Raw genomic sequence first — 51,156 nt, forward strand, 5'->3', positions numbered from 1 at the left:
AAAACACGCTCCTTTAGGTTAGTAATTATAGTGTACTAGCCCTTATAGAATCTGTCTAACCTAGTGTAGCCTATCCAATAGATTTATTCACAAACATTAAGCTATACGAATAAATCTAACATTCTTTTATAGGATTTACACATCATTTAGAATTGCATTAATAGTATAACGAGCGTTTTCACTTATTTTTTTATCAAGGCTATTGTAAGTGATTAACGCCTTCCATAATGCCCAACCTTTAGCACGATTCCAGGTACCTTCATCTAAATTCATACTTTTAATAAATATATCTCGACTATCTTTATCAAAAAATGTCCATGCCATAGCTAGATCACAAGAAGGATCTCCTGTACCTAGGATTCCAAAATCAATAACACCTGCCAGATGTCCATTTTGAACCAATAAGTTTCCTGGAGCTATATCTCCATGTACCCATACAAGCTCACTTTCCCATTTGCTTAAGAGAGCTTGCTGCCAAATAAATTTACATTTTTTTACATTAATTTTCCCTTCAAGTTTAATTAAAGCTTCCTTTGTTTCAGAGTCATAGACACTTAAATCTCCACCCCTATAAAAATTATGAGGACCAGCAATTGGTCCATTTGAGGCATTAATTCTTTCGAACTCCAATAAAAAATTCGCTAATTCTTCTGCAAATAAAGATAAATTAACATTATTTTTATTAACTGTATCACCTGATAACCATCTGTTAACAGACCACTCGAAAGGATATTCCGTAGTTGGATGCCCTTTTCCTACAGGTTCAGTAATTGGAAGAGTTAAGTTCTTTGCTAATATGGGTAACCATTTTGCTTCTTTTTGAACTTGCGGTTCATATGCTTTTCCACTAGGCAATCTTACAGTCATTTTTTCTCCTAAATGAAATGTACGATTATCATGCCCGCTGTTTTTGACTGGCTCAATTTTCAAATCTTTCCATTGAGGAAATTGTTCTGAAATTAAATTCTCGACTAACTTTACACCTATATTCATAAGTCCTCCAAACTAATTGTATTAGTTACTATTATAAAATTTTTAATAAAGTGCATCCTATCATATTTTCTTCAACTATGTGGAAGAAGGATTTTTAAACAACTTTATTATCACTGCACATACTGAACAATATGGAACGATTATTTATCACATCAGTTTTACAGAAGGTACTTAATTACTGGAGTTTTTTTCTCCCCACTCACATAACTGTTCCAAAACAGGTAATAGAGTTTCTGCTTTATCTGTGAGACTGTACTCAACTTTAGGGGGAATTTGGGGATACTCTTTCCGATTAACCATCCCATCTGCTTCCAATTCTTTAAGTTGTGAACTTAATGTTTTAAAGGTAATAGCTCCTATTTTCCTTTTCAAATCATTAAACCGAACTGTTTGGTTTTCTGCAAGAATATAAATAATAAGCATTTTCCATTTACCACCAATCACTGACAATGTATATCCAAAAGGCGTTTCTTGAATATTCCCCTTCTCTTTATAGTCAGCCATCCCCATATTTACACTATCCTTTCTGGTAGTACCTTTCTAAAAAGTGCGTACTATTTTTTTGTTTGCGTTCATTTTATACTGGCATTACTTTGAAGTAAAGGAGAGAAAAAAATGACTAATGTTAAAATCTACAATCATAATCTCTGGGATCATGGTATTTCCCAAGGATACAGTGTCAACGGCACTATCTACATTTCGGGGCAATTTTCCCACAATACGAAGGGTGCATTCGTTGGAGATGGCGATGTCGAAGCACAGACACGACAAACTCTTGAAAATCTAGATCGCGTTCTAAAAGGGTTTGGTGCAACGAAGTCCAACCTCGCTTATCTGGAAATCTATTTAACAAATGCAAAAGAACACACTGAGCCAGTCATCCGACTTTTCAAGGAATACATGGAACAGCATCGGCCAGCGGGTAGCCTAATTGGCGTGAATTATTTGGCATCTCCAGAGCAACTGATCGAAATCAGCGCAGTAGCACACACAGACGAAGTAAACATATAAAGGGAAATAAACTGAACCCCGAATAGATAGCACTTTTAGAAAAAATAAACCTATTCGGGGTTTTTGTTTTTTAAAAGACTAATCTCTGATATTTATTCTAACTATTTTATAGTTAAACTTTAAACACCTTCTGTAGCTGTTAAAATGTAATCCTCCACGGCTTGTTTGTAATCCTCGTTAGTCACATCATCAATGACATAAGTTTTATTTGTTTTTGGATTAAGCCTCTGCGCCATAATGCGCTCAACTGCAATACGTCCACTATTTGATTTATCATTATAAAATTCCTCCAACTTCTGAATCTGTTTGTAATAAAACAATATCTTCTTTCAGTTTTGCATTTTCAATTTCTACTGGTGATAAATCTCTAGGATATTCTTTAATTATAGGATTGCCGGCCTCGTCAATACGCTGTACATAGAATTTTGAATAATCAATGGAGCCAAAAGGAATATCTATAAATGCTAAGTCTACCTCTATATCATGCGGAACTACATCACCTGTAGCCTCTCCAGTTTGATAGATAACTGCGCCTGTTACTTTGTTATAAATTACACGATTGTCTAGATTCATTTTGATTCTCCTTTTATCCAGTAATAGTTGTTCTCTGAGATAGTACATATTCAACATAATCACGATAGAAGCGGCGCGCTAATTCTTTGTCTGCTTCGTTTTTCAATGCGCTCATTTCCTCATCGCTTAGAATTAGCAATCGTTCTCAACTCCTCCAGTGTTAAATTACTTAAATCAACGCCTGTGGTGTTACGACCACCAGCACCTTTTATTTCAGAACGTGCTTTTACAATATCTACTTTTAACTTTTCTTCACGTAATCGCTTTAGCTGCTCATCATTTAATAAATCTGTGTATTTTGATAACATCGCGAGGGCTGCCATCTTATCTACAAGCTTTACACTGACACCATCTTTACCCTTTTTTACTTCGCTTACGATTGTGCCATCGACTTCATTCGCATTCTTCAAGTGGACATATGTACGTTGATATGTCATTTCCTCGCCTTGATAATCCAGAAGCGGCTTGCCAGTTTCATCTTTACGATTTCCTCAACCGTACCAAAATCTGAGTAGTCCTTTATATCAGCGAATGCTATATCAATGTACTTTTGTAACATATCACGAGCATCGCCTGGTCACCCGTAAAAAAGAAAAAACACCCCGAAGGATGTTAAACTAACATTAAATTAATCTATATATGTATTATTCGTTTATTTTGACTTCATCTTTATCGCGATTGCTCTTTTTTAAAAGCTCGATAATTTCTTTATTTTGTTCAACTTGAATATTGCTATTTACTTTTATGATTCTAATCCATAGTGTTATTGCTATTAGTAAAACTGGAAATAAAAAATTAAATGCAGTAAAGAGATCTTCTGCCATTTCTCTGTCCAACTCCTTCTTATTTAGGATTATATTCATTATACGCAAAGACCAAACAAAGATGGTAAAGAAGATAAATTTTAACAATAAAAAGCCTTACCGCACTATGGATAAGGCTTTTTTCTGTGGTATATCTACTTTTTGTCGAGTTAGCTCATTTCTCACACACGTTGTTATCAAAATAAATATTTAATTGAGACAAATACTAAAAATAAAAATACCCCAATAAAGTACCAAGCAAAAACTTTTCTCTCTCTTTGAAATTCTTTTATTCCTAGAATTAACATCACTAAACCTAAGAAGAATATCATTAGGAAATTCAACTCGTAATCACTTGTGATAATTCCGTATGTTGAGATCGATACTACTATGATTGAAAAAATAATTTGTAATATTGTTAGCAAAATTACCATCACCTTTTAAATATTGTACCTTGATTATACAATATAACAGATAATGTGGATATAATTCCCATTCATTAACCTTTTATATTAATTAAGATACCTAATCTCTTAAAAAATATGGGCCGGCCATGTATGTCACGCTCCGAACTAGTCTGTCAAGCGCTGGTCGGTCGTCGGTCTGTCTGTCCCTAATATTTAGGTTTTTAAAAATACCAAAGGAGGAAACCTTTACCGCGCCGTCCTGCCTTCAATTTTACATTATTATTTTTATCTCACCTAATGTTGAAAGTTTGGCAAATATGGCAACTTTGGAAAGTAAAATAGGTTTATTCTTTGTTATTTTTAATAAGTTTTTTATATTCTTTGTTAGCATTTTCTGCTTTTTCGTAATGTTCATCGTCTCTAAAGCAATAAACCGAGTGAAAAAATGCTATATAACTATTAATCTTAAAATCATCATGCAAAGGTATCGCACTTATTAGCACAGGATAAGGTTCATAAAAATTTTCTGTGCGACGGTGTTTTAAAAAACCTACTTCCTCTAATAAATTTAAATAAAATTCAAGACACTCTTTAATCTCTCTATTAGACTTAGTGTTAAAATTAAAAATATTTGTTTTAGTCATTTTAAAATATAGGTTATTTATAGTTAAATTTTTGTTTTGATAATGGGTCAATACTTGATCTATAGTCCATAATTGCCATAAGGTAAATCGTGTTTTAATCTTTTTTCTATAAGCTATTTTGACTTTACATATACCAGGAAAATTATATGTTGTTAGGTTATACTTACGTATTAGAACTTCAAAAGACCGTTTTTCTATATCCGTCATATGATTCATTTCATTTTGTAAGGAAAAATTATTTAGATATTTTTTATACGTTAAGCATTCATCGCCAGATTTTTCAACCGTTTGAATCCTATTGGTATCTTTGTCTTGATATCTTTGTTGTTCTTCTAGTTTTTTTCTTTTTCTTTCTTCCTCCTTTTGTTTAGCTGCCCTTAAGTTTCGTTTTTCAGTATTTCTTTTATCCCTCAACACTAACAACTCTTTTGCCCAATTACTCCTATTCAATTTTCTTTTTTTTTGATTATGTAGATATTTTTTAGAGTTAATTTTATAAGGAGAAACAGAAAAATCCATAAAACAAAAGTCAAGTATCTCACTGACTGGTTTTTGTTCAATATCAAATCCAAACTCTGATCTTTCTGACGTTTTACCTTCAATTATTTTTTGCCCTACCCAACTTACTTCTTTAGTTTTATAGTCAATTAGTAAAATTTCTTGTTGTTCTTTATGTATAATTTCCAGTATAGAATTTCTGTTTATAATCATTTTTTTTGAATGCCTAGTATAAAAATTTTCGCCAAATATCCATATGTCTTGAATACCACAATCTTTATATTTTTTCTGCCTATCTAAAAAAGCCAATACTAGTATAACAGAACATTGTAATTCAAACACTATTTGTTCACCATTTGGTAACTTCAAAAAAACATCTGCTATTTGATTTGTTTCTACAATTCGATACTCTAATTCAACTTGATAATCTGGATATTTTTGTTTCAGCCAATTGTAAATATGAATTTTATTTGTTACATGTTCATAAGTTTCACCAGTACCATGGCTACATGAACTTCCTGGTTTATGACGAAAATGTGGTCTTTGACGACCTTTTTCCCCAAATGTTTCCTTTCCAGCATGATATACCGGATGTTGACAAACAGGGCATATCAACTTATTCTCTGAAGTAATTTTTTTTGCGAAAAGGTAATTAATTTCATTTGCATAATATCTCTGTTTTTCATTGTCTTGAGCTACTAACATAAAATTCATAACCTCCCAACTAAAAAACGTGTAATCCTTTACTTTAAAGATTACACGTTACTAGAGAATACCAAAAGTACTTTTGGTATATTTTATTCATTTTTCATAAATAATCCTTAATTTAAATCATTTGCTTTAGAATGTTGTCTTTAATATTTTGAATATGTGTATGACTTAAAACCATAACCTTCCCAATCCAACGCATGGACTTTCCATCTAGCATCCAGTTAAGTACTTGCATTTCTCTGTCACCAGTAACTCTTTCAAGAAGTGTTTGTACCTCTAGTAGCTTCTTTTCATACTCTGCAACACGTTTTATATTTTTTGAACGTCTAATTACCTCCTGCATAATCGGATCACCTACACCACCTGCTGCCTTTGGTAATGTAGCTTCAATTCCATATTGTGCTGTCTTTGCTCCAACGACCATTTCTGTTCGCATTTCTTTGATGGCGTTAACCATCCAGTGGTAGTCTGTAATCATTGAATCTAAAGCATCTGGTGTAATCGTCAGTGTTCTCTCTTTTAACATAGTTTGCTCCTATGTGTTATAATTACTTATCTGACTAGCCGAAGGGCATGAACCAATTCGAGCTGTAGCGTGTGGCGACGCTGCGGCTTTTTTATTTTTATTAATACACGACATGCACAAAGCCATCTTCACGAATCTGTACAGGCTGTCCGTCTCCATCATCAAAATAGACTTTTCCCCAACCATCGATATATTCCCAGTAACCTAAATTGTATTTGTCACCATAGCGCTTTTGAAAATACTCTCTAGCTTCGATATAGGTTTTAAATTCTGGGAAATTCTCTTCATCTTCACGACTGATAATAAACAATAAATATTCCCCCCTATGCAAAATCCTCATATTGTGCAGTAAATCATTTTACTTCTTTATAAGACTCAAAAAGTTCAATTAATGCTGGAATGGCTTCTTCATTCAAAGAATACATATCATTCATATAAAATCTTCCTGTATTTGCACTTGCGTAATACCATATATCAATAATTTCTTTCGAGTTATCACCGTACATCACTTCAAGCTTATATAAAGGACCTTCATCAGTATGAGGTCCTGATAAAATATTGGCATTTTGCATTGCATTTTTAATAACGTTGATTTCAACATCATTTTCAATTTCTCGTCTAATTAACCCAACATTTGTACCTTGTCCGATCACATTTATTTTTCTAATTTCACTAGCGAACTCAAAAGTTTTTACTTCAGTTTTTTCTTCCCCATTACACCCTACAAGAATCAACAAAACGAATGTTATAAATAATTTTTTCATTGAACCTCAAACCTCCTCCAATTTGTTTTATAAATTAGACTTGAAATTTACGGCATAGTTACAAATAGTTACAAACTGCTGAACAATATCTTTCGAACACGATCCTCAAATTGTTCATTAGTTTCTTACAGCGTACAGCGGAGCTACGTTTTTTTGTTTTAAAATCTATTTCACGGGCAATTCACTATACAAACATAGCTATCACGTCATATTAATAGTAATGTAAAGCTAATTTAGCCTTACTCCTCCGAGTTTTTTTTATTAAGGGTCACTCCTATCCCAGGTGACCCTTTTTTTATTGACTTATCTCACAAAAATATATTTTTTAACGCCTATAACTGAATGGATTAACACCCCACTCCTCCTCTTCAGCCAACATAATATATAGTGAAAAGGAGGTGTTTTTTATGGGATACTACTGCGGCAACTCCGGCGGCGGATATGGTAATGGTTCAACATTCGTTCTAATTGTCGTTCTTTTTATTCTTTTAATTATTGTCGGCGCTACATTCATGACTGGATATTAACATTTCCGATTTAAGGGTTGCCAGGGTTGCTCCCAGCCTGGTGACCCTTTTTTAGTTTCTTTACTCAGATTGTTCATTAGTTTTACTGTAGCGTGTTATGATGCTACGACTTTTTTATTTTTAAATCTATTTCTCAGGCTATAAACTATACAAACATTGCTATCATGTCATATTAATAGTAATGTAAGTTGATTTAGCCTTACACCTCCTGAATTTTTTACTAAAGGTCACTCCTATCCCAAGTGACCTTTTTTTATTGTCTTATCTACCAAAAATATATTTTTTAATGCCTATAGCTGAATGGTTTAACACCCCACTCCTTCTCTACAGATAACATATTATATATTGTAGAAAGGAGGGATACTTATGGGATACTATGGTGGAAATGTTGGCGGCATTAATAATGGCTGCTACTACGGTGGCGGTTATGGTAATGGTTCACAATTCGCCTTAATCGTTGTTCTATTTATACTTTTAATTATTGTCGGCGCTACTTTCATGAATACAGGGTATTAATATTTACGATTTAAGGGTCACTTCCCAGCCTGGTGACCCTTTTATAGTTTTCTTTATACATAAATAGGCAACAAAATATGAACTATGTCATATTTATATGGACACATTACTTGAGGATTTCTCTTTTTCCTCAAAGTGTTCAGTAACTAGATTAATTCCATCACCTTAATCCTTTCTGAAAAAAACGTTTCTCTTATGAAATTACATTTTTTTAAAACTCACATAGCTTTATATTGTATACTCCTTATTAGGAGGCGATGGTAATGAAAAAAAATTTCCTATGGAAAAATATTATTATTGGTAAGATTGATAAAAATCATCCTCAATCAGAAAAAATCGACAAAGCATTAGATGAAATCAGTAAAGCATTAGATGAAACTTTTACTTCTGTTGGCAAAATGACAAATGACATAACATCATTTACTGACGACAAACGTAAATAAGCATATTTTTTGCGGGCACTTACAAGTGCCCTTTTTTAAACCTAATCCTCAAAAATGTTCAGTTAGCCTTAACTTGAAACACCCATAAATAGCTATGATTTTTTCTTGCATGTTGCTGCTTATACAATGGCTTAGGTTTCCGTGTGTTTACCAGGACAAATAAGTCTTTTGTATAAAATCTAAACTCTACTGCCATTTCATGAATTTCAATATGAGTCCATTTTTGTTTACCACCATATATTTCATCTTGGCATTTTACAAAAATGTATCCTCCTGGTTTCGTAATCCGTTTTAATTCTTTCAATTCAGCTCGATATAATTCCAATATTTCATCATGTGTTGTATATCTAGTAGTGTTATAGCAATCTACCATACCTTGTAGATTAGTTATTCGAGCATAAGGTGGATCAATAACTGTGTGATTAAAAGAATGTTCATCATATGGTAAATTTCTAAAATCTGTACCAGTTTTAAGGTCTGTGCCAATTATCTCGTACTTTGATGTATCAACTTGTCTCCAAAATACACCTCTGCCATAAGTAACTTCAGCAATTTTGTCACCATCCTCGAAATATAAATCACTGACTTTTTTTATTAATCCTGAATTATCTCCGGTGTGAACTGTATAAATTGGTTCCTGAACCTCAGTAGCTTGCACGATGTTTATCCCCCTTTCGTATGCTGAACAATTTCTTGCTAGTTCCCTGTGTTTCCTATGTGACCACAATGTCTACATTCGTAGCCTTCAACCTGTCCAATATATTCACTTTCGTATATAATTTCTACATCCACATCAGCACCACATAACCAACAATTCATTCAATTCTCCTAGTAAAAATTTGATATTCCTCAGCTGAAAATGGTATATAATTTGATATATTGCTTACATTTTTAACTGTACAATCTGTTTCACCGTTTTAAATAGCCAATTTCTTTAGCGTAGTTGATAATTTCTTGCTGAATTTCATCGCTGTGATAAAGCTAACAATTTTATGTATCACGCCTGTATGCCTACCTTTATGTTAGATGAACTACAACTAAATGATTGCACACCTCAAACGGTGATGAAGGACATGTGATTATTACGTATACTGGTGAACCAATTGGTGAACGCTATTTAAAACGCATTATTTATTTGATATGTGAAAGAGAAAATATAACTTAATTTACGCCTCACTTCTTACGGCACACATTTCTGACGATACAACTATCTAATAATATTCCAGTTTCGACGGTTGCAGCTTTAGTTGAGGATACTCCAGAAACAATTTATAAAGTGTATGCTCATTCATTTGCAAAAGATTAGGTACATGCGTCTAATCTTATGGATGAAATTATTAACTTAAGTTCATTTGAAAAAACAAAAGAAAACAAAAAATGATGAAATTGGGGTACATTTTGGGGTACACGTATTTCTCTCCCCTACTCCGTTAAAATGGTGTCATAATTCAATAACTTAGTTACCTTCCACAAAGCTTGATATATCAATGTTTACAAAGAAAAAAACACTCGTATTTTTTACGAGTGTTTCAGAATTTTTATGACAACCATTTTGGAGGAGTATTTTTCTCCCAATATATATCTCCTAAATTGTAGTGTGCCATAAAGTTATCCTCGGCACTGTGATAATGGAAGTTATAATAATAGCCTTCCTGTGGTCTTTTTTCAGTTCGCACATGGAAGCGAATTAAATCGTCACCTGTTTCATTATTAATGACATTAAAGATTTTTTCTCCATAATTTCCACTTGGTTTTTCTGAGATTGTTAAGGACGCTAATGGTGTATCATCTAAGCCAGCTACTGTCATCGTAATGGCTTCCTCCATTTTTGGAAAAATAATAGCATCAAATTCATTGCAGATTTTTGGACCAATTTTTGTGCCGAACTTTATGTAGGATTGTTCCTTCGCAGCGTCTATTAGCAACGAATTATAGTCTACTGGGTCTTGCTGTATCTCTGTTTGAACTACCTGGGTGTCATCTGGTGCTGCAGCAAGAGCAGTGCCTGTCCCTTGCTCTGGGCCTATTGAAGCACGATTTGAAGGATTTTGATCAAATGCTTCCCATATCTCATGTGTTGGCGTAATTAATCCAAATGTTAAAAACGCAACCATGATGACAATACTCTTTTTAACCCACTTTTTCATTAATTAACACCTTCTCTCTTTATGTACAAATTGGTAATTCTTCTACTAATATATACGTACAAGCTAATAAAAGGTTTCATATTTCTAAAATTCATTGTACAATATTTATGTATATAGTGAAACTTCATGCACTGGTGGAATTTTCAGTAGTCTACGAAATGTAAGTTAAAGCAACGTTGCACTTACTGGAAGTGAAATTCTCAAATTGAGGATTACAATGAAGTATTTGCAAATAAATGTGTCGTTTTTTAAAAGGAGGTACAAGCATGGAAATCGCAATGGGTATTGGTCTTTTATTAATGTTAGGTTACTTATCATCTTTATGCTTCACAGACTAATTTAGTCATAATGCATAATACTAACCGTTCTTATGCATAACGCTGTGTTACCGAGCTTTTGCTATTATTTCTGAATTTATTTAATGCAGCATATGTATAGGAATGTGAATGAAAAAAGATTGTAGCTAACATTGGCTGCAATCTTTTTTCATTTTTTAGTTTTGAAATAACGTTTAATCAGCAATTAGAAACCCACGCATTTTGATCCAAGTTTGCTCAAAATGTGTGGGTTGGGTTTTTAATATACTGAAATTCGCCCTAATTTTGCTCGTAGAATTTATACTAAGTTTACCTCTTCTACAATTTCATACTCACTTTCTAAAATCTTTATTTCTTCTCGCTCAGATAATACCAACTTTAGAAATAATTAATTTTACTATTAAATTACCTTCAATATTTCTTCTAAGTATCCATGATTCTCTAATTCTCTAGCATAAGCTGTTTTTTATAGCTACGGCTATACACGGAAAAAGAATAGGACACTCATATATCCTATTCCTTTCTACATTATTCATGTGGAAACTTTGGAAGATAGATCATCGCCTTAAATAAATCGCCATCTACTTGAACTAAGAACTTTCCGTGCTGGATGTGAATAAGGCTTTCAGCAATCGACAACCCTAATCCACTGCCTTGACTTGATCTAGATTCATCACCTCGTTTAAAGCGTTCCATAAGCTCATCGACAGAGATATTTAATTCATATGCTGAAATATTTTTAAATGTCACGAGTATTTCATTCCCTAAATCTTCAACCCCAATATATACCCTTGATGTAGGCTGTGCATATTTAAATATATTCGAGAATAAGTTTTCGACAGAACGCCATAGGAGCTTACCATCAGCCTTCACATAGACCTTTTCTGTTGGGTAGGCTAACTTAAAATCTAATGACGACGCTTCAATTTTTTCGCCCATTTCACCTATTCCTTGTGTTAGTAATGATACGATGTCAATCCGTTCTAACCGGACAGGCATACTTCCACTTGACGCTTTAGCTGCTTCAAATAAATCATCTGTTAAGAGCTTAAGTCTTTTCGATTTTTGGTCTAACACGTCTATATATTCAGCAATTAATTCAGGGTCGTTTTCTATTTTTAATAAATCGACATACGTAATGATTGATGTTAAAGGCGTTCTGATATCATGCGAAACATTTGTAATGAGCTCTGTTTTTAAACGCTCGCTTTTAATCTCACTATCCACCGACTTTTTTAACCCATTGGTAATACTATTAATATTCTCCGCAAGTCTGCTAAACTCCCCTTTTCCGTCTACTTCAATTCGATGATGAAGATCTCCATTCTTAATTTGCTCTACGCCCTCTTTAATGAGGTTAAACGACTTCACCTTTTTCATCGCAAACCAAGCAGCTAGACCTATGGTAATGGGAAACACGAAAAACGTTGCCGCAACTACTAATGGATAGCCAATGACAAGTAGCACGATTTTTACAGCCATACTACCATTATCAAATACATGTTTCACCAAAATAAAAATCTTTTTGAGAATTTGGTATATGAGTGTATGCTGAAATAATGATCTATTTTTGATATGCTTTACGAGCGATAAAATCATCAGTAAAGCAATGATAAAAATAGGTACCGTGAGAAGCATGTACATATCATGTAATACTTCAACAATCATTGCTATCCACATCGCTATTAAACTCGCGACTATCACAATATTGAGATCATTATATAGTTTGTCAATGACATAAAAATGAATTTCTTTATCATTAAATGATGTTCTTCCAATAACCATGATTAAATAAACAAAAGCTATAATAAAGCCTATTAGATATATAATGAATTCATTGAGGTGATTTTGGGCAATTCCTTTGTCTTTTTCCCATTCTGATATTTTTTGTTGTAAGAAAGAATCTTTTAACGCAACATAAATGACGTCTGATTGTGGATTCAACTTTTCAACTTCATGTGTAAAGTAATCCAAATATTGACTTTCCTTCACTTCATTTGGATAAAGCTTTTGTTGATAATTCTCAAATAGCATATATGCACCAAATGATTCAAATTGCTCTTTCTTATTTAGTTCACTATTGGAGAATACATGTTTACCGTCACTCGCATAAAACTCGATTCCTTTATATGCTTCTAATGTGCTGAGTAACCGATAAAATTCCCTTACCTGTTCTTTCATTCTTTCGTCTTTTTTACTATTTATGTCATCTGCATATGTTTCTTGATATATGCGCCTATTTTCCACTTCATTCAAACTAGGATTATATCTGTATGAATTGCGGAAATCATAATATAGATTTTCTTCGATTTCTCTAATATCTTCTTCTGTTAGTGTCTTACCACTTAAAATATGTTCTTCACTTTTGTATTTTCCGATTAATTGCGCTAAGGAGGCAATAAGGCTATAGTTTTCATCAGCGAATGCTCGGCTTTCAAAATAATTATTTTGATTGATACTACTAAGATGAACCTCTTTTAATTCCATATTGATAATTGCCCTAGTTGTACCAGTTAAACAAACAATGGCAATAAGAAACACAATCACTTTCGTAATGAGTGCATGACTAATATTTCTCAACTTTATATCCAACTCCCCATACAACTTTTAAATACTTCGGCTCCTTCGGATTAATTTCAATTTTTTCTCGAATCTTTCTAATATGAACCGAAACCGTATTTTCTGGATTAATGGCCCTTTCATTCCATACCTTTTCATAAATTTCTTCCATTGTGAATACTCTCCCAGCATTTGCTGTGAGAAGCTTTAAAATTTTATACTGCACTGGTGTCAAATGAACCTCTTGTTTATCAACAGTGATGGCTTTCTGTTCATCATCAATTTTGAGCCCGCCCGTTTGCAATACATCACTACTTACCTCAAGACTCCCAAATGTCGTATACCTTCTTAGCTGTGATTTCACTCTGGCCACAAGCTCTAATGGATTAAACGGCTTGGCCATATAATCATCTGCTCCGATATTTAATCCGAGTATTTTGTCATAATCCTCCGACTTAGCAGAAAGCATAATTAAGGGAATCATATGATCTTGACGAATCTTCATCGTCGCCGTAATGCCATCCATTTTTGGCATCATAATATCCATTATTATTAGGTGAATGACGTGATCCCGAATAAGATCGATTGCCTCAATACCATTGTAAGCTTTGAATACTTGATATCCGTCATTTTCTAGGTAAATGCTAATCGCCCTTACAATTTCTTTATCATCATCACAAATCAAAATGTTCAACTACTTTCACTCCTCCATCTCTTTAGGCTCATGTGATCACCCTTATAGGATTCGTCTAAGGATATAATACTAATTAAACCTTAACAAACTTATACATCAATTCTTAAGATTTTCTTATTGTTTTCCTAGTCTTCCATTGTATTTTATTTTGCTAAATATACCGTTACCCACCCCTAACAGCTCTGCTTAATTGGTTAAGTGAAGAGACAGTTCAGAGCAAATTGCTAGTGAAAGTGGAAGCCATGGCTCTTGTCATCAGCAAGTGCAGATTTCGAAGCGATGTTTAAGTGACAAGAATAAGCAAAAGGAAAATGCAACGCGGAAATTTATTATTGGAGAAGGGTTAATCCTCCCAAAAGCAATATCATTCCTTCGACAAATTTTTTAAGTGATGCTCTATAACATGGAACTGTAATTCACAAAATGTATAGTGATACTATGTTTAAAGGCTGGTATATTTGACAAGGATGGTGAAGCAAAAATTACTGTTTATAGTCATACTCATGCACCGATTTTATTGAATAGCGGGTAAAACGTAAGAGTTATTGCGGGATGATTAGGAAATACCCGCCAATGATTTATTAAATTTACTGACATTTAATGAGAGAGTTAGGATAATAATCAAAGGAAGTTTTCAGTAGGAGCTTTCTGGAGCTAGGATTCTCAACTTACATATGAATCACACAACTTTTAAGAGTAGGGGATTTGACAAGTAAACTTTTAAACATTCTTCAGGTTTTTACCAGCCCTTTTTTTCAATATTGGTTATTTTTATGATATTTGAGCGTCTCTAAACAAAAATTAATATCCCTTTGACTTTTCAATATAATAATATTTTTTTTAGGACCTAATGCTTGCAAGGCCTGAAGTCGATCAATCATTTTTTGTTTCCGTGGATAATAAGTTGTATATATAAACTTAATAAAGCTCCAATCTATTTTTTCTTTACACCCCTCACCCATGTCAGGTCTTGTTTTCCCTATATTCTTTATCCATCTTTTAACAACACGATATAGACAAACATACAGTGGCAGTTCTAAATAAATAATAGTATCAGCATGTTCTGCACGAGCCTTTGCAGTATTATTATAGTTTCCTTCAATAATCCATTGACTTTGATTCAAAAGTTTTTGATGGGATTGTGAAAACTCATCAAATGAAGCTGCCACCCAATTAGGTTTCCAATATAAAGCATCTAAATGATAAACATTAATACTTAGAATTTTACCTAATGATCTTGCAAATGTTGATTTTCCTACACCTGCTGAAATTCCCATTACCATAATTCGTTGCATTACATGCCCTCCTTTATCTGTAAAATATTGACCAATTATATTAGGGTGCTTTTGTTTTCAAGTAACCCCTAAGTATGAAAACACTTTAAATAACGATCAAATATAACCTATACTAATAATAGCAATCTTCACTACTCTCTTTTTGAAAGCAAGTTCACTAGTATTTTTCACGATATTTTTGAAATATGGAAAAAACCGAAATCTTGATCCAGATTTCAGTTTTATTTGGATTCTCTCCAAATGTTTATTCCATGGAGCTTGGTTTAGGACCTTCGATGACAGCATTATTGACATATTCTTTTTGCACCATGCACAGTGAATCAGTTATTCGACTATTTTCATTAAATGTATATTCTATACCGCTAATTTTAACTATTGGTTTATTTGTACCTCGTTGTCCCATTATTAGGGCAGCGGTGGCAGCGAGAAGATCGCAAAGGGTTTCTTCGAATCTCTTTATTTTACCAGTAATAGGATCGACTTCCTCACTAACTCTCAAGGCTGGTACACCATATAACCCTACGGCAATCTGAGTAGCTCCTAATTTTTCAATGCGTCCATCACTATCAGTGATTATTACTCCAACCCTTGAATTTAGCTTTTGTTGAACAATTTCGCCAATTTTTTTCGCACTCAAATCAGGGTTCTCGGGTAAGAGCATAACGTGATCGGAATCAATTTTGTCTATCCCTGCACTCGTTAGACGCATTCCGTTTGGTAGCCAAGCTCCAATATACTGATTTTCTATATTTATCTCCAACTTATTCCCAGACGGATCGCCAGTTTCGTCGATCATTTTTTGAATAATTCTAGAATCTTTTCTTGGTATTTTCTGATGTATTTCATTGGCTAGTTCACATGGTTTTATATTACTAAGATCTATTTCTCGCTCTTCTGCTGTTGAAATTACTTTCGAAGCTACACACAGTATATCGCCATCCTGTATTTCAAAATTAGATTCTAAGGCTAACAGGACAATAATCTCACCAATATTATCACCTTTATTAATTCTGGGGATGTTTGGAATTGCTTCGACATTAATTTTCATGAGTTACCTCCATTAATTTTTCACGTAATGCAATAATAGATTCCTTTGAATAACTATATTTTTCTTTTTCAGTTCTAGCGTGGGTTTCAATACTCATAGTAATATCTTGGTCGTCTGGAATGTGTTTATTTAGGAGAGAGAGAATTTGCGTATAGTTAATAATTCCTGATCCAACAGGTACATATTGAATAGAACCTTCATTGTATATAAAGTCTTTAATATGAATATACTCAATATGTGGTGCAATTTTTACTATAAATGATTCATCAATATCCTCACCAATTTGGATTAAATTCGCAAGATCCAACCATATTTTAATGTTGGTAAAATTGTTATCTGTAATCAAATCCGAAAAATATTCTAGTTGTTTTTTAGCAGAAACTGTACAAACAGGTTCATTTTCTAGTAAGAATGTATGATTATTTTTAATTATTTTTTCAAATATTTTGTCTTTTAAAAGAAAGTCAAATGGATTATCCATTTTTCCTAGATAAGAAAAAATTCTAATTTTATTAATAGATAACATATCAGCATATTCCAGTACACAATCAACCAATCTTTCCTGTTCTGTAAGAGATAGTTGTGGATTTATACCAAAATTATCATGTACGATTGTTTCTTGGGAATCGCAAGCGTGCCACTTAAAAATAGGGCTTGCTATTGCAATGGGAGTAATCCTCTCTGATTTTAATCTATCAGAAAAATCAATAATTTCTTTTTTATCCATTAAAGAAATATTTTTTCCGTTAATCATGCGCAATTCGCATGTATGTAAATCCATTTCCTTTAAGAAGGAAAAAGATGTATCAAGGTTGCTCGAAATCTCATCAAGATTGATAGTTAGTTTAGCTTTCATGATATGACCTCCATTAACAATTTGTGAATTTTTGTGAAATCTTCTTTATTTATATTAATATCCCTTTCAAGCCAAATAGACAATGCTAATACACCTTGGTAAATCATCATCCATAAGCCGTCAACGCTTTTTGCTCCACTACTGGCGAAAAATTTTCCTAGTGTCGTTTCGACTGGATTAAAAACTGCATCAATAAATAGTTTGTACTTCATATTTACATCCTCTAAAACCTCAATATTGAACGGTGTCTTGTCCACATTTCCCTTCATACCAGTTGATGTTGTGTTGATAATAACATCAGCCTTATCAACTACATTTTTTACATTACAATACGGTAGTAGAGTAATTCCTAGATCATGTTGTCTCTTAAGTAAATCTTGGGTTGAGTCACTGACTTTTGGAGAGTTTCTATATAAAACGTACACGTCATTGCTAATTTTCCTTGCTGCATAAATTGCAGCTCTACTTGCACCACCAGTTCCAAAAATACAAATGACTGGTTCCTTCTTTTTGGAATGAGTTAGTAGGGGCTTATATAACCCAAACCAATCCGTGTTGAACCCGACGAGACCTTTACTATTTATTTTGATTGTATTCACTGCACCGATGTTTGCAGCAGTTATATCTAAATTATCAATATATTTTATTATTGATCGTTTATAAGGAAGTGTAACATTTAATCCGACATATTTTCTCTGGGACAACATTGCTAATATATCCTTTAACTCATCGGGGTCCACATTAATTTTGTCATGGCGATAACTATAATATAATTCAGAACTGTGAATTAACGCATCAAACATAATATCCGAAACAGAATGATCTACTGGATTACCAATTAATGCAGAACATTTTATATTCATATTTCTCACTCCCTATTTAAAATAAACAAGATTTCAAAGTGTGTTATTCCAAAAAAAGAAATAATGTTATATGTATGTTTATTATCTAATTTTTTCCAATAAAAATACATAAAAAAGAGCGATTCTCATGTAAAATGTTAGTTTCGACACAAACTCTTTACAAAATGAATAATCTCTCTTGAACAACCATACCACGATTTTACACTGATTTAAAACTATCTTTCAGAATATCAGAGCTAAAAATGATTTCAACAGAGTAGAAACTGAACGTAAATGTACGACTCTACACTCATTACTTATAGAGTTAGAGCTGCGGTATTTCACCTCTTTCCAAGCATCTTAAATTACTGGATTATGCCATTATCAAGCGTATTTTTGAAATAATTGTTGGCAAACTAAATCGCGCCTCACATCGTTAATTGAATATGCCTAAGTCATTATTAATGATTGATACAGTTAGTAAATTATCACGCTTACCGTGGGCGCTTTATTATAGTGAACGTTCAGGCATTAAACTAGACATAAGTTTCCAAATGAAACTACCCTACTATTAAAAATGTTTGAAACAGCAGGATTAAAGCACAGAAGTCTTTTCAGTGAACCACTGGAAGATAACAATTTATTATAGTTTTCAATCGTTCTTATTTTTCCATCAATAAAGTAGATCCATACGATCGAAAACAACAAGATTTTGCCATTCAAATCAAAGAGATTATGCAACTGAATCGTTAAAATCCTGGAAAGATAATTGTAAAAGAATTCAATACTGCCGATTTCACTTGTCTTCAAGGCACATCGCAAAAACAAACAGAAAAAAACGGCATCATCTTGTTCAATTTACAGTTTATTAGTCATTAAATAATATCTTTAATGTAAGAAATCAAAAATTTTAGATATTGATTTGACCTTAAAAATTAGGTACACTTTACCAAATAATGTTTATTATACCTTATAAACATTCAGAAGATAAGATGTCGAAAATGATTAGTTTCCCAGAATACTGTACAAACAGGATGAGATATAGTGTAAAACGGTAGATTATTTCGATAACCTTATTGTTGAAGTCTTTCAAAAAATAAAAGAGGGAGCAAGTAGCTATGCATCATCAACTAGCACCTAGTGTATTAATAATCGGATATGGAAAAATTGGAAAGATTAAAGCACAAATCTGGAAACAATGTGGAGCAAATGTTTCGATATCCGATATTACAAAAAAACAAACTGAGAATGCTGAAATGGATGGATTTAATGTTGATGAACCCTCGTCTCATAAAACATATAATTTTGTTGATATTTGTACACCGTCTGGCACTCATATTGATGTTTTAAAACACCTAATATGGATAGGAAGCAAGTTTGATCGTGTTGTAATTGAAAAACCTTTGTTTAGCAATATCCTTGAAAAAAACATATTGTACCAGTTGCTGGATAATGATATTTCTCTTCATGAAAAAATCATTGTAAACGAACAGTATTACAAATCAAAGACAATAAAATTTTTAAGAGAAAAAACTAAAAATGATTCAATAAAATACCTTGAAATTAACATGTCTAAGAATCGTACAACTGACAACGAACATGGGAGGTTTTTTGATCATAATATTGGATCCTATGGCATCGAAGTTCCTCATATATTAGCGATTTTGGAAATGTTAGGTCAATCGATTGATGGTGTGAAATTGATAAAAAATGTTTTGTATGTTGATTCTAATAACACAAGCAATCAAGGGGTTCATATTGAATACGTTACTTGCAGTGGTACAACCGTAATTATAAATAGTTTTTTGGGAGATTTTAAAATTTCTTCTAGTAATAAAATTTCGGATAATCCAACCACAGATAGGAATGTATTTATAAAAGGAAAGGGGTTTGAATACAGAGTAATCTTAGACCCTCATCCTTCACATGATCGCTTAGTTACGGAGTTGATTTTTGGTACTGAATCAACATTGATTCGTGATGATATGCTCAAAGAGAATATCTCTGACATAATTAAAGGAAACATTGCTGGAGGTTGTAAATTGGAATATACCATAAAACAGTCACAGCAAATCATGTCACTATTTAATAATGCTAAAATAGTTACAATTACAAAGGAGGATAATTATGTCCATAACAGTTAACAATAATTTAATTACCCCAGATCAATTACCATATGAAGTAGTAGAAAGAAAGGGCCTAGGTCATCCAGATACTTTGACAGATGGCATCGCTGAGGCTGCTGAAATTGATTATTGTAAGTATTGTCTAAAAAAATTTGGATATATTCCACATCACAACTTTGATAAGGTTATGATTCTAGGTGGGCAGTGTAAACAAAAATATGGAGGTGAAAATTTCTCCGATCCAATAAAAGTTATTTTCATGGGACGAGGAAGTAAAAATTTCGGAGGTGAAAAAATCCCACTGGAACAGATACAAATTAAAGCAGCAAAAGCTTATTTAACTAGAGTTTTACCGCATTTAGATGTAGAGTCTGAATCAACAATTGTGTTTCAAACTTTAACTAGTACCCATAGCACACGTCCGCATTGGTTTAGCCCTAGAGATAAAAATGATTTACCAGAATACAATGATGAGGGTCCAACTGCAAATGATACGGCAACAATGATCAGTTACTGGCCACTTACAAAATCGGAAAAGCTTGCGCTTGATATAGAAGGATATTTTTATCAAAATAACGATCAAGAATTACCCTATCCTAGGTTTAAAGAATTCGGTGGCGATATTAAAGTAATGGTAGTTAGAGATGGTGATGTTAGTGTAGCTACAGTAACAGTGCCACAAATTACAACTATGACAGTATCAGCGGATCAATATTTTGAACGTGAACAAAAGTTGAGACATAATCTAACGAATTATATACAATCTAAATATCCGAATGAAAATATTAATTTAATTATAAATGCTCAGACACTTGGTGATAATCCAAGACCTTACCTCGTTACAGCAGGTTCTTGTACAGATTTTGGTGAAGAAGGTGCTGTTGGTCGTGGTAATAAAACTCACGGTATTATCTCGAGTTTCCGTCCTAACACAATGGAGGCTCCCCATGGAAAGAATTCCACATACTTCGTAGGAAAAGTTCTTGGATACCAAGCTGATATGATTGCAAAACAAATATACGCTGCTACAGGTTCACCGTGTCAGGTTATTCTTCGCGCAAATATTGGAGATAAATTATACGCACCGTCGAAAATCATAGTTTCTACCGTTCAACAAGTCAATGAGGAAATGGTGCAGGATCTTGTGAAAAATTCTCTTAGTATCGGTGGCGAAACAACTCTGCGGATTATAAATGAACAATCCTTCCTCCCACGAACTAATGTAATAGACGAGAAGAATTATGGAAAAGATAAATACTGTTTCTCTGTAAACGTATATTAAAAAAGGAGCCGGTCCATGGTACGCAGTATTGTTAAAGGTTGTGTTGAAATTCAATTTTTATCTACAGAGGACACCATATTTAATAACATCTTAAGAGCTCAAAAAAAATTTGGTATTTCTAGCTATAATGAGCTGGAAATACCAAAAATATCTGGAGTGATTAATTATATTAAAGATGAAATCCCTCGTGTTACATATAACGCTACTGATCATTGTTTGTTGGTAAAAGGTCCCTTAGAGTGTTTTAGTAGTGGTCAAGCCTTATATTTCCTCTCAGAGTACATGTTTGAATGTCTACAGGCTCCATATACTAATAATTTATTAATTCATGCTGCAGCAGTCTATTCAAAAGTAAAAGATAAATCATATTTAATTTTAGGAGAAAAAGGTTCTGGTAAAACTACTTTATCTTTTCGATTATGCGAAGAATTGGGGTTAAGCCTTATCGGAAATGACCTAGTTCGTGTTGGATGTAATGAAAATGGTGAACTTTTTACGACTGAAGGAAGTCGCTGGTTTGATGTGAGGGAAACAGCAGTGAAGGCAGATAGTCACATGGAAAAGCTTTCAGCTAGGTTAGCCACTAATTCATCGAATTCATGGAATAATAAAACTAGAATTTTCCCCTCTGAATATGGGATAGGAACTCATTCGAAACTATCCAAAATAGATAAAATTATATATGTTAGAATTAACCCTTATCAAAATTTCTTTTCAGCGTGTCCGTGGGAAGGAGTGCAGAGAAGTTTAATATTGCATGAAAAAATAGGCAGACATATATCCGGTCAAGCTACACCATTTCAAGATGATCAGGGGAATTATCTAGGATCATTACCGAACATAAATTATGATAACGCTTCGTTAATACGGGATAATATTGTAAGAAGTATGATTAGTGCAGGAATAACAGAACTTTCTGGTCCAAGCAGTCAATCGCTGGTGGACTGGTTTAAGGGAGAGATTTTATGATAGCTGTCGGCATTCCAACCTATAATGAAGCCAAGAACATATCTGAGCTGACACATCTTATCGATAGTGCGGCAATAAAAATGGAATTAGAGATAGTAATTATTAATGCGGACAATAATAGTTCAGATCAAACAGCTGCAATCTTTTCAGCAACAAAAACTATAAATAAAAAAATTTCTATTATCAACCATGAAATTGGAAAAGGACATAATATAAAAGCAATATTTGATGTTGTAAATAATCTTGATAAGTGTGATGGTTGTATATTAATTGATGGAGATATTACTTCATTTTCAGAGTTCTGGCTTAGAAAATTTACTGTAGCTATTATGAACGGTGCTGACTTTATTGTGCCTAATTATTCTAGAAATTTTCAAGAAGGAAATACAACAAATCACTTCGTTTATCCACTAACTTTCTATCATACGAATGGAAATTGTCCAAGACAACCAATTGCTGGAGATTTTGGTTTTTCTATAAAATTTACAAAGTTTTTAGTTAATTCTGCAGACTGGCATAACTATTGCTACGGATATGGTATTGACGTATTTTTAACTCTGCAGGCTTTATATAATAATTTTCAAGTTAAGGAAATTATTCTCGACAAAAAAGAGCATAATCCTAGTTTTGGAAAAATGACTGCTATGTTTGTTGAGGTTGCTAGTAGTTATTATGAAACATCGAGAATTATATTTGAACATAAAAAGAATTCTGGTATTTTTCAAACATTGATGAATTCAAGTCATTCATCATCACTATTTCCTCCTAAAATACCTTTATGCCCTCAAAAAATTTTAGAGAGAAAAGAAGAAGCTAATCACATATTATCTAAAGCAGAAACAATTTCTAAGGTTGGACAAGAAATTGCCATTAATCCATCAATTTGGGGAAAAGTTTTGCTAGATCATGAAAAACAAATCGGACAAATAGATAGTCTAATATTAGCTAAATCCATATTGCCATATTATCTGTTAAGGGTTGTAAACTATTTACAAATTACTTCAAATGTAGAACAGGCAGAACAAAATCTTGAGGAGACAATTATATTCTTAAGAGAAAACAACAAATAAATAATATAAAAATTTACCATTCTGGAGTAAATTGAATAGACTTTTAATGTTTATTGCAAAACGAAAGACAAAACGTAGCACATACATACTAAATTCTGGCTTATCAACACGCTCTTGATAAGGGACACGAGGTATTCTAGTTAGGCATACAAGGAAAATGAGAATGAACCTAGTGTGGTAGAAATAATTCAATAGTTTTTCAGATCCTAATCCTTCTATAGCTGTTGCTTAATCACTTAATGTTGATGCTGACGCTTGTTTGACAACCAGAAAGAACTCTTGAAAGAGACGCATTAATAAAAAGATTGTAAATAAAGGGATTAATGACAAATCCAACTATCTAGAATTAATGTAAATACTATCTTTTAAAGAACAAGCTAAAACATTCTTTTAAAAAATGACATCCCCACTTTACAAGGTAGATATTTCAAAACAGGCATGAAATCAAGGCATTAGTAAATCGTCTTGGATTTCTACCAATTATTAAGAAAAAACTGATTCACTGTTGGGAATGGAAATACTGTATTAAAAAACTAAGATAATTTAAACATTTTAATAAATAGAAGTTAGTATTTTGGTGAAGTGATTTTGTTTCAGATGAAAAACAGTACGCTGATATGAAATGTAAAAAAACAATTTGTTAAATTAAAAAGTCCGTGAAATCACGGACTTTTCCATCTTTATTGCCATTTTAGTTGTGTACAATCCCAATATTTTAAAAATTCTTCTTCATGCAAAATCTCATCATATATGGGGCTAAGGAACTTTTGTACTTCTCTTGTTACTATTTCCGTTTTGGCTCGCCTTATAAAAAATGGGTGTTCCTTTTCTATAGTGTGACGCTGTTGATCTAATAAAGAAACAATACATTCTTGTAAGACACGCCCTTCTATTTTTTGTGTCTTGATCAATGCAAAAATTGTATGAATGGCATTTATTGTCGTATCTAAGGTAGGTGTTTTATATATTTCTGCAAATTTAGATGCAATAACATGCTCAGAAGCTTCTATTATCAATACAGGAGAAGCCGATTGGAGCAATGTTGGATAAGCTATTGTTTTAGATGCCACAGGTGTATTCTCCATAAAGTTAACCTGTAATGTTATGTATGTTTTCAAATGCCCCAGGATCGCAGGTATTTTAATATAAAGCCATTCATTTTCTGAAGAGATAGTCAATTCGTCCCCTAAAAATTCAATACCATCTTCTTGTCCATCCTTCATAGAACAAATCTCCTTGTATGCTTGCTTTAAAATATCTGCATGAAAAGCAACTGGTTTGATTGCAAGCATAGTATTTTGGGGAGACTTTACAACACTTTCTGTTACAGCGAACAATAAAGAATCTCCTGCAAGCCAAAATTGATCGCGATAGGAAGAAATGGATAATCGATAAATAAGCCTTTCTTGACAATAAAGTGCTATAAGCGTGTCGAAGCTTTCCTCTCGATCCTTTGCCACCTTTGTTAATTGCTCAATAATATTCACTGATATCGTGTTTACATCTCTCATTGTCATCCTCACCTTTATCAAAATTTTACTAAAAATCTAATTACAATTATGACGTAAAGTGGAAATGGAGTAAACGGTAATATATACCAATATGCATCAATAAACTTTCGTTCATCTGAGCGAAAGGTTGCTGAATTAGACAAGGGGCAGCCTCGCAATTGCGAAGCCACCCCTTTAGTATTTAATAGGTAACATTTTCGTAAATTGTAAAAGTCTCAACCCAATCATCTGGGGAATATTATCTTGAAACACGATTGTTTCATCACCGCGGTAAAATTCCACTGTGTGCCTTCTAACTTAAGCAACGCAAACCCAACCTTCTTTTGCGTCCTTGCAGCCCCAAAGCATGCGCCAGTGTGAATAAGTATCTACAAAAACAAAAAGCAGAATGCCAGATTACGGAAATATGCCACCTAAAATAGCACGTTAATAATTATAGCACATTATTCCCAAAGAGTAAAGCACTAAAATTACCAGGGTATTTCCTGTGAAACGTTCATCATATATCCATGTTGTGTAGACCATGATACTAGTGAATCCCAAAAACCTTCGCAAGCTAAAATAATTTGCTGTGGATTCGAAAGATTGCCAGTCATCACCAACTCACATAAACTTGCAAATTCTTTTGGCTTATCTGTAAATGTTAAGGCTTCTGGAAGAACTTGAGCAGAGGTAGTATAGCATCGTTGATGGTGTAAGCCAATAATCATGGCACCCCCCATTGCCAGTTGCATCGCTAAAATTGGTAAAAATGAGTCGGGGCCCTGAATTTGAATATTTCGGATTTTTCCCATGTACTCATACATTTCTTCCACTAATGTCTGGCAAATCACTTCTTTAAAAGCAGTTGGATCTATGGTAGTTATTTTTTCTTTCAGGTCATGAAAAAATAATTCTGGATCGTAGAGAGGAAGAATATCAAAGAATTGACCATGTGTTAGTGGCCATTCTTCATCAACACTCGCTGCTTCGGCTAAAATCGATTCCACATCATCAAAATTTATTTCTGCTTTCCAGTCCCCTGCCGTCCATTCATAGGAAAAACTCTCTTTTATAGAATGGAGTACACATTTTAATTCAATATCAGAATATGGCCCATCTGTTTTTCTTGCCAAAGAACCATACAAACCTATTGCTTTTACCTTTGCACCATATTTCATTAAAAGTTGATTAACAATTGTCATTACAATATTCATCTTTTCTTCTCTAGTCATTTTACTTGGACCCATTATCAATGTCTCTCCTTTTAAATTTGGTATAAGATGGCGTTGATAGATAGTCCAAGGTGGGCCTCGTGCTTAACGAGGAATCTTCTCTGGTGTCATTATCCATTTCTCCTTTCACCTCTTCAAACAGGTAGAATATTTTACGTATAGAAATAACTATAAATGATATAGCCAATAAACAGCACCAAAATTAAAAAAATCATACCTTTCCAACCCATACCACCAGATACATCCACTAAATTTCCATTTTCTGCTCGATTTAATCCTTCATTCAAAGATTCTAAAGGATTATTTTTTAATTCTTTTTGCCTTAAACGTTCTCTTTTTTCGTGTGGTGTTTCTTTCGACTCCATATAAATCACCTCCGTATTATTTTTTAGCAATCAAGGAATTCTCTTATTCTTTATATTACCATATTTTGAATTTTAGGATAATAAAGGAGGAGCTTTAGCAAATACTGCTAAATGCTCCTCCTTTATAAGTTAGAGGTATCCATCACACCATAATGAAATTTCGCTGTCAATCGTTCATATCGCTGAAATTGGTATTTGGCAAACCATTCTGAACGAAAATGGGCTTTTAACACAACCCGCTTTTTCGCCACACGTTGTGCTTCACGCACCCATTCATCTGTTAACGAAGCATGCTCTCCTGCTCGTCGAAGCGCCTCAAAATTAGTAGCCTCACCAATAATCTCCTCAAACATTGGGTCCATATAGACAACATCAAAAGATTTATCTGGCAAATTTTTTAAATAACGAGTAGCTTCTGCATGAATCACTTCAATACGGTGCATACATTCCGTTAATGGTAGCTCTGAAGTATCATAGGTTTGCATCCCCTGCTTGACAATAAACGCCACATTTGGATTTGCTTCAAGCCCTACGACACGCCCTTCTTCACCAACTGTATATGCGGCAAGCATAGCATCTGCGGCAAGTCCAAGCGTACAATCAAGCAATGAGTCTCCTATTTCTAGCTGCGCCGCTTCTAAAAATGGCTCTGCTTCTCCACGAGCTACACGCTTTAAGCGAAATGCCGCTGAATTGGGGTGAAAGAAAAACGGTTCATTTGCCCCAAAAGCATAGTATTCAAAGCGATTTTTTCCAGCAACTACTACATGTGCATGAAGTTCCTCCGAGATTTTACGAATAGAACGTTTTTTTCGTAGCTCGAATGAAGCCTCTAATTCATTACATGCAAAAGCAGCGAGCGCCATCGATACATCGTCTGGTCTGCCCGCTGTCGTAACAATAGTCTTTATTTCTCGCATGTTTGCTCTAAAACACCTGTTAAATGAGTAACGATTTGCTCCACTGGGAACCCTTCAATTTGTTCACGTGGAATAAAATATGCCAATTCCCCATCCTTTAAAATCGCCATTGAAGGTGAGCTCGGTGGTACATCCTCAAAAAAACTACGCATTGCTGCAGTCGCTTCAGGATCCTGGCCCGCAAAAACCGTTACCAGATGATCTGGCTTCACCGCCGCCACAGCCTCACGAGCTGCCGGACGTGCCAGCCCCGCCGCACAACCACAAACCGAGTTAATCACCACCAACGAAGTCCCCTTCGTCTCTGCCATAAATTCATTCACCGCATCAGCCGTCGTCAGCTCCGTAAAGCCAGCCCCCAACAGCTCTTCACGCATCGGTTTCACAACCTGCTTCATATATTCATCGTAAGCGTTCATGCTTTTACCCTCTTTCATATGTATTCGCAAAGCTTATTATAGCAAGGTTCTTCGTCAAAGTATAATGTTTCGATTTCACTTTTATTCACTTGCATTCAGAATTTTGGTTGCTTTTTTGTTGCTTTGGTTGCTTTTTGAAAATTATTAATAAAGCTTTATATTTTCTAACAATACTTTCAATATGGAAACAAAAAAGGCTACCTAATAAGATAGCCACTAAAATTGTTCACCAAAATTAACGCATATTATATTTTCGTCATTATGAATCATCCTGATTACGTTGTAACCTTGTTCTCGCAATAGATTTAGGGCAATTTCATCTGTTAATTTCTCATGTTCTTCATGAGTCAAAAATAAGCTGGATAAACCTATAATCGCTAAATCATCTGGTTTACGTTTGAATAAAAAACGTACTGGCACTATTGTTTCGTAACTCATGACATCCACCACCTTTTACAGATATTTCTACATAACATGGTGAATAACCTTCTTACTAACAATAAAATCAGATACTAACATTTTCATTTATTGGTATTTTGGATACTGTTATCTAATTTTTGTATACAATTAAAAATAAATTACCTAGAATGATAAATAGTAGACTAGATAGGAAGGAGAATGAAATTGAATACTTGCCCAAACTGCTTAGCCCAAAATTCTTTTAAAAAATACATACAAGATGGACACAGCTTAACTGTTTGTGAATATTGCAATTCAGTAGTTGAAAAAATACCAATTTTGAGTGAAGATATTGTTGATGAGGATTTTCCTTCACCGAGGATATTTGCATCTTCACTTGATCGCCCCCCAGTGTATGATGAGAAAAACATTGCTACATTTAATACTTTAATAAAAATTACACTGCTTATCGGTTTAATAATATTTGTAAGTGTAATAATATATAATGTTTTTACATTTTCAAATTACCTTAAATTCCCTTGACAAGTATTCTATTTTTTATATTTCAACACAAATAAATGCTGTATCACACAAAAGACCAGCTCGGCTAAAAATAGCTTTGCTGGTCATTGATAATTATTCGATTAAATTCAACAGGTACAGTACTTATTAGATTACTTTTTTATCATTTCTTCGTTGTTGAATAGTAATGTACAACCCAATTAATCGATCAGTGGTCATTGTACCATTCTGTAAGTCCTTCAAATGCGATTCCTGAATAATACCGTCTTTAACCGCCTGTGCAATAAAGTTTTCAGTTTCAGTTTTCATAGCTGGACTTCCTGGATTCCATGTTGTATTTGTCACTTTGTTTTCCTCCTTTGGTTTATCTTCTACAATTAGTTGAACTTGCATTTTACTATTGCTTGGAACGATTATTTTTCCTAATTTATAACCTGCAGGCATCTTCCAGTTTGCTTTAACCTCAAAATGTGGCCGATCAATACTACCTACCCAATCGCCACCCCATGTAATACCTAGCTTTCTAGCAATAGCCCCTATTCGAGTAAGTGTCGTTACATCATATAAAGACTGTGGAGGACCTACAGCAATATCCCAAGCTAAACGTGACTTATGGTTGCTAGCTAAAGTCCATGTGACAATTTGCCCTGGTCTAGTACGCCCCTGAGCGTATAGGTATTTTTGGCGTTCTTGGCTACGGTAAGTCTCCGTAATGAAAATGTTCTTAACTCCAACTTTAAAACACTCCTGAAATAACAATCGGCAAGCTGTTTGTGCTGCAGGTAATAGTTCGGCGAGATCTCGACACGTTGTTGTTACGCTTGTACTCATTTCACATCATCCTTTGGTTTGTCGTATTTTAATGCCTGAGAACTGTCATTAGTGCCTTCCGTTGTCGGATCAATAACCACTCCGATGAGCACTAAAAAAGCGAGCACAGTGTTAAATAACTCTGTAACTCGCTCGTTATAAATTGTTGTGTCGTAACCAAATAATGATCCAATTTGTTGTACCAGTAAAAGCAATAATGCAAATGCAGCTACTAAAAATGGTTTGTGCTTTAAACGTACTTTCCAATTAATTTTCATATACTTTTTCCCCCAGTTCATCAATTCGTTTATGTGCTTGTTTGCTCGATTCTTCTACACGTGTAACACGTTCTGACAAGTCCATACGTGCCTTCTGCTCTACTTTCATATCCACACGAATATTTTCTACACCGTTGTTAATAGCATCTAATTTAGTACTAATTACTGCTGATTCAGCAGCACTTTGCTGGACATCTTTATCACGATTTTTCAGGAATGCAAGATACGTAAAAAGCATTCCAAATAATGCACTTAACACACCTACTATTGCTGTTAATTCCATATTCATGGCAACACCTCCTTTTTTCAATATAAAAAGGACACGCCGTTTGACACATCCTTTTAAACTAACTAATTTATATTTTGTATTCTATTTTAAATAAACAATCAAATATTCTTCTAACCTTTTTAAATCCAGCATTTTAGTACGATTTTTTTTACTATATACACTTAGTTTTATAATCCCACCAAGACAACCTAGGATAGAAATTACTAATAAAAAAAATATATAGTCAGTATTTTCAATAGGAAGTTCATTTTTTAGTAAAGAGATTATTGTAATGACAAATGAAAAAATTGCTACTCCTAAAACTGCTTCATTCGAGAATTTTATTTTCAAATTGAGTTCCTCTTGCATAATACGACTTTCTGCTAGTAATAAACTTAATCCATAATTGTCTTTTATCTCTCCATATTTAAAAATTGCATGGCTTTTGGCTAATGTGTTTATTTTCTCTAGTAAGCTATCTTTATCCATTGAATCACCTCAACAAATTTTATACTTAATTATAAAGAAATAACCACATCTATGCACTTCATTAAATTTGAATTACCTTTTCGTTTAAAGCTGGAAACAATCCTCAAATAACGCTAGTTATTGACTGCGTTTATACACCTTCTGTATTTTCTAAAATATAATCTTCAACTGCAACTCGATAATCTTGGTTGGTAATGTCATCGATAACATAAACTGCATTCGTTTTTGGATTAAGACCACCTGAGATAATGCGTTCTGCTGCTATTTTTACAACGATTTGATTGACCATTATAAAATCCCTCCTATCTCATTTTCTGCTTGTAATAACAATGCATCCTCTAATTCACGGATGCGGCGCTGTTCATCGGTTTCAGTTGTTGATAAAGTTTCAAGAATTGGCTCCTTCGTTTCGATGTTTATACCAATAATTTTATGTGTTGAAAAGTCAATTGCGCCATAACCTAAGTCAATACAGTGCAATTCAGTAATCTCTTTACGAGGTAACACATCACCTGACATTTCTCCAGTCATGAAAATGATTTCCCCATCTTGATCTGCTATAATTCGGTTCCCTACATGCTGTATCATCTTTTTTTCCTCCTATTCAATTGCAATCCACACAATACTCTCGTTAATTAATTCTGGAGAACTTAATCTAATTGAAAATCCGTCATTATAAATAGTTTCTTGCCCATTCCAAGCAGTGGATGATTCTGCAAATACACTGTAATCTGCGATTGGTTGCGGAGTAAAAATTGCCTTATTACCATATACTGCTCCCGCACCTTTTGCACCACCGCTTTTGTTTACATATTTAGCCAAGATAATGTTGGGTTTAAATGATAATCCTCTTACGATTAAAGAAATGCCATTAACAATTGAATGTCCATCAGCAAATTTTTTACCCGTTTTGATTGATCGTATATTTGCTGCTATTTGGTCGCCTGTAGCTGTTGGACTTGTCTGTACGCCCATGTCAGTGGTTGCCGCAGCTACCTTACTCTTTAAATCACTGACAGAATGCTTTAAATCAACACCATCGACAATGAGGGTATTGGTTACTGTAAGACTACCTGTAATTGTACCGCCTGTTCTATCTAGCTTGTTATTCCATGATGTTTGTTTTTCAGGAGTAACATGAATACCTGTATTATTAGCGTGGTTTGTCTGATTCGTATTTAAAGTTTTGACGGTTTCGGCCGATGCTGCCTTATCAGTACCACCTGTTATCAGGTCATTAACTAACATTACGTGTCCTTGTTTCTCAGTTGTCGCAATCTCAGTCATATGTTTATTAAGCTCTTTTTGCACCTGCGCTATCTTATCATCCACATAAGGACGAGACGCAATAATCACGTTAGGATCAATTTTTAGAGTAACACTTGCTGCGTTATTCACTTCAATGATGGTCCTGATAGTTAGATCCATTATTGAACCGTCACCTACAACAGGTTTATATGTGTCTGGATAATTTCCAATAGCAATTAAATCCCCCTCAGAGTCAAACAATCCAACCTCTCGAAGAGTGAACCCTCCTATATTTCCAGGTAGGATAGCGTCAACAACTACCCAATTAGGATTGGAATTATCTACTGATACACTAGTAATCGCTCCTCTCCATTTTTCATTTTTAAGAGTCGTTTCTTTGCCTGAAGGGGCGTAACTAGTACCGTTTCCATCACCTACTGCAATTTGAGTAATAGCAACAGTACTTTGAGTAACCTGAGCATTTGCAATTTTTGCAAGGCCTACTGGTGTTAATAAAGTATAATATTGAGACATTATTTAATCTCCTTTCGGATAGATTTCAATGCTTTGTGAACTTTGGATTATTGCTGCAAATATCATCTTTGTTTGCATATTAGAGTTTGTCGGATAGTACGGATAAATTGTTATAGTTCCACCACTTAAACAAGCACTAGAGACATATTCTTTAGCATTTATTTTTAACTGGTAACTCGCCAGTAAATGAGCAGGTTTAATTTCTTCAACCGCTTCGAATAATCCCGAACTTATTTTCCTATTTGTTTGAGGCAAAGCGATGATAAATCTGTACTCATTATCTACGTCTATTACTTTTGCATTCTTGTCTTCAACAAATGTATTAACAACCGTCTCCATCCTTTTAAGAGTTACGGTGAAATATTTATTTAATTCGTAAATAACCTTTTGGATCCGTTCAACATGATTTTTACGATCAATTTCTTTAATCCCTAAAAATTCTTCCCAATATATAAGACTCCATGTCGCATTTTGGGGGAACAGTTCACTTGTTAGATCATTTGCAAATTCTGATATGGTCTCCAAAATAGAACCGTTTGCTTCAAATATAGATAGTGAATACAAATCATTTGAATAAATAGGTGTTACATCGTTCAACATTTTCTTTGTTGCTTCACTAATTTGTAGGCTCATAATGTAATACCTCACTCACAGCTGCACGTTCACCTTCCAACAAGTTAATATTCTTGATGTCATTTTCAATTAGTAAATTGCTATAATCTGCAACACCTGTCGTTTTAATAATTCTTGCACCAACTTCTGAATATTTAATAATAGATTGGTCTGCAAAATATTCATTAATATTCTTGCCAACTTCCGGCACCACCTCAAAGAGCTCATAGCCCTTTTCTAATTCAAAAGTTGCTTTGATAGTTATCGGTACGAGTGTAATAGTATCAACCGTCACATGTGCTCCTATAGGTGCTTTCCCTTCTCCCATACCATCCACTGGATCAATATAAGCTTTCACTTCATCGATTAACTGTTGAGTTGCGACTTGCCGATTGCGGTCAGTTATCAATACACGGACGGTTTTAGGACCTCTCCATAAAGGTTGTACAATCACATCTCCAACACCATCAATTTCTTTCGCCCAACGCATATAATCACTTTTTGCCCCGCTTAGTGGTTTATTACGGTGTCTTTCTAAAATCCGTGTTCTATAGCTCTCATCATCTTCTATTGCAGCACCATCTGTAATCGGCTCGGCATTAAACAATTTTTTAAGACCTTTGATTGGTTTCTCAATTCCGACAATTGTGTTTGGAGGCACATTACCGTTTAAACCCCCTTCTACAGCTTCAATAGGTAAATTTATCTCACCAGCGGAATCAATAATTCCACCTTTTTTAACCTGATAACGTACACTTTCCTCAAATTCATCACCAATGGTTAAGATAATTGTTTCTTTTGGAATCTCAATATCAGGATCTCCAACAAAAGTTTCTATTGTTGTCCCTTTTACAGCTGCTTTCCTTGTCACTCCAATAGGATAACCATGGTAATCTAAAAATGGTCCAACCGCAAATTGCGGAAACATAAGCATTAACGTGAGAGGAAGTGTGTACTCTACAAGCTCACCTGCTATCATAGCTGTTGGTTTTGTATGGTCCCAATACATATGACCTTCTGACGTATCAACGCCCTGCGGTGCCATTTTAAGCATTTTTTCATGTATTTGTGTTTCTGTGATTCGTAGATGCTCAGGTAGCTGAAATTCTAGCATTCAACTCCCCTCCTCTCTGGATTGAAATGCGATCAATGCCATAAATACTTTCCAACAAAAAATGAACCCAACAGCTATCGCCTTCCCATTCAAACTTAAATGAGGAAACATTTACTGTGCGTTCATCAATCATTAGTGCATCTTTAATTGTCCGTTTTAATTCACTTTCCGCGATTCCTCGAGGATAATTAGCTCGAACAATGGCATCAAACTCTATTCCAAAATCTGGACTATAGCAAGCTCGTTCATATCGCTCCGTCAAACAACATTTGATAGCCCAGAAGCGGTATGCATCTATGGCTGTATCTTCTATTGTTTTTCCTGTACCGGTAATAATTAATTTTCCTTCTTGATAATCATATCTATATGATCTAACGTCATGCAAGGTTTCAATATCTTCGCCAAACATTAGTGTCGGAGCATCAAAAGTAGCATAACTCATTGCGCTAAACCTCCTTATACATGTCCAATAACCACAAAAGTATGACCATCTTCAATAGGTATACACAAAACTCGATCATTGGGCTTCAAGATTAACTCAACTTGATACTCCAATTCTAAAGCATTACAAGATGATTCATGTACAATCTCACCTGTTAGTGCATTTAATTTTACTTGCGGTTGCAACAGATAATAGTCACTTTTCGGTATGCTTTTTGAAAAACCATCTAACATCAAATTGAGTTGGCCATCTATTGTACCTATTACAGGGAAGCGGATTTTTTCGTCTGATACACCACTTGAAATTTTAGTCATTACTTTTGCTAGAGCATTACCTCCTAAATTTTTAGTCATTTATTCCCCTCCAATATAAGTGACATTGTGCCGTTTTCGATGTTTCGACTTACGCTTTTAACGATACATTTAATACTTGTTTGTTTACCATCTTTCATTCCCCCTATGGTTCCACTGGCAACCATGATAGCATCACCTTTGCGAACCCAAGGTATGTCAAGATGATTTACACCACGTTCAATTTCTGGTTTCCCACGCTCTTTTAATAATGTGCTTGCAGCTTTATCGGCTTCACCAGCATTTTTGAAGTTTGATTTATACAAAATTTCTTGTACTTTTCCAAACTCAGTTTTGCCTGTTTTAGTTGTTGATACAGCTGGTCGTTTATCCTCGCTCGAGTTGCCATAAATTTTTACTACTGTAACCAAGTTTTCGCTAGAATGCATATCATAGCCACCATCTGCTGTTGTGTCAGTGATTTCATAAACGACAGGATTGGAGCCATTTTTAATAGACTCCAATTTCCCTTTTGTTGAACGCACAACATAGTCACCATCACCTTTTTCTTTTGATTCTTCAAGACGTTGTGCTATTGTATTTCCCACATTGCCGTTGTACATCTTTTTAGTCAATGCTGTATTTGGTCCGTCAATTTGTCCAAGCGGAACACCCATATCATTGGCAATGGTTTTAATTGATGTACCGCCACTAATACCGTCCTTAAAGTAAAAATGCTCTTTTGATTGCATGATATTAAAATTTGGATCGTAAGAAATAAATTCAATAGTATGATTTTCAGCAATCGTTTTCCAATTCTGAATTGAACCACGAAAAATTTCAGTAAATCCAGTTCCAGCACTTTTAGCCTCTAGTACTAGACGTTTAGCTAGATAGACATGTTGATGAATCCACCCATCATCACGCTTAATGTTTTTCATTCGTACCTTTACCTTTGCAGATAGCTCTCCGTCCAATTCTTCGTGATGACACGATTCTATAAGGTTAGTAATATCAATGGCCGCTCCTGTAGGTGGTAAAATCACGAGACGATATTCAACTGTTGTAAGATCAAATAACTTTTCTGTCACTTTAACCATTCCTTCGGTATCGTTAAGACTTCACCTGGATAGATTAAGTCTTTATTTTTACTTTTTAATTTATCCTTGTTTAAATTCCACAGCTCAGACCATTTGTTACCGGATCCAGTTAGCTTTCTTGCTATTGTCCAAAGACTATCACCTTTGACCACGGTGTAGGTTTTTGGCATTGTTTTTGTTTCTTCACGCTTTTGCTGAGTTACGTTCTGAGTATTTGTAATTTCTTTAACCTCAAAGTTACGATACTCGCTTAAGGTTAATGAATACGTTAGGTTGCCACCTGCTTTTTCAATAATAGGTTCAAAGTTATCAAAATACACAGGCAAGTTCCAATCGGTTTCACTAATTACAAGTCTAAGCTTCTTACCATAAGGACCAGCATCACTCCAATTTTTAAACTTTTCAACAATTTCATTAGGCTCTAAGTCAGAAGAACGTTTACCTAACGGAGTTGAGCTTTTCGGCAGTATTCCGGCCACTTCAAATGTAATGGGTTGACGACCACGTGGTATCGTGACGCTTCCCATCACAATAGGCTCGAAGGACATTTTTTTTGTGCCAATAGTGATTTTTATTTGAGACGGTGCGACAGGAAAGATAACAGAATCCTTAGTTTCTGGATCAATTAAAGCGAAATCCATATCATCACCTCGGTATCATCATATTTGAAAAAGCCTCAGTTACTTTACTAGCCAATTTAACGCCAATAGCATCTAAAATCTCATCCGATAAATTACTTAAATCAACTTGCCCATTCTCATTCGCTTGTACAGTTATTTGCACTTGTGGAATAATATCACCGATACTAATAGACGCCCCACCATTCGCTGTTGCTATATCTCCATAGCCTTCAATAATATTTCCACCAATTAAGCCGCCATCAGCATAAGGTCGCACACCTAAAGCGGAAGCTGCTCTGTATAGTAGTTCTCGACCACGCCCTCTACGACTTGGTGATAATGGAATAATTGCTTCTGGACCCGCTTCACCGACTAGTCCCATGTGTGGTCGATTGATTAAACCACCATTTGCGTATGGTACATAGCCGCCACCTCTTCGTACAGGTCCTGAATTGTTTGAACCTGCAGGTGCTGCAGAAGGTAACGAAACATTATTGATTCTTGAACGTAAACCATCAATCGCACCTTTTAAAGCACTAACCTTTTCTGATACACCGGCGAATGATGATACAGAAGCGGATGCTTGTAGAGTACTAATTATTAATGCAGACATACCAGCATTCAAGAGCATGCCTTTTGGTGCAAGTGGAAAGTATGCGCTACCTACATATGTAGTAGATTGCATTAATGTCATAGTCATTAAATCCATAGTAGTACCTAACATTACACCTCTGATTTGTAATGGCGCAAAAGTGCTTTTTAAGCTTCCTGTGACTTCATTAGTGGATTGCTCCAAATTATCAAAGTTTGTTTTAAAAGATTTTATACTCATATCGACTTCTGCGAATGATGTTAAGATGTTATATACGCTTTGTTGTAACGCGCTCGACACACCTTCTATTTTCTCAGCTAATGCTTGAGCTTTTTGTTCAATTAATGTACTACTGCCAATGCTTTCAATGTTTGTCGAAGGTGTAAATTTTGTATTTGAAGTAGAAGATTGAGATTTAGAAGTAGTAGGTGCAGTTTCTGCTACAGTAGCAGTCTTACTATTAAACAAACCACTAATTTTATCAGTAATCCAATTGGCAAATTTTTCACCACCAATTGCACCACCTACGCCTCCTCCAACACCGCCAATAATTGAACCAGCAAGTGTACCAACTGGCCCGAAAAATGTTCCAAGTGCGCCTCCACCCATTGCACCTAACTTCGCACCTGCCCATCCCCCTGCAGCACTTCCAGCAATACCACTCCAAGAGGCACCTCCACTAAATGCGTCAAAAACAGAGAGGGCAGCACCAATAACAGGAATACGTTTTGCCCACTTACTTACGCCTTTTGGCATCTTAAAATCCTTTATTTTATCCGTTAATGATTTAGAGTTGTTCTTATCGACTTCAACATTAGACTTAGTATTAGCATTTTCATTTTTGTAACTAGTCGATTTTGTCTTGTTATCATTTAAAGGCGTATTATCTAGTGCCTTTTGTCTAGATTGTTCGGAATAGCTACCACCTGTTGGTTTTGTGCTTTTTGTTTCTTTTGCATTAGGTGTTTCTTTTGTTTTAGATCCACGAAATTTGTCATATTTGTTTTTACCAGTACCCCACAAACTCTTCACACCTTTAAACCCTGTAACTAACGGTTTTAAGATTTTAAAAGCTGCATAACCAGTACCCAAAACCCCCAATAACGAAGCTCCGCCAGCTTTTAAGAAAGAACCTCCTGTTTCTTTACTAAATAAACCATTTTCTTCGCTATTCTTACCAACGTCACTCCATAGGGTACCTAATACACCCATACCTTCTTTTAAAGCAATTCCCATTCCTTTTAACATTGCTTTAGCCATTAGAGTACCTGTATCGATCAATAATTTTTCGCCAGACGAATCCCACCATTCACTAATAGCAGGTTTAATATTATCGTCCCAATACTTCGTTACATAGCTTTTGCTATCGTTCCAAATCAACTTTAATTTTCCTTTAAATGTTAACTCGTTTTGTAAATTTGATTCCTCAGGTATCCATCCACCAGTACGTTTAATATCACCTATTGGATTAAAAACCCCATTCAAATAATTGAATAACCCTTCACCTTTTGTAAATACAACATCAGAAAACGCTTTTCCAGCTTCACTAACAGTCTGTTTCCAATTGCCCCAAGTTTCTTGATTATTTTCGAGCCATAGATTAATTTTATCAAGACGTGGTTTCATTGGCTCTAGGAAACCAGTACCTATGGAACGAAATAGAGAGCTTCTATATCCTTTTAATGTTGCAAGGATACCTGATGCAGTCTTTGATAATTTTATTGCTCCATCTTTAAAACTATCCTCGACTTCATTTAAAAATCCATCCCAGCCACCCATGGCTTTATAACTTTTATCTGTTATACGCATAGCATAACCACGCATTTGCATGAAACTACCCATCTTAGCTGCCCCAAGTGCATCCATCGCATCTTCGACAGTTCTCCCAGGTGTGAGTGCTGACATGTCTGCTGCAATTTTTAAAAGCCTCTTAGCTGATTTTACATCTCCATCAGCGATACCAATGCCATTTGTTAATGCTGGAAATAATTCAGCAGAGCTAAAAGGAGTAGTATCCGCAAACTGTCCCATCCACTTTGTTAATTCTTTAGCTTGATCTATATTACCTTTAAGCCAGTGATTCATAGCAACTTCATATTCTTCCCACTTCATTGCTGCTCCTATTGTAGCTTCACTGAAATTTTTAATACCTACATATGACAAGGCAACCGTAACCATAGCTGGAATACTAGTTATAGACCGTCTGATGCCACCGACTATTCTTGTTGCTCTGTCTATTGCACTTATTGTAAAAGTAACAGCTCTTGCATTACGAATATTGTTGATTTTACTTTGAATATAGCCAATTGTTCTTGAAGCACTGTCTCTAATACCTATTTCAATCATTTGCTTACGCCTTGCAATTCGCTGCAGAATATTCGCTTTCTCTTGCATGCGCTTTTCTACTCGAGACATTTGTCTATCAACATTATCACTCACTTTGGCAACTTCTTTACTTGCCGCCGCGGAAGTAGATTGCACCTTCCTTACTTCCCTGTCTAAATCACTGATACCTTTTACTTTTATTTCTTTTCCGAGTTGTCTTTGAAGAGCCAAAATAGCTTTCTCAGCTTTTTGGATCGTATCAGTATAATCATCTGTAGCTATAATAGGAATTTCGATTCGATATACTTCTTTACTAGACATCCTATCACCTACGTCCATTATTCAATGCTTGAGCTCGTTTTCTAGCAATCTCGTTTTCTTTGTTCAATTGATATGTCATGGATTCAATACAAAAACGTTGGATATTCTTTGGTTTATTTAGTATTTCATCAGGTGTCCTCCCTGTTCGTTGAAAAATCTCATGCAGGAGGGTTATTTGTCCTCCTGCTCCGATGAGTTTTTTAACATGTCCTCCGCTTCAAGCATATAACCAGAAATTTCATCAATTACTTGTACTACTGCTGATTTTTCGCCTGCTCGAAGTACCTTTTCAATTAAATGAGTACCAGTTAATGACCCTGTTGCGTCCCAATATTTTTTGTTATCCCATAGTCGGGCTCTATCTTCTTTAGAAGTTGCTTCATAGATTAGCATTGCTCGCATTTTAGGATGATCCGTTTCTACAGGAACCTTGATTCCAACTTTATTGTTTTTAAATTTCGTTGCTTTGTCCTGAATTTCATCATATTTTTCTTCCGAAACTGGTTGGACATTAAAAGTAAATAAAGTTAACCCTTTTCTCGAAATGACAATTTCTTTTGTTTCCTCTTTGTTATCCTCATAAGCTCGCAATAATCCATCAATGATTGCATGTTCCATTCCTAATAATTCATCTTTATCTAGATTCTTATCGTTCATTTTTCATTCGCTCCATTTCGTTTTTACATAGAAAAAGACGCTTTTAAAGCGCCATATAATTATTTTTTATGTGACCGTAATACACCTGTGAAATTTAAATCAGGTAACTGTTCACCCTTTTTAAATCCATTTAATATTTTTATTAAAAGCATGTCATTGACTACTGTTTCTTTGAGTGTAAGTGTAAAAGAATAGCCAGTTGTAATACCCCAGATTACCCACTGAGTAGCTGCTTGATAGTCTGCTGTTTCAAAGGACATTTGGGCTTGCCATTCATTAACAGCAGCTAAAAAATTGCCATCTTCGTCGTATAACTCTCCATCAACCCCATGTAGGATATTTCGTGGATCAAACTCTCCAGAATCTAATTCCTCTTGTAGTTCTGGCGGCATGTTAATACGAAATGACCAATCACGTTGTAAAATTTCCCCTGGCGCTACATTCGCTATATCGATTGTGTCGGTCGGAATACACCGACGGAATACATAACGTCCATCCATCTGTAAAACCTCCTAAAAGTTTAAAGAGCCACCTTTAAGGCGACTCTCTGATTTAATATTTGAATCCAAATGCCAGATAAGCTTTTTCAAGACCATCTAAGTCTACTAAGTTGTCGAATGTAAACCATGCTGAATCTCCTTGTGGTAGGTTTATTGGATCAACTATCATGGCTCCTGATTCCAATCCACCATCTTCAATCATTTGATTGATTTCACCATTTGCTAAAGTAATAACATGTTGACGTCCATCGGCATTGTTGTCTACATTGTTAGACATAGCCTTGTCTACTTTGCGAACTATACGGTCAATTAGTTCATAACGAGTTCGCATTCGGCGAATTTTTTTCCACCCCTCATCTTCATCCTCGCCATTTAAAACAAGTGTATTAATACCATAATCAATTTGAGGAATGCCATCGGTATTAATAGAAAATACCATTAATCCATTATTGGCCGCTTCATCATATTGAGTAGCTGTTAGCTCTCCAATAACTTCAATCCCACCATCAATTGTATTTTTAGTAAGACTAGATTTATAGGAACCAGAAACCATCATCCCCATAACACGTGCAGCAGCCAGAGAACCTTTCAATACACGAGTTGTAGTACGAACAGCATTACCAATGTAAATGATAGAGAAATCATTGAAGGCATTCGCTTTTTGAATACGAGTATTAAAACCGTCCTCTAAGTCATTTGCAAATACCGCAGATGTACGATAACCCTCTTGAATGCGACGGCGGATAAACGCTTGAGCAGACGCTTGTAATGCTGTGTTTTCAGTATCTAAAATTAATGAATCGAAAAATTTCGTTTCTAGAAGCGGCATAGCTGATGTGTAATCTTCGGCTGTAACTGTTGGATCAATTCCACCACCCAATGGTTGGCTCACAATAGAAGGCAATTTACCATCACTTACTTTTTTAACATCTAAATAAGCACTCTTAACAAGCACCTCTGTTAATGCAAGTGCCTCATTGCCACCGGCTTCATAACTATAGCTTTCTAGTTGTCTACCCGCCTCCGTTAAAAGGATTTCACGTTTTGAAGGATCCAATGCATCTCGTAATGTTATCTCAAAATTACGAGATGTTGGATATTTGGTTGTTAAATCAACATTTCCCTCAGATGCCTCCGAAATCACAAGTTTCCCTTTTGCTCCTCCATTCCCAACACGTACAGTATGCATAAATACTGCTCCACCCAAGAATGCTTCTTCTAACAATTCAGCAGCAAGACCAGAACCAATCGATTTTTTTAATGTTGCTGGATCATTGTCTGATGCCTCAATCGTTTGAACGGTTCCAAGTGGTCCCCAGTTTGATTTAACTAGTGCTGCTCCTACACCTAAAGGGCGAGCATAGCTTTTATACCCACCGGCATTGTACCAACGTACATATACATTTGGACGTGCTTTTTGCTCACCGAGCTTAAACATTGCTCCAATTCCCATGTAATTACACCTTCTGTCCTTTAAATTTTTTAATAGCAGCCTTTACCTGGGTGCGTGTTAATTTGTCACCTTCAACAAGGATTAATGCACCTGCTAAAAATTCAGGCGATACCTCAAACACACTCGAAGCTGCTAAGATTTCACTTCGACTGTACTCTTGTTCATGTGCTTTTTTTGTTTGCGTTGTCATTTATGCACCGCTCCTTTCGCCTTATCGCTATCATTTGTATATACATGACGTAGCGGGTTTCGTGGCCTTTCTTTTAAAATTCCGTATTTAACTGACAATTGAATTTGTCCTTGTTTAAAAGGGTCATAACCATCATTTACTGATACACTCTCAAAATTCATTGGTGACTTATCTGACATGTAGGTTCTGTTATCTAATAACAGTTGGCGAACTACCATTTCAGCTACTTGCTTCCGCTTCGCAACATCCGGATTGATTACATGCCCTTTAAGCACTGCAGTAATCCAAGTGCCCCACACTGTTGGTTCTGCAGTTGTAATAGCCTCTTGACGCCAATATAATGCTGGACGTTCATCTGACGGCTTCCATGTAGCAGGGGTGGTTTGTAGATTTGCGAATTTCAAGCTTGAATAGGTAGTCATTGTTGTAATTGGATCAGGTTCGATAGGCTCATGAACAAGCCATGATAAAGAGTGTACCCGGAAACTTAAACCTCTAGTTAGTGCATCCCATTCTTCATCTACAATGTCCTCTGTAGAACCAACAAATTCTATATAGAATGGTTTACCATCCACATCAAAACGTTTTTTATCAATAATCTTATTAACTTCTTTTGCAAGATTATCAACCGCTTGGAATGTTGTCCGCTTCACATATGGCCATACTTCAAAATCCATTGAAAAATCAGCAAATTTTTCTGTTTCAGTCTGCGGACCTTCTCGAAGTACTAAGCATGGTTTATTCATTTCGGGACCAGCCGCAGACGGCTCCCATACCTCACCTTTAACAGTTGTAACCCCATCAACAAGCAAGTCATACAAAGCCCCACGTACTGTCGTCATGATCCCCAATACCTCCGTATTGCATTTTCAATTTCACTTTTATGTTTTTTAGCTGTGTTTTCAAGAACTGGATTGGCTTTAATACCCCTTACAGATTTAACGAAAATGGTTTTACCACCAATTTCGAACCTTAACGCCTTTTTGTTTTTAGGCGTAATTGGTCTCTTATTTGGTCCGTATATACCAGTACCGAGTTCATGGTACATACCGACCTTAGAACCATGAGCAACATATACAGTTGTTCCGTTATTGGTTTTATCAGCCCCACCATGGATAGCCGCACGAGTAGCACCGGTGCGGTCAGTCCAACTTGCGGTTGATTTTGCTTCTGACTCTAGTTTTTTACCTAGATGCTCACCAAGGACATGTAAACCAGCAACCTTTCTATCCATCTTTGCTTTTAATGATTGAAGCGGCATTAAATCACCCTCTCTAGTTCACCTTGGTACCCTACAACCTCTCCATGTATTTTTTGAGGATAAATAGCTTTCACTAGATACCGGATTCCATCTACCCCAAACTCATCTTTGACTGTAGTACTTGCTTGTATATCCGCTTCAAAATCAGCCAATATACCGAAATAAGTGTCTGTTTGCTTCTCTCCAGCCAATGTTGTGACTACTTGGGGGCTAGATGAACCCGAGTTAAAGATACGAACAACAAAAGGGCCAACATCAATGTTTTGCTCATCAACGTAGCCCTGTGCCTTTTTCTTTATTGTTCGGTTAATAGTAATGGTAGTAGGGTTTTGCTCGATGTTCCATTTTGTATGTTTTCGTCGCATTTCTACAATGTTCATTACATCACATCCGGAACATTACATCTTAATAAAAAACTAGGTTGTTGTTCTTTCTCATCTTCTGCTTGCTCTTTATACTTTTGAGCCATCCGTAATGCGTGTGCTAACCTATCTTGTAACTTTGTTAATTCATACTTTTCATTACCTGCAGAATAACTCTCAATATCACCTTCGAGTAGACCTGCCTTGATAGTCCATCCCTCAGAAGCGGCATAATAGATATTCTCAGACTCTCGTAACATATCATCCAATTCAGCACTTGAAAAAGTTGTATCCTTATCTGTACCGCCTTTTGGAATCACATCATTTATCATTTTTCGTAATCGATCACGTAATGCAACTGTCGGCTCCATCTACCTCACCACCTTATCGCCCAGGTAACGTGAGTTCTTGGACGTTTTCATCAACTGCGGCAAATACTCCACGCCAGAAATCACCAACGACTTGAGCTTCAACCAGCCGAGTTAGGTCGCCCATTGTTGCATTGATCTGTAAGCCTTGTTTGACTAATTCTTTAAATCCGCGTTTCGGACGAATTAAATAAACCTTGCCTTCTGGAACACCATCATAAACATGTGATTTTTTAGATACTTGGGCTTCCCATCCGTCATAGTAGATGATGTCACTAAAACCTGTTGTAGCTCCATACGGTGTCGCTTGTAGTGTGATACTACCTAGCGCATCTTGAATATCCTCTTTATGAGCAGAGTTAGCAAGAAGGACTGTTCCTGGACGCTTGGCTGTGCGTGCATCTTTCAAACCTTGGCGTAACGTAGCACGTAGTGACAAGATGTAGTGTGCATCCGTAGCTGTTCCGGCACTTCCGTCTGGTTTAACAAATACAGGAGCGGTTTTGTTTGCTGCTTTATAGCTATGCTTAAGAATTGGTGCTAGGTGCAAATGATTTAGTAAAGCGTTGTGCGCCTCACCGAATGCTTTATTAAGTAATTCAAAATTAAATGTTTGATTAAATATTTGCATCTCTTTTGTATACTCGAATCCAGCTGAATACCCTTTGAGTCGAGCGATTGGTCCTTGTTCAGCTTGTAAGCTTCCGAACTTTACCTCTTCACCTTCTAAGTGTTCAAAGAATACCACAGTTCCGTATTGCGCCCATTTCGCTTCAAATTCACGTGGGAAATTTGGGTCCTGCATAGTTTCATAAATTGGCTTGTAAAGGACCGGTACATCCTCACGTCCTAACTCAACATCAAGAACCACCTTTTGGAGTAATTCTTTGCGAGATGTTTCAGAAGTCATCATTTCACCGATTGGCTTCGATAACTCATATGTTTCCATTTCCCCGTTTACTATTTTTTTCGCAACTTCAGATTGTTGCCCATTAATTAAAAAAGGAACAACCGTTTCATGTGTTCCTTGTCGTCGTGTTTCTTTTAATGTGTCTATTGAGTGTACTCTTGCCATTATGCATTGCCTCCTTGTGGTGCTAAGATGAACCAGATAACACCTTTTGCATCTTTACCGTGTGTTACTGTACCCGCAAAGCGAACAGTATCGCTTTTTGTTTCAGTGAATTTGCCATTATCAAAATAAATCTTTGTGCCAAATTCAAATGCTTGTGTTTTTTCAATCTGATCCGTTTCATATTCAGCTTGTTCGATATTTAAAACTACCTCAGATGTTTCACCAGTGAGTGTTTTAACAGATTGCATAGCAGAACCAAAGAAACCACCTATTTCATAAAAAAGTCCCGCTTCTATAGTTGTCTTTTCTGGTACTGGAACTCGAACACTTTTTCCGTCACTAACTTTTGCTCGATAAGCATTATAAACTGTACTTGGTACTGGTTGTCCTGTGAATGGCATGTAAATTACCTCCTTATAGCGCTGTACGCTTTGTTTTTAGTCCTTGCGGAGTATTTGTATTCCCACCTGCATTACCTGCTCCAGCTGGATTGTCAATGTGATAAGAACTGATGATATTTTTGACCACTCCATCATTTAAGAAAGAATCCATTTCACCACCAATTTGATCTTTCGTCATATTAGCTGTAATTGAGTTTGAGTGATATGACCATAACTTTCCGATTGCTGTCTCAGTGTTCAAAATATCTTTTCTAACATTTTCAGATTGAACTTTTGTTTCCATCATTTCACCGATAATTTTCTCAACACCGGCATTTCCTTGCTCTTTTAAAGCTTTTGCTGCTTCACTAGCGATGGCGATGACATCCATTTCGCCAGAAACTCCAAGCACTTCCTCAACTTTTTTCAGTGTATTAGCAGATTCAGTAATGTTTTTAACCCACTCGGCGTCAATGTCCGATGCAACTTGTTCTGGTTTCCAACCCATTTCACCAGCAATCATTGGTACTGTAATTTGTTTATTGCCAAGCATCTTTTTTAACTCGGCCAATAGTTCTTCTGGATTCATTGTTTTTCCTCCCTTGTTCTCCATTTCACCTGTTGGTCCCTCGCCTTTTAAGTCCCACATTTCACCAGACATTGCCACGATTCGAGTTTCCATTCCTGCTCGATCAAGTGGCGTCCAGTCAATTGACATCGGCTCATAACCCACCACATTGGTTGCTCCTGCTGCTCTTTGCAACTTTGGAATACCAAAAATGCTAACTTGGCGAATACGTTTTGATCTAATCCATCGCTTTAAATCCTTTGCCGAGGCATCAACAACACCACGAAAATAAGCAATCTCCCCCACCATTTTTGCCCCTACCCAATGGGTAACAGGTGGTAAGAATTGATTGCTTATATCCTCAGCCTTCTGGTGGCCAAGGAAACCATTTAATGTTTGTATGTTAACTGTATCTACAATATTTTTTAGAGAATCTGCTGTATAGTTCCAGCCTCGTTTAGATTTAGAAGCGGGTATTTCAACGACAACCTCAAGTGGGTCATCATCTCCTTTTTTTAATTCATTCACATCGACTCCAGGTGCAATCGGAACATCTTCTATCCTCATTTCCCCGGCAATATTGCCAAACAATTGAAAAATTTTGTTTTTCTCTTGTGCCATTTCGCCACAAATCATTGAGTGTTGCATGTGTTCACCCCCTCTCTAAAAGCTGATAGAATACCTGACGTGATACTTTCTATAGCTTGTTCTTCTGCTATATGATTGTCACCATCATATTCAAGAGCAGCGAAATGCAAATGTAAAAGCTCATGTACTAAAGTATTTTCCATGTCTTGTGGTTCAATATCATCTGGATAATCGATTGGATCAAGAATTTTAATTACTGCAGTTTTCTTTTCAAGAACCCATTGTACTTCTCCTTCCACATCTTCCGAGTCAATCTCTCTTCCTCTAGCAAGCTTAACTGAGATAATCCAATCTTGAAGTCGCAACCGCTTCTGCCACTCGAGTAATTTTTGTTGCAACTGTTCTTCACTAAAAACAATTTCTATCACTATAACACCCCCATTTTATAATGTTGTTGGTACCATTGTTCAATGTCTTGCTGTGACATTGGATTATTTGTCCATTCAATTAGTCGGTCCACAAATGAGTCTGTATCCACTAACGCTGGTGTAAGTTGGCACATGCAGTTAGGATGTGCAGGATAGTCGGGCAATTCATCAAACCTATAAACACCCGCTCCCATACCGCTATCCTTAGAAGCGTTTTCTTGACACTTTTTACATGCAGTGTTTGAGTTTGATGTGGACCACTTCATGCCTTTGGCTGATGGTAAGGCCTCCGCTGACATCTTTGAGCTGATACCATAAGCTCCCATAATTTCAGTCCTTGCAAGGCGTAACGCTTCATATGAAAGGTCGTCAGGTACCATGTGTCCAATCCGCTCCATCATGTTAGGATATTCGTTCACTAAAGTGCCGGCACCTTTTTTAACATATTGCTGCATACTTTTAGCGACCTCTATAGGATGCTCACCGCTCTGTATCCCATCTTTTGCAAGTGTGCCTAATATATTATTTATACGTTTGCTATGACCCCATATCCGCTCCGACAATTTCAGTCCTTTAATTTGTCGTCGTTTCATCTCCTCAACTGCCCGTTCGCTGATACGGAAAAATGAGCTAATAATTGGTTTAACATCTATATTCGCTTTGTTTAACAGTCGCAAGGTGATTTCCCGTGATTGGTGCATACCAGCATTTATACCAACGGTGATAGAAATAGAAAAAACTGCTTTTAACTCATTCTCAGTGATTGCAGCATTCTCAGCAATAATTGCGTCAATAAGCTCAGGAAGAGCATAATAGTGCCCTTCTGTTTCCAGCTGCTTAATTTGCTCAACCAATCGATTTAAAGAGCGCAAAATAACAGTTTGTACCTCAGCATCTTGCTTCAAAACGCGCTCTATGATTAATTTTCGTGATTCAAGTCTTAACTTTTCAAGCTCATTCATGTTGCACCACTACCAATCTTTTTACTGATCTCTAGTAATTCTTTTTCTAGCTCTGCTGAATCAGGCATTTTCGTCTTGGCAATCAACGACTTGAGTATGCGCTCTCTTTCTCCTTCTCCTTCATCTTCCTCATATTTGTACATTGTATCGACAAATTTAGATAGGAAATTGACTGCCGATTCATCAGAAATAACATTTGCTTCAAGCGCTGCTTTCAGTGCATTAACAACATTAAGCAATTCTTCACTGATTTCCTTTGATGTACGCGGGTCAATATTTGTCCACTTTAGATCGGTTGAATAAGTCTCTAATGCAATGTTTTCTGATTGTGCAGTCATTGCTAAAACTATACGTACAAGCCGCTTCCAACTGTCAGCAAAATGCTCACGTTTACGCTCAATGGAGCGGATAAGAATCGGCATTTGCTCTTTAACTGACGAAAGGCTAGACGGTGTGTGTACACCGAACACAAATTCTGGTGTTTCAGAAGTATCGACGATACAGTAAAAGAGGAATTTAAGTAACTCTTTTGCATCGCCAATCGCTGATTTAACTTCTATAAACTCAGCTTCATCTCCTGGAGCCAGCAAGAGCATTTCATGACCGTCCAAGTTGATAGTACCTCCATCTTTAGCAAATTTAGCTGGGTCTGTAATACCGAAGTTATTCTTTAAAAAAGTTGCAACTTCTTTAACTTTAAGTTTCAGACGTGGTGTGCTGTGCATTTTTGAACCTTGCATAGCATGAAGCATAACATCATGATAAGCTTTTAAAAACGGCTCTATTGGCTCTATATCCGACTGTCCGAATAAGCTTTCATCACCTTCATTTTTGAAATGTACAATCGGTATAAAATCCCACGGTGTCAGCTCTGTGCCTGGTACAACATCTGGAGGAATATCTCCATCAATTTCGATAATACGTTCTCCCTTCCGGATTCGTTGAGTGATAGTTGCTTTTTTCTTGTCGCCTCGTTCATCCTCCCATTCATGAGCGGAAACAAACTTGTATTCATATATTGCACCTGTTAAAGGATGGCGTAATATATCCTTTACTTGTCCAGGAGGGATAATGTTATAAACTAGCCGAGTTGATTGTTCTGGATAAAGGGTTACATCCTCCTCTTCTTCTCGAGTAATCCATACAAAACAATCCCCATCACGTAAAGAATCTCGTTCAGTTCGTTGCATGTTTGAAATGTTATTTTTAAAGAAGGAATCTAAGATTTCCTGAGCTTCTTTATCTACAATTTTAAATTGTGGTACTCCCATGAAACTTACTGTATTGTTGATAATGGACTTGGCAAACCCAGCACCTAACTTATAATCGTCATTTGTGTTGTAATAGAGTTGTTTTGCCATTTCATAATCCACTCGACTACTGTCTAACTTATATCCGCTTCCTGATGATCCAGTAGATATTCCGAAGCGGCCCATTATGTTATCACGTAGCTTTGACATTTCGCCTACTGCTTTGTTCCACCAATTAGCCATATACTCTCCCTCCCCTCAATAACGTCGCAACATCATCGTCCAATGGTTCTTGACCTGTCTTAGCAAATGCTAATACAAGTGCATCGGCTCTGTCCGGTGAACGTAGTCCGCGTTTTTTCATATCGTCTTTGCTTTCTAGTCGAATCTTACCTTTTGAAGTTACTTTGTACTTTCTTGTAGATAGTTGTCCGACTAAATCATCATCATTAGGTATTTGAATATCGCCATCATGAAGTAAATCACGTACAGTTGCCCATGCCTCTGAACCCCAATTATCATAATGTTCCGCTTCAATTGCTCTTCCACCGTTGTGACAGTCAATTATTGTTATATGTAAGCCTTCTTCGCTCACAACCTCTCGTAACCGGTCTGTAACACCGCCACCGACACCATCATCATCGACTTTGATAACACAATATGGTCGACCATATTGAAGCATCAGTTCCTTAGCAAGCCTTAGCGTCTTACCGGCTGTTGGCATTGTATCCTGTTTTGAATATGTTTTAATAACAGGAACATAGTTACCTATACGAGGCACTATAACCGTTTCATCATCACCGAACCTCGCAACATCTACACCTATTTCAAGCGGAGCGGTTTCAGGTATTGCTTGTATACCATCTTCATTAAAGTAGACTTCTTTAATAGTAGCCGCTTCTACTTTTTCAAGGTGTATAAATGTATCCGGTTCAGATTTTGGAAACTCACCAAAGACACGAACTCGAACAACATCACTGTCCTCACCATACTTACGAATAAGGCGCTCTATATTGTCTTTACGTAAGCCCGTATTCAAATAACGCATATAATCACGTAGCACCTCTCGGTACTATAAAGGTATCAATTAAAGGAGGTGC

General features: G+C 35.6%; 65 protein-coding genes. 9 read left to right on the forward strand and 56 right to left on the reverse strand.

Annotated features, from left to right (window positions below; genetic code table 11):
- Positions 1–135: 135 nt before the first annotated feature.
- Complete coding sequence (locus AC3WOM_RS16040) at positions 136–993, reverse strand: aminoglycoside phosphotransferase family protein (RefSeq protein ID WP_492447562.1); 858 nt, start codon at positions 991–993, stop codon at positions 136–138.
- A gap of 171 nt (positions 994–1,164) precedes the next feature.
- The gene (locus AC3WOM_RS16045) at positions 1,165–1,503 is read right to left on the reverse strand and encodes a winged helix-turn-helix transcriptional regulator (RefSeq protein WP_492447563.1); all 339 of its coding nucleotides are present in this window, start codon (positions 1,501–1,503) and stop codon (positions 1,165–1,167) included.
- Between the two features lie 105 nt (positions 1,504–1,608).
- Between AC3WOM_RS16045 and AC3WOM_RS16050 the strand changes: the two genes are divergently transcribed.
- Positions 1,609–2,004, forward strand: coding sequence for a RidA family protein (locus AC3WOM_RS16050; RefSeq protein WP_492447564.1), 396 nt, complete (start codon positions 1,609–1,611; stop codon positions 2,002–2,004).
- A 119-nt stretch (positions 2,005–2,123) separates the two neighbouring features.
- On the opposite strand, the gene AC3WOM_RS16055 is transcribed toward AC3WOM_RS16050, so the two are convergent.
- The 10 genes from AC3WOM_RS16055 to AC3WOM_RS16100 form a co-directional block, all read right to left on the reverse strand.
- On the reverse strand, positions 2,124–2,297 hold the full coding sequence (locus AC3WOM_RS16055; protein ID WP_492447565.1) for a hypothetical protein: 174 nt from the start codon (positions 2,295–2,297) through the stop codon (positions 2,124–2,126).
- Positions 2,281–2,577, reverse strand: coding sequence for a hypothetical protein (locus AC3WOM_RS16060; RefSeq protein ID WP_492447566.1), 297 nt, complete (start codon positions 2,575–2,577; stop codon positions 2,281–2,283). The genes AC3WOM_RS16055 and AC3WOM_RS16060 overlap by 17 nt, the downstream gene beginning before the upstream one ends.
- 13 nt (positions 2,578–2,590) lie before the next feature.
- Complete coding sequence (locus tag AC3WOM_RS16065; protein ID WP_427549081.1) at positions 2,591–2,716, reverse strand: hypothetical protein; 126 nt, start codon at positions 2,714–2,716, stop codon at positions 2,591–2,593.
- Complete coding sequence (locus AC3WOM_RS16070; protein WP_492447567.1) at positions 2,697–3,014, reverse strand: terminase small subunit; 318 nt, start codon at positions 3,012–3,014, stop codon at positions 2,697–2,699. Before AC3WOM_RS16070 ends, AC3WOM_RS16065 begins: the two co-directional genes overlap by 20 nt.
- Positions 3,015–3,221: 207 nt before the next feature.
- Complete coding sequence (locus AC3WOM_RS16075; protein ID WP_492447568.1) at positions 3,222–3,401, reverse strand: hypothetical protein; 180 nt, start codon at positions 3,399–3,401, stop codon at positions 3,222–3,224.
- A gap of 176 nt (positions 3,402–3,577) precedes the next feature.
- Complete coding sequence (locus tag AC3WOM_RS16080; RefSeq protein WP_492447569.1) at positions 3,578–3,814, reverse strand: DUF3953 domain-containing protein; 237 nt, start codon at positions 3,812–3,814, stop codon at positions 3,578–3,580.
- A 317-nt stretch (positions 3,815–4,131) separates the two neighbouring features.
- Positions 4,132–5,634, reverse strand: a complete 1,503-nt coding sequence (locus AC3WOM_RS16085; protein ID WP_492447570.1) for a competence protein CoiA — start codon at positions 5,632–5,634, stop codon at positions 4,132–4,134.
- 121 nt (positions 5,635–5,755) lie between these two features.
- On the reverse strand, positions 5,756–6,166 hold the full coding sequence (locus AC3WOM_RS16090; RefSeq protein ID WP_492447571.1) for a hypothetical protein: 411 nt from the start codon (positions 6,164–6,166) through the stop codon (positions 5,756–5,758).
- A gap of 100 nt (positions 6,167–6,266) precedes the next feature.
- Positions 6,267–6,476: a hypothetical protein gene (locus tag AC3WOM_RS16095; protein ID WP_427548051.1), complete on the reverse strand. Its 210-nt coding sequence runs from the start codon at positions 6,474–6,476 to the stop codon at positions 6,267–6,269.
- 43 nt (positions 6,477–6,519) lie between these two features.
- Entirely contained in the window at positions 6,520–6,930 is a 411-nt protein-coding gene (locus AC3WOM_RS16100) for a YhfM domain-containing protein (protein WP_492447572.1), read from the reverse strand.
- A 407-nt stretch (positions 6,931–7,337) separates the two neighbouring features.
- Between AC3WOM_RS16100 and AC3WOM_RS16105 the strand changes: the two genes are divergently transcribed.
- The 3 genes from AC3WOM_RS16105 (at position 7,338) to AC3WOM_RS16115 (ending at position 8,416) form a co-directional block, all read left to right on the forward strand.
- Positions 7,338–7,457, forward strand: a complete 120-nt coding sequence (locus AC3WOM_RS16105; RefSeq protein WP_427548059.1) for a YjcZ family sporulation protein — start codon at positions 7,338–7,340, stop codon at positions 7,455–7,457.
- A gap of 366 nt (positions 7,458–7,823) precedes the next feature.
- Positions 7,824–7,973, forward strand: coding sequence for a YjcZ family sporulation protein (locus AC3WOM_RS16110; protein ID WP_492447573.1), 150 nt, complete (start codon positions 7,824–7,826; stop codon positions 7,971–7,973).
- Between the two features lie 263 nt (positions 7,974–8,236).
- Positions 8,237–8,416, forward strand: a complete 180-nt coding sequence (locus AC3WOM_RS16115; RefSeq protein ID WP_427548061.1) for a hypothetical protein — start codon at positions 8,237–8,239, stop codon at positions 8,414–8,416.
- 58 nt (positions 8,417–8,474) lie between these two features.
- Here the strand turns inward: AC3WOM_RS16115 and AC3WOM_RS16120 are convergent, their stop codons facing one another.
- The 9 genes from AC3WOM_RS16120 to AC3WOM_RS16160 all read right to left on the reverse strand — a co-directional run bounded on the left by AC3WOM_RS16120 (position 8,475) and on the right by AC3WOM_RS16160 (position 18,195).
- A complete protein-coding gene (locus AC3WOM_RS16120) occupies positions 8,475–9,074 on the reverse strand; it encodes a DNA methyltransferase (protein ID WP_492447574.1) in 600 nt (199 codons plus the stop codon).
- A 38-nt stretch (positions 9,075–9,112) separates the two neighbouring features.
- Positions 9,113–9,235 carry a hypothetical protein gene (locus tag AC3WOM_RS16125; RefSeq protein WP_492447575.1) on the reverse strand — a complete coding sequence of 41 codons (123 nt, stop codon included), beginning with the start codon at positions 9,233–9,235 and terminating at the stop codon, positions 9,113–9,115.
- Positions 9,236–9,954: 719 nt separating this feature from the next.
- A complete protein-coding gene (locus tag AC3WOM_RS16130; protein WP_492447576.1) occupies positions 9,955–10,563 on the reverse strand; it encodes a YpjP family protein in 609 nt (202 codons plus the stop codon).
- An 845-nt stretch (positions 10,564–11,408) separates the two neighbouring features.
- Positions 11,409–13,460 (reverse strand): HAMP domain-containing sensor histidine kinase, encoded by a 2,052-nt coding sequence (locus AC3WOM_RS16135; protein WP_492447577.1) that lies wholly within the window; start codon positions 13,458–13,460, stop codon positions 11,409–11,411.
- On the reverse strand, positions 13,447–14,133 hold the full coding sequence (locus AC3WOM_RS16140) for a response regulator transcription factor (protein WP_427548070.1): 687 nt from the start codon (positions 14,131–14,133) through the stop codon (positions 13,447–13,449). Before AC3WOM_RS16140 ends, AC3WOM_RS16135 begins: the two co-directional genes overlap by 14 nt.
- A gap of 755 nt (positions 14,134–14,888) precedes the next feature.
- Positions 14,889–15,428, reverse strand: a complete 540-nt coding sequence (locus AC3WOM_RS16145) for a P-loop NTPase family protein (protein WP_427548072.1) — start codon at positions 15,426–15,428, stop codon at positions 14,889–14,891.
- Between the two features lie 244 nt (positions 15,429–15,672).
- Positions 15,673–16,476 carry a coenzyme F420-0:L-glutamate ligase gene (locus AC3WOM_RS16150; RefSeq protein WP_492447578.1) on the reverse strand — a complete coding sequence of 268 codons (804 nt, stop codon included), beginning with the start codon at positions 16,474–16,476 and terminating at the stop codon, positions 15,673–15,675.
- On the reverse strand, positions 16,466–17,332 hold the full coding sequence (locus tag AC3WOM_RS16155; RefSeq protein WP_427548076.1) for a sugar phosphate isomerase/epimerase family protein: 867 nt from the start codon (positions 17,330–17,332) through the stop codon (positions 16,466–16,468). Before AC3WOM_RS16155 ends, AC3WOM_RS16150 begins: the two co-directional genes overlap by 11 nt.
- Positions 17,329–18,195 (reverse strand): shikimate dehydrogenase family protein, encoded by an 867-nt coding sequence (locus tag AC3WOM_RS16160; RefSeq protein WP_427548078.1) that lies wholly within the window; start codon positions 18,193–18,195, stop codon positions 17,329–17,331. The genes AC3WOM_RS16155 and AC3WOM_RS16160 overlap by 4 nt, the downstream gene beginning before the upstream one ends.
- 1,097 nt (positions 18,196–19,292) lie before the next feature.
- Here AC3WOM_RS16160 and AC3WOM_RS16165 point away from each other — a divergent pair.
- From AC3WOM_RS16165 to AC3WOM_RS16180, 4 genes are read left to right on the forward strand one after another with little or no spacing between them, the layout of a single operon-like run.
- Entirely contained in the window at positions 19,293–20,318 is a 1,026-nt protein-coding gene (locus AC3WOM_RS16165; RefSeq protein WP_427548080.1) for a Gfo/Idh/MocA family oxidoreductase, read from the forward strand.
- The gene (locus AC3WOM_RS16170) at positions 20,302–21,582 is read left to right on the forward strand and encodes a methionine adenosyltransferase (protein ID WP_427548082.1); all 1,281 of its coding nucleotides are present in this window, start codon (positions 20,302–20,304) and stop codon (positions 21,580–21,582) included. Before AC3WOM_RS16165 ends, AC3WOM_RS16170 begins: the two co-directional genes overlap by 17 nt.
- A gap of 15 nt (positions 21,583–21,597) precedes the next feature.
- The gene (locus AC3WOM_RS16175; RefSeq protein ID WP_427548084.1) at positions 21,598–22,551 is read left to right on the forward strand and encodes a hypothetical protein; all 954 of its coding nucleotides are present in this window, start codon (positions 21,598–21,600) and stop codon (positions 22,549–22,551) included.
- Positions 22,548–23,621, forward strand: coding sequence for a glycosyltransferase family 2 protein (locus tag AC3WOM_RS16180; RefSeq protein WP_427548086.1), 1,074 nt, complete (start codon positions 22,548–22,550; stop codon positions 23,619–23,621). The genes AC3WOM_RS16175 and AC3WOM_RS16180 overlap by 4 nt, the downstream gene beginning before the upstream one ends.
- Positions 23,622–24,301: 680 nt before the next feature.
- On the opposite strand, the gene AC3WOM_RS16185 is transcribed toward AC3WOM_RS16180, so the two are convergent.
- The 6 genes from AC3WOM_RS16185 to AC3WOM_RS16210 all read right to left on the reverse strand — a co-directional run bounded on the left by AC3WOM_RS16185 (position 24,302) and on the right by AC3WOM_RS16210 (position 28,488).
- Positions 24,302–25,132, reverse strand: coding sequence for a nucleotidyl transferase AbiEii/AbiGii toxin family protein (locus tag AC3WOM_RS16185; RefSeq protein ID WP_492447579.1), 831 nt, complete (start codon positions 25,130–25,132; stop codon positions 24,302–24,304).
- Positions 25,133–25,602: 470 nt separating this feature from the next.
- Positions 25,603–26,361, reverse strand: a complete 759-nt coding sequence (locus tag AC3WOM_RS16190; RefSeq protein WP_427548090.1) for an ANT(4')-I family aminoglycoside nucleotidyltransferase — start codon at positions 26,359–26,361, stop codon at positions 25,603–25,605.
- A gap of 137 nt (positions 26,362–26,498) precedes the next feature.
- The gene (locus AC3WOM_RS16195) at positions 26,499–26,711 is read right to left on the reverse strand and encodes a DUF6366 family protein (protein WP_492447580.1); all 213 of its coding nucleotides are present in this window, start codon (positions 26,709–26,711) and stop codon (positions 26,499–26,501) included.
- Between the two features lie 122 nt (positions 26,712–26,833).
- Positions 26,834–27,631 carry a class I SAM-dependent methyltransferase gene (locus AC3WOM_RS16200; RefSeq protein ID WP_492447581.1) on the reverse strand — a complete coding sequence of 266 codons (798 nt, stop codon included), beginning with the start codon at positions 27,629–27,631 and terminating at the stop codon, positions 26,834–26,836.
- Positions 27,619–28,050: a BrxA/BrxB family bacilliredoxin gene (locus tag AC3WOM_RS16205; RefSeq protein WP_492447582.1), complete on the reverse strand. Its 432-nt coding sequence runs from the start codon at positions 28,048–28,050 to the stop codon at positions 27,619–27,621. Before AC3WOM_RS16205 ends, AC3WOM_RS16200 begins: the two co-directional genes overlap by 13 nt.
- A gap of 216 nt (positions 28,051–28,266) precedes the next feature.
- On the reverse strand, positions 28,267–28,488 hold the full coding sequence (locus AC3WOM_RS16210) for a hypothetical protein (protein ID WP_492447583.1): 222 nt from the start codon (positions 28,486–28,488) through the stop codon (positions 28,267–28,269).
- Positions 28,489–28,674: 186 nt separating this feature from the next.
- Between AC3WOM_RS16210 and AC3WOM_RS16215 the strand changes: the two genes are divergently transcribed.
- Positions 28,675–28,992, forward strand: a complete 318-nt coding sequence (locus tag AC3WOM_RS16215) for a hypothetical protein (RefSeq protein WP_492447584.1) — start codon at positions 28,675–28,677, stop codon at positions 28,990–28,992.
- A 126-nt stretch (positions 28,993–29,118) separates the two neighbouring features.
- On the opposite strand, the gene AC3WOM_RS16220 is transcribed toward AC3WOM_RS16215, so the two are convergent.
- The 29 genes from AC3WOM_RS16220 to AC3WOM_RS16360 all read right to left on the reverse strand — a co-directional run bounded on the left by AC3WOM_RS16220 (position 29,119) and on the right by AC3WOM_RS16360 (position 51,104).
- On the reverse strand, positions 29,119–29,802 hold the full coding sequence (locus tag AC3WOM_RS16220; protein ID WP_492447585.1) for a M15 family metallopeptidase: 684 nt from the start codon (positions 29,800–29,802) through the stop codon (positions 29,119–29,121).
- Positions 29,799–30,059 carry a phage holin gene (locus AC3WOM_RS16225; RefSeq protein WP_492447586.1) on the reverse strand — a complete coding sequence of 87 codons (261 nt, stop codon included), beginning with the start codon at positions 30,057–30,059 and terminating at the stop codon, positions 29,799–29,801. The genes AC3WOM_RS16220 and AC3WOM_RS16225 overlap by 4 nt, the downstream gene beginning before the upstream one ends.
- Positions 30,049–30,348: a hypothetical protein gene (locus AC3WOM_RS16230; protein ID WP_427541443.1), complete on the reverse strand. Its 300-nt coding sequence runs from the start codon at positions 30,346–30,348 to the stop codon at positions 30,049–30,051. Before AC3WOM_RS16230 ends, AC3WOM_RS16225 begins: the two co-directional genes overlap by 11 nt.
- Positions 30,349–30,429: 81 nt before the next feature.
- The gene (locus tag AC3WOM_RS16235) at positions 30,430–30,816 is read right to left on the reverse strand and encodes a hypothetical protein (protein WP_492447587.1); all 387 of its coding nucleotides are present in this window, start codon (positions 30,814–30,816) and stop codon (positions 30,430–30,432) included.
- A 130-nt stretch (positions 30,817–30,946) separates the two neighbouring features.
- Positions 30,947–31,105, reverse strand: a complete 159-nt coding sequence (locus AC3WOM_RS16240) for a hypothetical protein (RefSeq protein ID WP_492447588.1) — start codon at positions 31,103–31,105, stop codon at positions 30,947–30,949.
- Positions 31,105–31,404: a hypothetical protein gene (locus tag AC3WOM_RS16245; protein WP_492447589.1), complete on the reverse strand. Its 300-nt coding sequence runs from the start codon at positions 31,402–31,404 to the stop codon at positions 31,105–31,107. The genes AC3WOM_RS16240 and AC3WOM_RS16245 overlap by 1 nt, the downstream gene beginning before the upstream one ends.
- 12 nt (positions 31,405–31,416) lie before the next feature.
- Positions 31,417–32,598, reverse strand: coding sequence for a phage tail protein (locus tag AC3WOM_RS16250; RefSeq protein ID WP_492447590.1), 1,182 nt, complete (start codon positions 32,596–32,598; stop codon positions 31,417–31,419).
- A 3-nt stretch (positions 32,599–32,601) separates the two neighbouring features.
- Positions 32,602–33,231, reverse strand: a complete 630-nt coding sequence (locus tag AC3WOM_RS16255) for a putative phage tail protein (protein ID WP_492447591.1) — start codon at positions 33,229–33,231, stop codon at positions 32,602–32,604.
- Positions 33,215–34,324 carry a baseplate J/gp47 family protein gene (locus AC3WOM_RS16260; protein ID WP_492447592.1) on the reverse strand — a complete coding sequence of 370 codons (1,110 nt, stop codon included), beginning with the start codon at positions 34,322–34,324 and terminating at the stop codon, positions 33,215–33,217. Before AC3WOM_RS16260 ends, AC3WOM_RS16255 begins: the two co-directional genes overlap by 17 nt.
- Entirely contained in the window at positions 34,302–34,766 is a 465-nt protein-coding gene (locus AC3WOM_RS16265) for a DUF2634 domain-containing protein (RefSeq protein ID WP_492447593.1), read from the reverse strand. The genes AC3WOM_RS16260 and AC3WOM_RS16265 overlap by 23 nt, the downstream gene beginning before the upstream one ends.
- A gap of 14 nt (positions 34,767–34,780) precedes the next feature.
- A complete protein-coding gene (locus AC3WOM_RS16270) occupies positions 34,781–35,119 on the reverse strand; it encodes a hypothetical protein (RefSeq protein WP_492447595.1) in 339 nt (112 codons plus the stop codon).
- Positions 35,116–36,147 (reverse strand): XkdQ/YqbQ family protein, encoded by a 1,032-nt coding sequence (locus tag AC3WOM_RS16275; RefSeq protein ID WP_492447596.1) that lies wholly within the window; start codon positions 36,145–36,147, stop codon positions 35,116–35,118. Before AC3WOM_RS16275 ends, AC3WOM_RS16270 begins: the two co-directional genes overlap by 4 nt.
- Positions 36,144–36,797, reverse strand: coding sequence for a LysM peptidoglycan-binding domain-containing protein (locus tag AC3WOM_RS16280; protein ID WP_492447597.1), 654 nt, complete (start codon positions 36,795–36,797; stop codon positions 36,144–36,146). Before AC3WOM_RS16280 ends, AC3WOM_RS16275 begins: the two co-directional genes overlap by 4 nt.
- A 4-nt stretch (positions 36,798–36,801) precedes the next feature.
- Positions 36,802–40,014, reverse strand: a complete 3,213-nt coding sequence (locus tag AC3WOM_RS16285; RefSeq protein ID WP_492447598.1) for a hypothetical protein — start codon at positions 40,012–40,014, stop codon at positions 36,802–36,804.
- A 171-nt stretch (positions 40,015–40,185) separates the two neighbouring features.
- Positions 40,186–40,671, reverse strand: coding sequence for a phage tail assembly chaperone (locus AC3WOM_RS16290; RefSeq protein ID WP_492447599.1), 486 nt, complete (start codon positions 40,669–40,671; stop codon positions 40,186–40,188).
- Positions 40,672–40,730: 59 nt separating this feature from the next.
- Positions 40,731–41,171: an endoglucanase gene (locus tag AC3WOM_RS16295; protein WP_249106274.1), complete on the reverse strand. Its 441-nt coding sequence runs from the start codon at positions 41,169–41,171 to the stop codon at positions 40,731–40,733.
- Between the two features lie 52 nt (positions 41,172–41,223).
- Positions 41,224–42,624: a phage tail sheath subtilisin-like domain-containing protein gene (locus AC3WOM_RS16300; protein ID WP_492447600.1), complete on the reverse strand. Its 1,401-nt coding sequence runs from the start codon at positions 42,622–42,624 to the stop codon at positions 41,224–41,226.
- 4 nt (positions 42,625–42,628) lie between these two features.
- A complete protein-coding gene (locus AC3WOM_RS16305; RefSeq protein ID WP_492447601.1) occupies positions 42,629–42,814 on the reverse strand; it encodes a YqzN/YkzM domain-containing protein in 186 nt (61 codons plus the stop codon).
- Entirely contained in the window at positions 42,811–43,656 is an 846-nt protein-coding gene (locus AC3WOM_RS16310) for a hypothetical protein (protein ID WP_492447602.1), read from the reverse strand. Before AC3WOM_RS16310 ends, AC3WOM_RS16305 begins: the two co-directional genes overlap by 4 nt.
- Complete coding sequence (locus AC3WOM_RS16315) at positions 43,653–44,075, reverse strand: hypothetical protein (RefSeq protein ID WP_492447604.1); 423 nt, start codon at positions 44,073–44,075, stop codon at positions 43,653–43,655. The genes AC3WOM_RS16310 and AC3WOM_RS16315 overlap by 4 nt, the downstream gene beginning before the upstream one ends.
- The gene (locus AC3WOM_RS16320; RefSeq protein ID WP_492447605.1) at positions 44,075–44,455 is read right to left on the reverse strand and encodes a hypothetical protein; all 381 of its coding nucleotides are present in this window, start codon (positions 44,453–44,455) and stop codon (positions 44,075–44,077) included. The genes AC3WOM_RS16315 and AC3WOM_RS16320 overlap by 1 nt, the downstream gene beginning before the upstream one ends.
- The gene (locus tag AC3WOM_RS16325; protein ID WP_492447606.1) at positions 44,455–44,808 is read right to left on the reverse strand and encodes a hypothetical protein; all 354 of its coding nucleotides are present in this window, start codon (positions 44,806–44,808) and stop codon (positions 44,455–44,457) included. Before AC3WOM_RS16325 ends, AC3WOM_RS16320 begins: the two co-directional genes overlap by 1 nt.
- Before the next feature lie 13 nt (positions 44,809–44,821).
- Positions 44,822–45,880, reverse strand: a complete 1,059-nt coding sequence (locus AC3WOM_RS16330; RefSeq protein ID WP_492447607.1) for a hypothetical protein — start codon at positions 45,878–45,880, stop codon at positions 44,822–44,824.
- Positions 45,880–46,281, reverse strand: a complete 402-nt coding sequence (locus AC3WOM_RS16335; RefSeq protein WP_492447608.1) for a DUF2190 family protein — start codon at positions 46,279–46,281, stop codon at positions 45,880–45,882. Before AC3WOM_RS16335 ends, AC3WOM_RS16330 begins: the two co-directional genes overlap by 1 nt.
- Positions 46,282–46,294: 13 nt before the next feature.
- On the reverse strand, positions 46,295–47,476 hold the full coding sequence (locus AC3WOM_RS16340; protein WP_492447609.1) for a hypothetical protein: 1,182 nt from the start codon (positions 47,474–47,476) through the stop codon (positions 46,295–46,297).
- On the reverse strand, positions 47,461–47,844 hold the full coding sequence (locus AC3WOM_RS16345; protein ID WP_492447610.1) for a hypothetical protein: 384 nt from the start codon (positions 47,842–47,844) through the stop codon (positions 47,461–47,463). The genes AC3WOM_RS16340 and AC3WOM_RS16345 overlap by 16 nt, the downstream gene beginning before the upstream one ends.
- A complete protein-coding gene (locus tag AC3WOM_RS16350; RefSeq protein WP_492447611.1) occupies positions 47,844–48,749 on the reverse strand; it encodes a structural protein in 906 nt (301 codons plus the stop codon). The genes AC3WOM_RS16345 and AC3WOM_RS16350 overlap by 1 nt, the downstream gene beginning before the upstream one ends.
- 53 nt (positions 48,750–48,802) lie before the next feature.
- Positions 48,803–50,299: a phage portal protein gene (locus tag AC3WOM_RS16355; protein ID WP_492447612.1), complete on the reverse strand. Its 1,497-nt coding sequence runs from the start codon at positions 50,297–50,299 to the stop codon at positions 48,803–48,805.
- Entirely contained in the window at positions 50,292–51,104 is an 813-nt protein-coding gene (locus tag AC3WOM_RS16360; protein WP_492447614.1) for a hypothetical protein, read from the reverse strand. The genes AC3WOM_RS16355 and AC3WOM_RS16360 overlap by 8 nt, the downstream gene beginning before the upstream one ends.
- Between the last annotated feature and the right edge of the window lie 52 nt (positions 51,105–51,156).

It is taken from the genome of Lysinibacillus sp. FW301-JW8 (assembly GCF_058788755.1).

Bases quoted from the DNA above. Each gene is read 5' to 3' on its own strand.
- AC3WOM_RS16040 (WP_492447562.1), bottom strand. From the start codon at position 993: ATGAATATAGGTGTAAAGTTAGTCGAGAATTTAATTTCAGAACAATTT.
- AC3WOM_RS16045 (WP_492447563.1), bottom strand. From the start codon at position 1,503: ATGGGGATGGCTGACTATAAAGAGAAGGGGAATATTCAAGAAACGCCT.
- AC3WOM_RS16050 (WP_492447564.1), top strand. From the start codon at position 1,609: ATGACTAATGTTAAAATCTACAATCATAATCTCTGGGATCATGGTATT.
- AC3WOM_RS16060 (WP_492447566.1), bottom strand. From the start codon at position 2,577: ATGAATCTAGACAATCGTGTAATTTATAACAAAGTAACAGGCGCAGTT.
- AC3WOM_RS16070 (WP_492447567.1), bottom strand. From the start codon at position 3,014: ATGACATATCAACGTACATATGTCCACTTGAAGAATGCGAATGAAGTC.
- AC3WOM_RS16075 (WP_492447568.1), bottom strand. From the start codon at position 3,401: ATGGCAGAAGATCTCTTTACTGCATTTAATTTTTTATTTCCAGTTTTA.
- AC3WOM_RS16080 (WP_492447569.1), bottom strand. From the start codon at position 3,814: ATGGTAATTTTGCTAACAATATTACAAATTATTTTTTCAATCATAGTA.
- AC3WOM_RS16085 (WP_492447570.1), bottom strand. From the start codon at position 5,634: ATGTTAGTAGCTCAAGACAATGAAAAACAGAGATATTATGCAAATGAA.
- AC3WOM_RS16090 (WP_492447571.1), bottom strand. From the start codon at position 6,166: ATGTTAAAAGAGAGAACACTGACGATTACACCAGATGCTTTAGATTCA.
- AC3WOM_RS16100 (WP_492447572.1), bottom strand. From the start codon at position 6,930: ATGAAAAAATTATTTATAACATTCGTTTTGTTGATTCTTGTAGGGTGT.
- AC3WOM_RS16105 (WP_427548059.1), top strand. From the start codon at position 7,338: ATGGGATACTACTGCGGCAACTCCGGCGGCGGATATGGTAATGGTTCA.
- AC3WOM_RS16110 (WP_492447573.1), top strand. From the start codon at position 7,824: ATGGGATACTATGGTGGAAATGTTGGCGGCATTAATAATGGCTGCTAC.
- AC3WOM_RS16115 (WP_427548061.1), top strand. From the start codon at position 8,237: ATGAAAAAAAATTTCCTATGGAAAAATATTATTATTGGTAAGATTGAT.
- AC3WOM_RS16125 (WP_492447575.1), bottom strand. From the start codon at position 9,235: ATGAATTGTTGGTTATGTGGTGCTGATGTGGATGTAGAAATTATATAC.
- AC3WOM_RS16130 (WP_492447576.1), bottom strand. From the start codon at position 10,563: ATGAAAAAGTGGGTTAAAAAGAGTATTGTCATCATGGTTGCGTTTTTA.
- AC3WOM_RS16145 (WP_427548072.1), bottom strand. From the start codon at position 15,428: ATGCAACGAATTATGGTAATGGGAATTTCAGCAGGTGTAGGAAAATCA.
- AC3WOM_RS16150 (WP_492447578.1), bottom strand. From the start codon at position 16,476: ATGAAAATTAATGTCGAAGCAATTCCAAACATCCCCAGAATTAATAAA.
- AC3WOM_RS16155 (WP_427548076.1), bottom strand. From the start codon at position 17,332: ATGAAAGCTAAACTAACTATCAATCTTGATGAGATTTCGAGCAACCTT.
- AC3WOM_RS16160 (WP_427548078.1), bottom strand. From the start codon at position 18,195: ATGAATATAAAATGTTCTGCATTAATTGGTAATCCAGTAGATCATTCT.
- AC3WOM_RS16165 (WP_427548080.1), top strand. From the start codon at position 19,293: ATGCATCATCAACTAGCACCTAGTGTATTAATAATCGGATATGGAAAA.
- AC3WOM_RS16170 (WP_427548082.1), top strand. From the start codon at position 20,302: ATGTCCATAACAGTTAACAATAATTTAATTACCCCAGATCAATTACCA.
- AC3WOM_RS16175 (WP_427548084.1), top strand. From the start codon at position 21,598: ATGGTACGCAGTATTGTTAAAGGTTGTGTTGAAATTCAATTTTTATCT.
- AC3WOM_RS16180 (WP_427548086.1), top strand. From the start codon at position 22,548: ATGATAGCTGTCGGCATTCCAACCTATAATGAAGCCAAGAACATATCT.
- AC3WOM_RS16185 (WP_492447579.1), bottom strand. From the start codon at position 25,132: ATGAGAGATGTAAACACGATATCAGTGAATATTATTGAGCAATTAACA.
- AC3WOM_RS16190 (WP_427548090.1), bottom strand. From the start codon at position 26,361: ATGGGTCCAAGTAAAATGACTAGAGAAGAAAAGATGAATATTGTAATG.
- AC3WOM_RS16195 (WP_492447580.1), bottom strand. From the start codon at position 26,711: ATGGAGTCGAAAGAAACACCACACGAAAAAAGAGAACGTTTAAGGCAA.
- AC3WOM_RS16200 (WP_492447581.1), bottom strand. From the start codon at position 27,631: ATGCGAGAAATAAAGACTATTGTTACGACAGCGGGCAGACCAGACGAT.
- AC3WOM_RS16205 (WP_492447582.1), bottom strand. From the start codon at position 28,050: ATGAACGCTTACGATGAATATATGAAGCAGGTTGTGAAACCGATGCGT.
- AC3WOM_RS16210 (WP_492447583.1), bottom strand. From the start codon at position 28,488: ATGAGTTACGAAACAATAGTGCCAGTACGTTTTTTATTCAAACGTAAA.
- AC3WOM_RS16220 (WP_492447585.1), bottom strand. From the start codon at position 29,802: ATGAGTACAAGCGTAACAACAACGTGTCGAGATCTCGCCGAACTATTA.
- AC3WOM_RS16225 (WP_492447586.1), bottom strand. From the start codon at position 30,059: ATGAAAATTAATTGGAAAGTACGTTTAAAGCACAAACCATTTTTAGTA.
- AC3WOM_RS16230 (WP_427541443.1), bottom strand. From the start codon at position 30,348: ATGAATATGGAATTAACAGCAATAGTAGGTGTGTTAAGTGCATTATTT.
- AC3WOM_RS16235 (WP_492447587.1), bottom strand. From the start codon at position 30,816: ATGGATAAAGATAGCTTACTAGAGAAAATAAACACATTAGCCAAAAGC.
- AC3WOM_RS16240 (WP_492447588.1), bottom strand. From the start codon at position 31,105: ATGGTCAATCAAATCGTTGTAAAAATAGCAGCAGAACGCATTATCTCA.
- AC3WOM_RS16245 (WP_492447589.1), bottom strand. From the start codon at position 31,404: ATGATACAGCATGTAGGGAACCGAATTATAGCAGATCAAGATGGGGAA.
- AC3WOM_RS16250 (WP_492447590.1), bottom strand. From the start codon at position 32,598: ATGTCTCAATATTATACTTTATTAACACCAGTAGGCCTTGCAAAAATT.
- AC3WOM_RS16255 (WP_492447591.1), bottom strand. From the start codon at position 33,231: ATGAGCCTACAAATTAGTGAAGCAACAAAGAAAATGTTGAACGATGTA.
- AC3WOM_RS16260 (WP_492447592.1), bottom strand. From the start codon at position 34,324: ATGCTAGAATTTCAGCTACCTGAGCATCTACGAATCACAGAAACACAA.
- AC3WOM_RS16265 (WP_492447593.1), bottom strand. From the start codon at position 34,766: ATGAGTTATGCTACTTTTGATGCTCCGACACTAATGTTTGGCGAAGAT.
- AC3WOM_RS16270 (WP_492447595.1), bottom strand. From the start codon at position 35,119: ATGACTAAAAATTTAGGAGGTAATGCTCTAGCAAAAGTAATGACTAAA.
- AC3WOM_RS16280 (WP_492447597.1), bottom strand. From the start codon at position 36,797: ATGGATTTCGCTTTAATTGATCCAGAAACTAAGGATTCTGTTATCTTT.
- AC3WOM_RS16285 (WP_492447598.1), bottom strand. From the start codon at position 40,014: ATGTCTAGTAAAGAAGTATATCGAATCGAAATTCCTATTATAGCTACA.
- AC3WOM_RS16290 (WP_492447599.1), bottom strand. From the start codon at position 40,671: ATGAACGATAAGAATCTAGATAAAGATGAATTATTAGGAATGGAACAT.
- AC3WOM_RS16295 (WP_249106274.1), bottom strand. From the start codon at position 41,171: ATGGATGGACGTTATGTATTCCGTCGGTGTATTCCGACCGACACAATC.
- AC3WOM_RS16300 (WP_492447600.1), bottom strand. From the start codon at position 42,624: ATGGGAATTGGAGCAATGTTTAAGCTCGGTGAGCAAAAAGCACGTCCA.
- AC3WOM_RS16305 (WP_492447601.1), bottom strand. From the start codon at position 42,814: ATGACAACGCAAACAAAAAAAGCACATGAACAAGAGTACAGTCGAAGT.
- AC3WOM_RS16310 (WP_492447602.1), bottom strand. From the start codon at position 43,656: ATGACGACAGTACGTGGGGCTTTGTATGACTTGCTTGTTGATGGGGTT.
- AC3WOM_RS16315 (WP_492447604.1), bottom strand. From the start codon at position 44,075: ATGCCGCTTCAATCATTAAAAGCAAAGATGGATAGAAAGGTTGCTGGT.
- AC3WOM_RS16320 (WP_492447605.1), bottom strand. From the start codon at position 44,455: ATGAACATTGTAGAAATGCGACGAAAACATACAAAATGGAACATCGAG.
- AC3WOM_RS16325 (WP_492447606.1), bottom strand. From the start codon at position 44,808: ATGGAGCCGACAGTTGCATTACGTGATCGATTACGAAAAATGATAAAT.
- AC3WOM_RS16330 (WP_492447607.1), bottom strand. From the start codon at position 45,880: ATGGCAAGAGTACACTCAATAGACACATTAAAAGAAACACGACGACAA.
- AC3WOM_RS16335 (WP_492447608.1), bottom strand. From the start codon at position 46,281: ATGCCATTCACAGGACAACCAGTACCAAGTACAGTTTATAATGCTTAT.
- AC3WOM_RS16340 (WP_492447609.1), bottom strand. From the start codon at position 47,476: ATGCAACACTCAATGATTTGTGGCGAAATGGCACAAGAGAAAAACAAA.
- AC3WOM_RS16355 (WP_492447612.1), bottom strand. From the start codon at position 50,299: ATGGCTAATTGGTGGAACAAAGCAGTAGGCGAAATGTCAAAGCTACGT.
- AC3WOM_RS16360 (WP_492447614.1), bottom strand. From the start codon at position 51,104: ATGCGTTATTTGAATACGGGCTTACGTAAAGACAATATAGAGCGCCTT.